This window comes from Kitasatospora sp. NPDC088264, assembly GCF_040685715.1.
Classification (GTDB): domain Bacteria; phylum Actinomycetota; class Actinomycetes; order Streptomycetales; family Streptomycetaceae; genus Kitasatospora.
In genome coordinates this window covers 7,049-64,719 of record NZ_JBFBIR010000045.1, presented here as the reverse complement: position 1 = coordinate 64,719, position 57,671 = coordinate 7,049, and the positions used below count along the sequence as shown (strand labels likewise).

Sequence of the window (57,671 nt, the reverse complement as noted above, 5' to 3'; positions counted from 1 at the left end):
GGCGCCCTCGGACGCGCCCGGCAGGCCGAGGTGGTCGATCACCACGGGGGACGGCCAGCTACGGAGGGCGGGCGCGATCGCCGTCCACTGTCCGCCCGCCGCGTGCACCTCCAGGTGCTGCCCGCGCTCGGCCAGCAGTGCGGCCACCTGCCGCCAGTGCGGCCCGGCCAGGTCGGGCACCCGCCGACCGATCAGGTTGAGGCGGATGCCCGCGACGCCGTCGAGGGCGAGCGGGGCGAGCGCGTCCGGCCGGCAGGGGCGGTCGTGGTCCAGCACGATGACGGCGCGGAACCTGGCGGGGTGCCGGGCCAGGCAGCCGAGCAGGAACTCGTTGCGCGATCCCAGGAAGCTCGGCTGGACGAGGACCGCGCCGCCGATGCCGTGCCGGTCGAGCAGCGCCAGGTACGTCGCCGGGAGGGCGTCGTAGTCCGGCACCTAGCGGGGGCGGTCGGCCCTGGGCAGGCCGCGGTGGAACACGTGGGCGTGGGTGTCCACCGACTCCACCGACTCGGCCGGTTCGCAGATCACCCGTCGATGGTAGGTCCGGGGGCCCAGGACCGGGGGCCTCTGGACCTTCACCTGACCGACTGTCATATTGGCCTGCATGTTCGACGACGTACTGACGTGCTCACGTTCAGGGCGGCCGGTGCCGCGGAGGCGCTGCCGCTGCGCCGTGCCGGTCGTTGGTTCCTTCCGGCACCGCTCCGACTGCTACCGCACCGACTGCTACCGCACCGACCTCGGGTAAGGAGCGAGCATGCGTCAGTGGTACCGCTCGGCGTCGCCCGGGGGGCGACGGGCGTTCTGGGCCACCTTCGGCGGCTGGGCGCTGGAAGGGGCCGACGCGCAGATCTACGGCCTGGTGCTGCCGACCCTCACCGCGCTGTGGCATCTCACCAACGGCCAGGGCGGGCTGGCCTCCTCGGTCACCCTGGTCTGCACCGCGCTCGGCGGCTGGCTGGCCGGGGCGGCCTCCGACCGGTGGGACCGGGTGGCCGTCCTGCGCTTCACCATCGCCTGGTACGCGGTGGCGACCGCGCTCGTCGGCTTCGCCGACGGCTTCGAGTCCCTGCTGGCCTTCCGGTGCCTACAGGGCATCGGCTTCGGCGGTGAGTGGGCCGCGGGCGCGGTACTGATCAGCGAGTACGTGACCACGCGGTACCGGGGGAGGGCCCTCGGGGCGGTGCAGAGCGGGTGGGCCGTCGGCTGGGCCCTCACCCTCGCCGCCTACTCGGTGCTGGTCGCCGTCCTGCCGCAGGCCTGGGCGTGGCGGGCGATGTTCTGGCTCGGCGTGCTGCCCGCCCTGCTGGTGCTCGCCCTCCGCCGCGGGATCGCCGACCCCACGGCCGACCAGCGGCGGCGGGAGAAGGCCTCGCCGACGGAGATCTTCCGCCCCGGCCTGCTGAGGGTCACCGTCTTCGGCGCGCTGCTCGGGCTCGGCAGCCACGGCGGCTACTACGCCCTCACCACCTTCCTGCCCACCTACCTCCACACCACCCGGCACCTGTCGGTGATGGGCAGCAGCGGGCACCTCGCGGTCTTCATCGCCGGCTCGTTCCTCGGCTACCTCGCATCCGGGTGGCTCTCCGACCGGATCGGCCGCCGCCGCAACGTCGTCCTCTTCGCCCTGTGCTGCCTCGTGACCCTCGTTCCCTACCTGCTGCTGCCACTCGGCGATCTCGGCACCCTCATCGCGGGCGCGCCGCTCGGGTTCTTCTCGGCCGGCATCCCCGGCGGACTGGGCGCCCTGTTCGCGGAGTTGTACCCCACCCGCGTCCGGGGTGCCGGGCAGGGCTTCTGCTACAACCTGGGCCGCATCGTCAGCGCCGCTTTCCCCGCCCTCGTCGGCTACCTCTCCGGACGCCTCGGACTCGCGGCGAGCATCGCCCTCTTCGCGGGGCTCGCCTACGCACTGGCGGCCATCGCCGCCACCTGCCTCCCCGAGACTCGAGACCGCGAACTGCCCCATGACCCGGCTCCCGTGGCCTATCCAGAGCGAACCGCCAAGCTCCCCAGGTAGGGGGCGGGCTGCGCGGACGCTCGGGAGCGTCCGCGCGGCCCAGGGGTGGGGCAGCGTGAGCCTGCGGATCCTGACCTGACCGGCTCTGCCGTCGCGCCCCTTCCGGGGGGAACGCCTCACGACATTCAACCGGCCGAGGTCGCGCCGGCACCGACCTGGTGGACGTAGGTGGTCACAGTGTCAGGAGGCCTCCTCGACGGTGTCGGAGAGGCGGTGGGCGGTGGAGGTGTCGACGCCGAGGGCGGCGAGCAGGTCGAGGACGACGGTGAGGGGTGGGGCTCCGGCCAGGCGAGCGGCTGCAAGGTGGGTGGGGAGGCGGTCGGCGGCGATCAGGGCTGTCCACTGGGTGGCGGAGAGGGCGAGGTAGTGCAGGCCGGGGGGATCGGCCAGCAACGCCAAGTCCGCGGTGGGGCAACGGGACAGGTCGAGGGAACGCAGTCCGGGGAGGGTGCGCAGCGGGGCGAGGTCGACGGGTGACGGGACGTCATTGAGGTGGATCGCCTGGACGCCCGGCGCGAGCCGTTCGTCCAGGGCTGAGGCCACCAGCTGGCGCGAGTCGTCCCCGGACTGCTGCGGGGCGTGCGGATCGGGCTGGCCCAGGATCTGGCCGAGCCAGGCGGTGACGGAGGAGGCGACGTAGCGCGGGCCGCCGTTGTCCGGAAGAAGGAGCCCGGACGGCTCGGCACCACGTACCCGCCGCCGGACAGGCCGACGCTCCCTCGGCTCCCGTGCCCGCGCGGCACGCACTTCGTCCAGCCCTCCGGCGCCTGTGCGACGACCTCCGCCGTGATCTGCCGCGCCGCCTGTTCCACCGTCAGGTCCACACCCACCCTTTTCGTCCCACTGTTCGGACGATCATGTCAGCAGGGTGTGACAGAGCGACCGGCAGTCGGCGCCGACGAGCCGCTTGCCGTCTCCGATCTCGTCAACGCCAACCCGGCCGACCTTCTCGGTCACGGCGCGGGCGTTTTGCGTCGGACGTCTGGGCGAACCCGTACCCGGGACCCACCGCGGCCACCAGCTGGCGTGCGGGTTCCGGCTCCTCGGCGCTCAGGATTCCGGGAACCCGCGCGTGTTACCGCGAACCGGAGCGATGCCCGCCATGGGTCACGCGGGTCACGCGGGTGACGCGGTGACCTTGGCGACGAAGCCGGCGACGTTGGCCACGGTGCGCCGGATCTTCTCCTCGACGGTGAGCGACTCGTGCAGCCGGGTACCGGTCTCCCGCTTGCCGCGCACGTAGAGCGAGCAGGCGAGGTCGCTGCACATGTAGGCGCCGACGGAGTTGCCCTGCTTGCCGGCCTTCCCGGCCAGGGGTGCGACCAGCAGCGAGACGCCCCCGGTGTGGGTGGTCACGCAGAGCGAACAGATGCTGCGGCGGGCCTGCCAGGAGGCGGCACCGGAGGAGCGCAGCGCGACCGCCACCGCGCGGCCGTCCGACTCGGCCGCGAGGTAGGCGCGATCGGGCGCCTGCGGGTCGCGCCACCCGAGGAAGTCCAGGTCGTCCCAGGGCTGTTCGGCCAGGTCGCGGGGGATGTGCAGTCGCTTCGCCTCGCCCTTGGTGCAGTTCACGAAGGCGGCACGGATCTCTTGCTCGGTCAACGGCTTCATAGGAGCCAACGTAAATTACCTAGGACTATTAGGCAAATGTATAATGGCCTCAGTCGATCGGAGGGAAGGCCATGGCGCGCGTAGGACTGAACGCGGAACGACTCACCCGGGCGGGAGCGGAACTGGCCGACGAGGTCGGCTTCGACAAGGTCACGGTCTCGGCGCTGGCACGACACTTCGGCGTCAAGGACGCGAGCCTGTACTCGCACGTCAAGAACTCCCAGGACCTCAAGACCAGAATCGCCCTGCTCGCACTCGAGGAACTCGCCGACCGGGTCGCCGCCGCCCTGGCCGGACGCGCCGGCAAGGACGCCCTGGCCGCCTTCGCCAACGCCTACCGCGACTACGCCCGCGAACACCCCGGTCGCTACGCCGCCGCGCAGCTCGAACTCGACCCCGAGACCGCGCGCGCCAGCGCCGGCGTCCGGCACTCGCAGATGACGCGCGCGATCCTGCGCGGCTACGACCTCGCGGAACCCGACGAGACCGACGCCGTCCGGCTGCTCGGCAGCACCTTCCACGGTTACGTGGCCCTGGAACGGGCCGGGAGCTTCCAGCACACCCCGCGCGGCACGGAGGACACCTGGGCGCGCATCCTCGACGCCCTCGACGCACTGCTGCGCAACTGGCCGGCGGCCTGACCGCCCGCTCGCAGGCCGCCTGCGCCCCGGGGCGGCCGGTAGGAGGCCATCACCGCGAGGCGGGTGAGCCGGAGTCCGCCCCGGGCGCGGCGGCAGGTGGCCGGCGGTCGGCGCCGGTGTCGGCGTCGGCGGCGCGGCCACACCGGCCCTCTGACGGGGTGACCCCAACCACCCCGAAGAACTCAATGGCGGGCGTCCGCTCCCGGGCCCCTCACCATGGAGCCATGACCGGATCACCGCACACCACACTCGTTCTCGGCGGCACCGGCCGCACCACCGGTTGCATGCCGACCGCGTTCCGGGAGTTCGCGCAGCGCAACGCCCACGCCTGGACCGCAAAGGCGGGTGCGTGACCATGACCATCGGGAACCTCGAGGACTTCGCGGCGCTGGACCCGTTCTTCCGGATCATCCAGGAAGGCCTCGCCGGTCTGGTCGACGGCGGCCACTTCTTCGACCTCCTGGCCGAGGACGTCGTCGTCGAGTACGTGGTCTCCGTCCCCGGCTACCCGCGCCGAGTCCAGGGCCGCCAGGCGGTCGCCGACCTGTACCGGGGCTACGGCGACGCGATGGTCCTGACCGGCGCGGACGAACTGGCCGTCCACCGGGACCCCGACACGTCCGTGGTCGTCCTGGAGTACGCCGTGCACGGGCACGCCGTCCACACCGGGCTCCGCTACGACAACCACTTCGTCTCAGTGATCACCGTCAAGGACCGCCGGGTGACGCACTGGCGCGACTACCTCGACCCCGTCGCCGTCTTCCGCGCCCTCGGATGGCCGTCCGATCGCCACTGACGGAGCGAGCCGCGGTCGCGCACGGGTGACACTGCCACGGCCGTGTCCCGGGTCGACCCGGCCGCCCGGGCCCGAGGCCGGCACCCGTTCCCGAGTCCTGGCCTGTCGCGACGGGCGCGGAGCGGCCGCGCGGTAGACATGGAGACCATGGAGCGCGCGCGAGACGACGTCTCGGACCCGGACCGGGCCGTGCCGAGGCCCGGTCGCCCCCGGGCCTGGGCTGGACTCTGGTACCCGGGCCGTGTGCGGCGGCGGGAGGAAGGTGGTCCGTGAACGTCGTGTTGAGCGAGGTGACGCCGCTCGCCCTGGCCATCGCGCTGTCGCCGCTGCCGATCGTTCCGGCGCTCTTCCTGCTGTTCACTCCCCGGCCCAGGGCGACGGGCGGAGCCTTCCTGGCCGGGTGGGCGGCCGGGATCCTCGTGGTGGCGTCGGTGTCCACGGCCCTCGCGGCCCTCATTGAGACCCGCGAGGAGACGCCCACCTGGGCGTCCTGGACGAAGGCCGTCCTCGGCGTGGTCCTCGTCCTGCTCGCCGGGCGGCAGTGGCGCTCCGGCTCCAAGACGGGGACCCCGGCCTGGATGCGGAGCCTCACGGATGCCACGCCGGCCAAGGCCCTGCGGCTGGGCCTTCTGCTGTCGGCAGCCAACCCGAAGAACATCCTGCTGTCCGCGGCGGCGGGGCTGACCATCGGCTCCGCCGAACTGGGTCCGTCCCGTGGCGTCACCGCCGTGGCGGTGTTCACCGCGATCGCCGTTTCCACCGTCGGGCTTCCCCTGCTGCTCCACATCGCGGCGGGGGAGCGGGTCCTCACTCCGCTGGGCAGGGCCAGGACGTGGTTGGAGACCCACAACAGCGCCGTCACCGCCCTGGTCCTGGCCGTGATCGGCGTGCTCCTCGTCGTCGAGGGTGTCACCGGACTGTGACCGGTACGAGGACCGCCTCCGCCGCGGCTGCCTCTCGGACCGTACGGCCCGGCCCTCCCGGCCGTCGCACGATGCGGCAGGAGGGCCGAGGCCGTGAGCGCGCGAGGCTAGAAGAACGTGGGCCGGCGCGGGACGTAGGGCTCTTCGAGGGAGTCGGTCTCCTCGGCGGTGAGCGTCAGGTCGAGCGCGGCGACGGCGTCGGCGAGGTGGTGCGGCTTGGTCGCGCCCACGATCGGGGCGGAGACGACCGGGTTCTTCAACACCCAGGCCATCGCGACCTGTGCCATCGACACACCGCGGGCCAGGGCGATGCGCTGGACAGCCTCGACGACGGCCCGGTCGCTGTCCAGGAAGATCGGCCGGTCCTGCTGATCGACTGTCCGGTTGAGCTCCGCACGTGGCGTGGAGCGTTCGCCCCAGGGCCGGGTGACCAGCCCCCCGCCCAGGGGGCTCCACGGAATGCTTCCCACGCCCTGGTCGGCGAGCAGGCCGAACATCTCGCGCTCCTCCTCGCGGTGGATCAGGCTGTACTGGTCCTGCATGGAGACGAACCGGGTCCACCCGCGGGCCTGCGCGGCATGCTGCATCTTGGCGAACTGCCAGGCCCACATCGACGAGGCACCGATGTAGCGGGCCTTGCCCGCCTTGACCACATCGTGCAGCGCCTCCATCGTCTCCTCGACCGGCGTCTGCGGGTCGAAGCGGTGGATCTGGTAGACGTCGACGTAGTCGGTGTCCAGGCGCCGCAGCGAGGCGTCGATCTGTTCCATGACGGCCTTGCGGGACAGCCCCGACCCGCCCGGTCCCTGGTGCATCGGCGCCCACAGCTTGGTGGCCACGACGATGTCCTCACGCCGGGTGTACTTGCGCAGCGCCCGCCCGACGACCTCCTCCGAGGTGCCCAGACCGTAGATGTTCGCGGTGTCCCAGAACGTGATGCCGAGTTCGACGGCCTGGCGGAAGACCGGCTCGGCCGCGTCGTCGTCGAGCGCCCAGGTCGTCCTCCTGGCCGGGTCGCCGAAGCTCATACAGCCCAGGGCGATCCGGCTGATCCTGAGCCCCGACGTTCCCAAACGCGTGTACTCCATGGCGTACTCCTCTTCCTCGGTGACGTGGACGTGTGTACCTGCTCCGAAAGGCCGCCGCGCTCACTCCCCCCCACCGTGAACTCACCCTCGGCTACGAGGCCCTGGAACTCGCCGCGACACCGGACTGACCCTCATGGCCTACGGCGCCGAACCCGCCATACCCGCGTGCGACGCCCTGAACCTGCTGGCCGGCTGGGCCGCGACGATGGATCGGGACCATGATCTCCGGCTCGGAAGCTCATCCCTCTCCCACCCCGCGGCCCGGCACCTCCGCCTGACCTCGCGCTCTCATCGCGCGTCCTCCCCGGCGACTGGTCAAGGGCGATCGTCGGCATTCATGGGGTCTGCTCTGTCGTGGGAGGGCCGGAGCGGCCGGCGGCCCTCGCGAGCGGTCAGGTGTCCGGGACGACGGCGACCGGGCAGCGGACGTGGTGGATCGCGGCGTGCGCCACCGGGCCGAGGTGGGCGCCGAGAGGCATCCGCCGGACGTGGCGGCCGAGGACGACCAGCCGGGCCGCTTCCGACGCTTCCACCAGGACGATGGCGGCGTTGCCCCGGACGAGCTCGGACGTCACGGTCACCTGGGGGTAGCGGGCCAGCCAGAGGGCCAGGGCGTCGGCGAACCGCTTCCGCTCGGAGGCGGACAGCTCCTTCTCCAGCCCTCCGATGGCGTCGAACGCCATGTACTCGCTGCCGGCCGGCGGCGCCCAGACGTGGACGATCCGCAGGGGTGCCGAGCGGTGGGCGGCCGCCTCGAAGGCGAACGCGAGGACGTCGTCCGGCGGATGCGCGAGGTCGATGCCCACCAGGACGGGGTCGGTGGCGGCGCCCCGCTCGCCCTCACCGGCCCGGACCAGCACCACCGGGCAGGTGGCCCGGCGCAGCACCTCCTGGCTCACCGAGCCGACCAGGAAGCCGCGCACGGGCCCCAGCCCCCGGGAGCCGAGCACGAGCACGCTGGAGGTCCGGCCGGTGGTCTCCAGCGCCTTGGCCGGGTCGTCGGGGACCTGGCGGGAGGAGACCTGGAGGCCGGCGTGCGTGGCGCGCAGCTCCGCCTCGCGGGCGGCCAGGGCGTCCCGGCTGCGGTTGTACACCTCGTTGGTGCCGACCGAGTCCCGCTTGGGCCAGGGCCAGGCCTGGAGGAGTTCGAGGGCGAGCCCGCGGCGCAGCGCCTCCCGGGCGGCCCACGCGGTGGCGGCGAGGCTCTCCGGCGAACCGTCGAAGCCCGCGACGACGGGACCGTTCACGGCGACGGGACCGTTCACGGCGACCTCCCAGGGGTCGGGTCCGGGCCGGCCAGGCCCGCAGCGAGTCGAGGGCGGCGGCGACCGTTCGACCGCCTGCCGGAAGGGGCGGTCGAGCCGGACGCCGCGACCGTGGTCCATGCCGCGTCCCGCAGGTCGTACGTGGCCCGGGCACCCCGGCCAGTATCGGCGGGAGCCGCTGCCGGCGCCTCCCGGCGCAGGGCCGCGCCCCGGGCGGTCCGGCCCCGGCTCGGCGGATCGGCCTGGGGAACGTGGGTGGTCAGAGCACCGGTCAGGCGCGCGGGGCGGTGTGCAGGACGGCGAACAGGCCCCGTGCGCGCGTGCCGTCGGGCAGCTGCCAGAGGCCACCGAGGTGGCCGGCGGTCTCCGGGGCCGGGAGGGCTGCGTCGTCCGCGGCGGGGTGCAGCACCCGGTGCAGGCGCAGGGTCGCGCCCCGGGGTGCCGACAGCTCGGTGCCCTCCTGGTCGTCGGCGGCGGCGGTGGGGCTCAGGGGGGTGTCGCCGCGGTAGGAGCGGGTGACCTCCAGGTCGGGGGTGTCGCTGATGTTCTGGTCCTGGGCTTGGACCCGGCCCTCGATCAGGGCCGACAACTGGGCGACCAGCACCGGGTCGTGGCAGCCGTCGTAGGCCCAACGCCGCCCCAGCTCGCCGTGCTCCATGGTGCCGACGAGCGCGTGCTCTGCTCCGTCGAGCGGGGCGCCGCGGTAGGTGAGCGGGACGAAGTAGGTGGCGGGGGCTGGGCCCGAGGTGTCGGTGACCACCATGAACTCGATCCCGACCTCGCCCTGCGGGTCGTCCAGCCGGAAGCCGCCGGCCTTGGCCAGGTCCGGGGCGCCCGCGCCGCCGCGGTACCAGGGGCGGGAGGGGAGCCAGGAGGCGAGCAGCTCCAGCTTGCTCGGCTGGAGGGTGGTCTGGTGGATGACGGACATGCCGGGGTCTCCTCCGTTGTGCGAATGCGATGGTCATACCCTCCCACCCGTGCGGGGCTGACGGGCGGGCAGGTTCCGCTGCGACGTTCGTTGCCGTTCCCGGCCTGGGCCTGGTCCTGGTCCTGGCCCAACTCGCCTCCCCGTCCTCCGCCGTCCACCGGCGGGCCTCCCGCCCGGCACCCGCGCGGCCGTCGGGCGGTAGGGCGTACCGGCACCAACTCGCCAGTCTGGCTGGAAAGATGGTTTCGGGTCGGCCGAACTTGCGATCTTTCGGACAAGCAGGCGATCAAGGTCTTGATCTGCTGAGGGGTCACCCTTAGATTGCAGTGCAATGTCACACTGAACCGACCGACACGGCGTGCCTGGGGGACCGGTGCCGGACACTGCACAGCAAGTACCGCACCAGAGCGCCGACAAGCTGCCCCGGGTGTTCTACCGGCTGGCACTGGGCGACGCCCTGTCCACGTACGGGAGCCAGCTCGACCTGGTGGCGCTCAGCCTGTTCGCCTACGAGGCGGCCGGGAACGCGCTCGGCACGGCCGGGTACCTGATCATCCGGCTGGCCGGCGGCCTCGTCGGCGGCCTGGTCTCCGGGCGGCTGGTGGCCCGGACCGACCGGCGGCGGCTGATGACGGGTTGCGCGCTGGCCCAGGCGCTGGCCCTGGTCGTGGTGGCCCTCGCGCCGGTCCCGGCACGCATCCCGGTGCTCTACTCGCTCGCGCTGGTCTTCGGCGGCGCGGCCGCGGTGTGCGCCGTCGCGCTGCGGACCAGCATCCCGGAGATGGTCGGCTCCGAACGCAGGGCCCGTGCCAACAGCCTGATGGCCAGCTGCCGTTCGGCCGCCATGGTGCTCGGCTTCGCCTCCGCCGGCGTGGTGGTGGCCTGGGCCGGGTTCCGCGCGGCGCTGCTCATCGACGCGTCCAGCTTCCTGGTGTTCGCTGCGGTGGTGCTCCGGCTGCCGCTGCGCACCCGGGCCGAGCCCGCCGAGCAGTCCGCCGCAGAACCGGCTGATCCCGCCGGTCCCGCCGCGGGGGCGAAGCGGCGCGGGAGCCGGTGGCAGGCGCTGATCGTCCTGCGGGCCGCCCCGGTGGTCGGCGCGATGGCGGCGATCCGGCTGCTGGACGCCTTCGGCTCGGCCGCGCACAACATCAGCCTGCCGGTCTTCGCCAACCAGCACTCTCCCGGCAACCCGGCCGCGCTGCTGGGCATGTTCTGGGCCACCTGGGCGGTCGGCAACCTCGGCGCCCAGCAACTGGTCTCCCGGCTCCTGCTGCGCCGGGGCATCGAACCGGGCGAGCGCGCCTTCGCCCTGGGCACCTGTCTGATGTCCGGCTGTTTCATCCTGGTCTTCACCGGACTGCCGACCCCGCTGTTCCTGCTGGCGGCGATCGGTGCCGGGCTCGGCGACGGCTTCACCGAGATCTCGTACACCACCCGGATCCAGGCCCTCGCCGACGAACGGCGCGGCCAGGCCTTCGGGCTGCTGACCTCCGCCGAGAACGTCGGCATGGGCACCGGGATGCTGCTGAGCGGATCGCTGCTGGCGCTGCTCAGCCCGCTGACGGTGGTCGGTGTCTCGCACGCCGTTCCGATCGTGCTGGCGCTCGGCTTCCTGGTCGTGGTCGCCCGGTCCCGCAAACGCTGAACCCTCCACCCCGCCGCAGTCACCCCACCGCACCCCACCACAAGCACCGCGCCACCGGATCCGCCGGCGCCACCGCGCCGCAGGCACCAGCCCGATCCGCTCACCCTCCGTACCCCGGGGCGGTCCGTACCCGCGCGCCCCGGCACCGATCCGAAAGGTGCCGTACCTGATGAGCTCCACCGGTCCCGACCGCGCCCGGCTGCGTGCCCTGGAGGCCCGGCTGCTGCTGCGTCCCGAGGTCGCCGACTGCGCGCTGCTGCCGGTCGAGCGCGCCGACGGCCGCCGCGGGCTGCTGGCCTACCTGGTGCCCGCCGCCGACACCGACACCGCCGCGCTGCGCCGCCGGGCCGCCGCTGCCCTGCTGGACGCCGACCCGAGCGCCGAGGTGCACCTCCTGGACGGCATCGTCCGCACCCCGCAGGGCGAGCCCGACCGCGCCGCACTGGCGGCCGCCGCCGCCCGGCCACCCGCCGAGCCCGGACCCGCCCTGCGCCACCTGCGCGAACTCACCGCGCACTGGCGGCCGTTCGGCGACACCGGGACGACGACGGGCCCCGCCCCGGACGGCCCGACGGCCGCCCCCGAGGGCGCCGGGACCGAGGCGGTCGGCGCCCCGCTGCCCGACCCGGCGCCGGACGCGCCCCGGACGCTGCCCGAGGCGCTGCTGCGCGCCGCCGAGCGGCACCCCGGGCGCGGCCTGCACCTGGTCCGGGCCGACGGCGGGGCGACCCGGCTGACCTACCGCCGACTGCTGGAGCAGGCCCGGGAGACCCTCGCCCTGCTGACCTCCGCCGGGCTGCGGGCGGGCGACCGGGTGATCCTCCAAGTCCCCGACCCGGAACGCTACTTCCCCACCCTGTGGGCCTGCCTGCTGGGCGGGGTGCAGCCGGTCACGGTGGCCCGCCCGCCGGCCTACGACGAGCGCAACCCCGTGCTGGAGAAGCTCTGGCACGCCTGGCAGACCCTGGAGGAGCCGCCGGTACTCGCCTGCGGCCCGGCCGTGGCGGGCCTGGCACGGCTCGGGGAGCTCTACCCGGCGCCCGGGCTGCGGGTCATCGCGGTCGACCACCGGCCCGCCGATACCGGTGCCGCCACCGTCACCGGCGCCGCGCTCGACACCATCGGCGTGCCAGGCGCCGAGCACGCCCCGGACCCCGGCGACGTCGCGATCCTCCAGCTGTCCTCCGGCAGCACCGGCCGGTCCAAGGCGGTGCAGATCACCCACCGCGGCATCCTGGAGTACGTGGCCGGAGCCACCTCCCAGGGCAGCTCGCCCGAGGACGTCACCGTCAACTGGCTACCGCTGGACCACGTCGCCGGGCTGCTGATGTTCCACCTGCGGGACGTGGCGCTGGCCGCCGACCAGGTGCAGGTGCCCACCGAACTGGTGCTCGCCGACCCGCTGGTCTGGCTGGACACGCTGGAGCGCTACCGGGGCGCGCACTCCTGGTCGCCCAACTTCGGCTTCCGGCTGGTCGCCGAGGCGGTCCGGGCCGCCGGCCCCGGCCGGCGCTGGGACCTCTCCGCGCTCAAGTCGCTGATCAACGCCGGGGAGCAGTGCACCGAGGCGGTGCTGGACGAATTCCTCGCCGCCACCGGTCCGTTCGGCGTTCGCGCGGACCATGTCCTGCTCGGCTGGGGCATGGCCGAGACCTGCACCGTGATCACCTACAAGCGCTACCACGAGGACGGCGCCCGCCGCCTGGTGCGTACCGACTCGCTGACCGGCCGGCTGGAGCCCGCCGACCCGGCCTCGCGCGAGCGCGGCACCGGCTTCCTCAGCATGGGGCGTCCCGCGCCCGGCACCCGGATGCGGGTGGCGGGCGAGGACGGCCGGGCCCTGCCCGAGCACTGGGTCGGCCGGCTCCAGGTCAACTCCGGCCGGGTGACACCCGGTTACCTGAACAACCCGGCCGCCGACCGGGAGTCCTTCGTCGGCGACGGCTGGTTCGACACCGGAGACCTGGCCTTCCTGGCCGACGGGGAGGTGGTGCTCACCGGCCGTCGCAAGGAGATCATCATCGTCAACGGGGTGCACTACTTCTGCCACGAGCTGGAGGACGTGGTCGCCTCGGTGGCGGGGGTGCGCTCCGGGCACGTCGCCGCCTTCGGAGTCCCGGACGACCGCACCGGCACCGAGCAACTGGTGGTCGCCTACGTGCCGAACGACCAGGACGCCCCCGCACCGCCCGTGGCCGCCGAGGTCCGGCGGCTGCTGGCCGCCCGCCGACAGCCCGCCCCCGCCCTGGTGCTGCCGGTGCCGCCGGCGGAGTTCCCGCGCACCACCAGCGGCAAGATCCAGCGCACCGCGCTGCGCCGACGGCTGCTCGACGGCGAACTCGACGAGCACATCGTGGCCCTGGACCTGGCGGAGGCCAACTCCCGGACCCTGCCGGACTGCGTGCGCCGACTCACCTGGGAACCCCGTCCGGTGCCGCAGGCCCCGGCGGCCGGAACGGCCCCGGGCGACGGGGCTCCGGCGGGGCCGACCCTGCTGCTCGGCCCCGCCGGCCCCGGCACCCTCGCCGAGGCGCTGCGCGCCGCCCTGCCGCAGGCCGTGGTGGTGGACCGGCCGCCGACCACCGACCCGGGGGAGTGGTTGCGGGCGCTCGGCGAGGAGCGCCCCGCGCGGGTGGTGCACCTGTGGGGCGCGGGGCCCGAGGGCGCGCCGCGGCCCTCGGACGCCGCTGCGCGGGACGAAGCGCTGCTCGCCCTGCTGCGGGCCCTGGCCGGCCGGCCGTCGATCGGCGAGCTGGTCACCGTCAGTGCCGGGTTGCATGCCGTGCTGCCCGGTGAACTCCCCGACCCGAGTGCGGAGTTGACGGCGGCGCTGACCGCGGGAGCCCGGGCCGAGCAACTGGTGCCGGCCGCCCGGCACATCGACCTGCCGGCGGGCGCACCGGCCGCCGAGCAGGCCGCTGCGCTGCTCGCCCTGCTGGCCGAGGCCCGGCCGGAGCCGGAGTGCGCCTGGCGCGAGGGCCGCCCGTGGGTGCCCCGGCTGGGACCGGCCGGGACCGTGACCGGGACCGCCACCGCCACCGCCACCGCCACCGCCACCGACGCCGACGCCGGGATCGTGAGCGGGCCCGGCGCCGGGACCGCAACCGAGGGCTGCTCACTGCTCACCCCCGGCGCCCGCTACCTGGTCACCGGCGGCCTCGGCGGGATCGCCGCCGAGCTGCTGCCCGGCCTGCTCCGCGACCACGGCTCCCGGCTGCTCGTGATCGGCCGCACCGACCTGGACGCGCCGACCGCCGAGGCGGCCGAGCGCCGCGCCGCGCTGCACCGGCTGTCCTCCTACGGCGGCCGGGTCGACTACCGCCGCGCCGACGTGACGGACCCCGAGCAGCTGGCAGCGGTGGTCGCCGAGGCCGAACGGGACTGGCAGGCGCCGCTGGACGGCGTTCTCCACCTCGCCGGCAGCTACCGGCTCGCGCTGCTCGCCGACACCGGCCCCGACGGCTGGCGCGAGGCGGTGCGCGCCAAGACGACCGGCACGGACCACCTCGTCGAGCTGGTCCGGAAGCGGCCCGGCGCCCAGTTCGTCGGCTTCTCCTCGATGGTCGGCTTCCAGGAGGCCGTCGGTTCCACGGCGTACGCCGCCGCCAACCGCTACCTGGAGAGCGCCGTGGAACGGCTGCACCGGGAGACCGGGGCCCCGGCCTGGACGATCTCCTGGGGCCTGTGGAGCGGGGTCGGCATGAACCGCGCCACCGACCACGAGCAGGCCGCCGCCGACCGGGGCATCGCCGTGCTGAGCGCCGCGCACGGCCGCCGACTGGCCTCGCTGCTGCTGGCCGCCGCCCCGGGCCGCTGGTACGCCGGGCCCGACCCGAGCGCTCCGGCCGCGCGCCGCCGCCTGCTGGTCACCGCACCGCGACCGGTCCGCGAAGCGCCCGACGAGCGGCCGACCGCCGCGCGGCCGACCGACGAGCGGGCCCCGCAGCGGGCCACCGAGCCGCCCGCAGCCGTACCGTCCGCCGCCACCGGGCCCGCCGGCCCCGTCCACCCCGCCACCCCTGCCGCCGCCGAGTTGCGCCGGGCCGTCCTGGACGCCTTCGAGGCCGTCCTCGACACCCCACTCGACCCGGGCCGCCCGCTCGCCGAACTCGGCATCGGATCACTCCAGTTGATGCGGGTGCACGGCGCGCTCGGCGCCGTCCTGTCGACGCCCCCGGCGCCCACCGAGCTGTTTCGGCACCCCACCGTGGACGCTCTGATCGCGCACCTGGCCGAAGCGCCCACCGCCGCCACGACCACCGCCGCCACGACCGCCGCCGCCGCGCCCGGCGCCGCCCGGGACGGCGGCCCGGACGGCGGCGACCGCCGGGTGGCCATCGTCGGCCTGGCCCTGCGCTTCCCCGGCGCCGACACCCCCGAGCAGTACTGGCGCAACATCGTCGACGGCGTCCGCAGCACCACCCGCTTCACCGAGGACGAACTGGCGGCGGCCGGCCTGCGCCCGGCGGAGTACCGCCACCCCGACTTCGTCCCGGTGACCGGCGCGCTGCCCGACACCGACCGCTTCGACGCCGAGGCCTTCGGCATCAGCGGCACCGAGGCGGCGCTGATGGACCCCCAGCAGCGCCTGCTGCTGGAGATCTGCCGCCAGGCCCTGGAGAACGGCGGCTACGACGCCCCCGACCCGCGCCGCCGGGTCGGGGTCTTCGCCGGCACCGGGATGACCCTGTACGCGCTGCGCAACTACTACCAGCACACCCTGGCCGCCACCGCCGACCCGGCCGAGCCGGTGGCCGCGCTCCAGACCGCGATCGGCAACCAGGCCGATTTCGCCGCCACCAGGGTCGCCTACCGGCTGGGCCTGACCGGGCCGGCGATCGGCGTGCAGACGGCCTGCTCGACCTCGCTCGTCGCGGTGCACCTGGCGGTGCAGTCGTTGCTGGCGGGCGACTGCGACCTGGCGCTGGCCGGGGCCGCCGCCCTGCACATCCCGCAGGCCGCCGGATACCGCTACGAGGAGGGGTCGATCCTCTCCCCGGACGGCGCCTGCCGGGCCTTCGACGCGGCGGCCGGCGGCACGGTCGGCGGCAACGGCGTCGCGGCCGTCCTGCTCAAGCGCCTGGACCGGGCGCTGGCGGACGGCGACACCGTGCACGGCGTGATCCTCGGCTCGGCCGTCAACAACGACGGCGGGCTCAAGGTCGGCTACACCGCGCCCAGCGTGGACGGGCAGGCCGCCGTGGTCGGCCGGGCCCTGGACCTGGCCGGGGTGCCGGCCGAGAGCGTCGGCTACATCGAGGCGCACGGCACCGGCACCCCGCTCGGCGACCCGATCGAGTTCCGGGCGCTGTCCCAGGCGTTCCGCGCCCGCACCGAGGCCGCCGACTTCTGCTCGCTCGGCTCGGTGAAGCCCAACATCGGCCACCTGGACACCTGCGCGGGAATGGCGGGGCTGATCAAGGCCCTGCTGGTGCTGCGGCACGGCACGATCCCGCCGCTGGTCAACTTCAGCCGCCCCAACCCCGCGCTGGAGCTCGCCGGAAGCCCGTTCCGGCTCTCCGCCGAGCGCCGGGACTGGCCGGCCGGCCCCACCCCGCGCCGGGCCGGGGTCAGCGCGCTGGGCGTCGGCGGTACCAACGCCCACCTGGTGCTGGAGGAGGCGCCGGCCGCGCCCGGCATCGCCGACCCACGCCCCGCCCCGACCGTGCTGCCGCTGTCCGCCCGCACCGAGCAGGGCCTGACCGCCCTGGCCGGCCTGCTCCGCGACCGGCTGGCCACCGGGCCCGCCCCCGCCCCCGGCGACCTGCCGCTCACCCTCGGCGGCGGCCGCCGCGCGCTGCGCCACCGCCTCGCCGTCACCGGCGCCGACCCCGACGAGCTGCGCCGGGGCCTGGAGGCCCACCTCGCGGGCCGCACCTCCGGCGTCGCACCCGATGCGGGCCGCACCTCCGGCGCCGTACCTGTGACGGGCCGCACCTCCGGCGGCGTACCCGTCCACCGCGAGGCCCGGCGCGGCGACGTGCAGCCGGTGCTGCTCTTCACCGGCCAGGGCGCCCAGTACCGGGGCATGGCCGCCGAACTCCACCGCGCCTTCCCGGTCTTCCGGGCCGTGCTGGACGAGTGCGACCGGCTGCACCGCGACGCCTGGGGCGAGCCGCTGCTGCCGCTGCTGCTCGACGCCGTGCCCGAGGGCGCCGACGACGCCTGGACCACCGAGGCGGCGCAGCCCGCGCTGTTCGCCCTGCAAGCGGCCTACCTGCGGCTCTGGCAGGAGCTCGGGCTCCGTCCGGCCGCGGTCGCCGGGCACAGCGCCGGCGAGTACGCGGCCTTCCACGCGGCGGGTGCGCTCGACCTCGCCGACGGGATGTTCCTCACCGCGTTGCGCGGGCGGCTGATGCACCGGGCGACCGAGCCCGGCGCCATGACGGCGGTGATGGCCGGCCCGCAGCGGCTCGCCGCACTCGGTGACTGGCTGCCCGGGGTGGAGCTGGCCGTGGTCAACGGCGCCGGCCAGTGCGTGCTGACCGGCGCGCCGCGCGAGATCGCGGCAGCCGAGGCCGTGCTGGCCGCCGACGGCGTGACCACCGAACGGCTCGCCACCGACCGGGCCTTCCACTCCCGCCTGCTCGACCCGGTGCTCGACCCGTTCCGCGAGCAGCTCGCCCGGCTGCGCCTGCGGCCGTTGACCGTACCGCTGGTGAGCAACCTGGGCGGCGAGGTGCTGGCTCCCGGCACCGTGCCCACGCCCGACTACTTCGTCCGGCAGACCCGGGAGACCGCGCGCTTCGACCTGGTCCTGGCCGCCCTGGACGGGCAGGGCCGCGAGCTCTTCCTTGAGCTCGGTCCGCACCCGACGCTCACCGGCATGGGCCGCCGGGAGCTGCCGCACCGCCACTTCGTGGCCGGCGCCCGGCGCGGCGCACCGCCGGAGCGGCAGTTCGGCGTCGCGGCCGCCGCGTTGTGGTCCCACGGCGTCCCGCTCGACTGGGCACGCTTCGCCGCCGCCCGCGACTGGCCGGACGGCCCGGCCCGCCGCGTTCCCCTGCCGACCACCGTCTTCCAGCGCCGCCGCCACTGGTTCACCGCCCCCGACCGGCCGACCACCGAGGACTCCGCCATGCACCAGGCACCGCCGCCCCAGCAGCCCGTTCCGCCGTCGTCCATACCCGAGGCCGTATCGACGCCCGGCCCGGTGCCCGTCGTATCGGCACCCGCCGCAGTGGCGCCCGCAGTGACGCCCGCAGCGAGCCCCGAGCAACTGGCCGAGGAGGCCGTGCTGCGCCAGGTGCTGGAGCAGACGGCCCGCCAGCTCGGCCACGACGAGGGGTCGGTCGGAGCCGACGAGCCCTTCTTCGACCTCGGCGCCGACTCGCTCTCGATGATCAACATGATCCGGGACCTGGAGCGGACCTTCCGGGTACGGGTCTCGATGCGCGAACTGTTCGAGGCGGCGGACACCCCGGCCCGGTTGGCCGGGCTGATCGCCGGCCGGCTGGAGCCCGCCGTCCGGGACGCGCTGCTACCGGCCGCCGCGCCCGAGCCGGCGGCGGCTCCGGCACCGGTCCCTGTCTCCGTCCCCGCCTCGGCCCCGGAAGCGGCACCGATACCGGCACCGATACCGGCTCCGGCACCCCCGCCCCAGGTGGTCGCGGCAGCCGCCGTCCCCGCTCCGCCCGTCCACCTCGCTCCGCCCGTCCCGTCCGTGCCCGCGTCACCGCCCGCGCTCGCCCCGGTGGCCGACGGCGCCGGCCTGATCGAGCGCCAGCTCGACCTGCTCGGCCAGTTCTCCGACCTGATGCGCGACCAGCTCGGCCTGCTGGCCGGGACCGGGGCGGCGCCGCCCGCGCTCCCCGGGGCTGCCGCCCCCGTCGCCCTGCCGCCGGCCGTCGCCCAGGTCGCTGCCGTCACCCCGGCCGCCGCTGCCCCCGCCGTCACCTCCGCCGCCGCCGCACCCGCGTCGGCCACCCCGCCCGCCCCGCAGGTGCACGGCCCCCGGGTGACCGTCTCCCGGGAGTCCGGCATGGCCTCCGGCGGCCTGACCGACCAGCAGCGCGCCCACGTGGACGAGCTGGTCGCCCGCTTCACCGCCCGGACCGCCGCCTCCAAGGCGGTCACCCGCCGCCACCGGCGCACCCTCGCGGACAGCCGCGCCGTGGTCGGCTTCCGCTCCGCGACCAAGGAGATGCTCTACCCGCTCGCCGCCCGCCGGGCCCGGGGCTCCCGCCTGGAGGACCTCGACGGCAACACGTACGTCGACATCACCATGGGCTTCGGCGTCCTGCTGTTCGGCCACGACCCGGAGTTCGTCTCCGACGCCGTCCGCGAGCACCTGGCCGGCGGACTGCGGCTGGGCCCGCGCGGCCCGGAGACCGGCGAGGCCGCCGAACTGCTGGCGGAGCTGACCGGCACCGAGCGGGTCGCGTTCGCCAACTCCGGCACCGAGGCGAACGCCGGGGCGATCCGGCTGGCCCGCGCGTACACCGGCCGCGACAAGATCGTCATGTTCGAGGGCTCCTACCACGGCCACTTCGACCACACCCTGGGCCGGACCGTGGGCCGCGGCGCCGACCGGGAGACCGTCCCGGTGTCGATCGGCATCCCCGGCAGCGCGGTCGCCGACCTCGTGGTGCTGCGGTACGGCGATCCGGAGAGCCTCCAGGTGATCGAGGAGCTCGGCGACCGGATCGCCGCCGTGCTGGTCGAACCCGTCCAGAGCCGCCACCCGGGGCGCCAGCCGGTCGACTTCGTCCGCGCGCTGCGCGAACTGACCGCCCGCCGCGGCATCGTGCTGGTCTTCGACCAGATGCTCACCGGCTTCCGGCCGCACCTGCGCGGCGCCGAGGGCTTCTGGGGCGTGACCCCGGACGTCTCCACCTACGGCAAGGTGCTCGGCGGCGGCTACCCGATCGGCGCGATCGCCGGGCGCGCCGACATCCTGGACGGGATCGACGGCGGCCACTGGGACTACGGGGACGACAGCTACCCGCCCAGGGACACCACCTTCTTCGGCGGCACCTACATCCAGCACCCGCTGGCGATGACCGCGGCGGGCGCCGTGCTGCGCCACCTCAAGGCGTCCGGCCCCGGCTTGCAGGAGCGGCTGAACGCCCGCACCGACGAGCTGGCCGCGACCCTCAACGGGTTCTTCGAGGAGGAGGAGTTCCCGCTGCGGCTGGCCCACTTCGGCTCGCTGTTCCGGTTCGAGCCGCGGGCCGACATGGAACTGCTCTTCCCGCAGCTGCTGACCCGCGGGGTCTACGTGTGGGAGTGGCGCAACTTCTTCCTCTCCACCGCCCACACCGACGGCGACCTGGAGTTCGTGGTCGACGCGGTCCGCGACTCGCTGCGCGACCTGCGGCGCGGCGGCTTCTTCCCGGCCTCGCCCGGGGTACGGCTCCCGGCCCCGCGCCCGGCGGCCGCACTCCCGGAGCCCGCGGCGGACGACCGTACGAGCACCGGCACCACCGGCACCACCGGCGCCGGCCACACCGAGCCCGCCGGGACGCCCTATCACCCGGTCAGCGACCCGCAGCGCCCGGTCGACTTCAGCCTCTACTTCTTCGGCGACTACCCCCTGGACTCCCCGGAGGACGAGAAGTACCGCATCGTCCTGGAGAGCGCCCGCTTCGCCGACCGGCACGACTTCCACGCCGTCTGGCTGCCGGAGCGCCACTTCCACTCCTTCGGCGGGATCTTCCCCAACCCCTCGGTCCTGGCCGCCGCACTGGCCCGGGAGACCACCCGGATCCGGCTCAACGCGGGCTGCGCGGTCCTGCCGCTGCACCACCCCGTCCGGGTGGCCGAGGAGTGGTCGGTGGTCGACAACCTGTCCGGCGGCCGGGTCGGCCTGGGCTGCGCCAGCGGCTGGCACCCCAACGACTTCCTGTTCTTCCCCGAGAACTACGGCGGCCACAAGGAGCTGATGCACCAGCAGATCGACACCGTCCGGGCGCTGTGGCGCGGCGAGCCCTACCGGGGCCGCAACGGCAAGGGGGAGCCGATCGAGGTGACCCTGCACCCGCGCCCGCTGCAGGAGCAGCCGCCCATGTTCACCGCGATCGTCGGCAACCCGGACAGCTTCCGCGAGGCCGCCCGGCACGACCTGGGCATCATCACCAACCTGATGACCCAGGACGTCGCCCAGCTCGCCGAGAACGTCGCGCTCTACCGGCGCACCCGGGCCGAGCACGGCCTCGACCCGGAGGCCGGCCGGGTGGTCGTGCTCGTCCACACCTACCTGGGCGCCGACCTCGCCACCGCCCGCGAGCAGGCGTACCGCCCGTTCTGCCACTACCTGCGCTCCTCGCTCTCGCTGTTCGGGCAGATGGCCAACAGCCTCGGCCTGACCCTGGACTTCGAGAACACCCCGGAGGAGGACCTGGAGTTCGTGCTGGAGCGCGCCTACGAGCGGTACTGCGCCTCCCGCGCGCTGATCGGCACCCCGGAGAGCGTGCGGTCCGTCCTGGCCGAGCTACGGGCGGCCGGCGCGGACGAGATCGCCTGCTTCGTGGACTTCGGGCTCGCCCCCGACCTGGTGGCCTCCGGCCTGCCGCAGATCGACGCCCTGCGCCGCTCCGCCCAGCGCGGCGCCCCGCTGTCCTACGCGCAGCAGCGGATGTGGTTCCTGCACCGGATGCTGCCCGACACCGGGCAGTACAACGAGGTCAAGGCCATCGAGCTGGACGGCCCGCTCGACCCGGCCGCACTCGACACCGCGCTGCGCGCGCTGGTCGAACGGCACGTCGGGCTGCGCACCGCCTTCCGCGAGCAGGACGGCGAACCGTTCCAGCAGGTGCTCCCGGTGCCCGAGGGCCCGCTGCTGGAGCGGGTCGCGGCCGACGGGCCCGAGCACGAGGCGGTGGCCGCGCTGGTCGCCGCCGAGGGCACCCACCGCTTCGACCTGACCGAGGGCCCGCTGTTCCGGGCCCGGCTGCTGGAGACCGGGCCCGACCGGCAGGTCCTGGTGCTGTCGATGCACCACATCGTGATCGACACCCTGTCCACCGTGGTGATCACCCGGGAACTGGGCGAGCTGTACCGGGCCGCCCGGGAGCAGCGCCCCGCCCGGCTGCCGGTGCTCACCACCACCCCGGCTGCCGAAGCCGCCCGGGAGCGGGCCGCGGTGGCCGCCGGGGCGTACGACGAGAGCCTCGCGTACTGGCGCAAGGTGCTCGGCGGCGACCTGCCGGTGCTGGCCCTGCCGACCGACCGGCCGCGCCCGGCGGTGCCGGACGGCCGGGGCCGCTCCCACGTCCGCCAACTTCCCGCCGAACTCTCCGACGGCCTGCGGGACTTGGCCCGCAGCCGCCGCTCGACCCTGTTCATGGTGCTGCTCACCGCCTTCGCCGGGGTGCTGCAGCGCTACGGCGGCCAGGACGAGGTGGTGCTGGGCACCCCGGTGGCCAACCGGACCGAGGGCACCGAGGACCTGGTCGGCTTCTTCGTCAACTCGCTGGCGCTGCGGCTGGACCTGTCCGGGGAGCCGGACTTCGCCGAGGCGCTGGACCGGGTCCGCTCCAGCGCGCTGGACGCCTACGAGCACCAGCAACTGCCCTTCGAGGTCCTGGTCCAGGAGCTCAACCCGCAGCGGGACACCAGCCGCAACCCGCTCTTCCAGGTCCTCGTCGAGTTCGAGAACCACGCGGTCTTCGAACTCGACCTGCCCGGGGTGACGGCCCGCCCGCTGGACCACGTGGTGGACCGCTCCGCCTTCGACCTGTCGCTCTTCCTCACCAACCTGCCGGACGGCATCCGCTGCCACGTCGAGTACGCCGAGGCCCTGTTCGACCGGGCCACGGTGGACCGGCTGTTCGACGCCTTCCAGCGGCTGCTCACCGCCGCCGTCGCCGACCCGGCCCGCCCGCTCGCCGAACTGACGGCCACCCCGGCCGACCCCGCCCTGGAGTGCGGACCCGAGGCGCAGCCGGCGCCCGCGCACCCGCTGGCGGCGGTGGCCGCCGTCGCGGCCGCCCGTCCGGACGCCCTCGCGGTGGTCGCCGCCGACGGCACCGGGACCGACTACCGGACGCTGCACGCCCGGGCCGGCGAGCTGGCCGGCCGGCTGCTGGCCGCCGGGGTGCGGGAGGGCAGCCGGGTGGGCGTGCTGCTGCCGCGCTCGGTCGACCAGGTGGCCGCGCTGCTGGCCGTGCTGCGCCTCGGCGCCGTCCACGTGCCGATCGACCCGCTGCAGGGCCCGGAGCGCTGCCGGCTGATCGCCGCGGACAGCGCACCGGCCGTGCTGCTCACCGCCTCGGACACGGACCTGATGGGCCTGTCCCTGCCGACGGTCCTGACGGACTCCGATGCCGAGGCCGATGCCGTCGTCGCCGCCGAACTGCCGCCGCTGCCCGCCCCCTCCGCGCAGGCCCCCGCGTACCTGCTGTACACCTCCGGCTCCACCGGCCGCCCCAAGGGCGTGCTGATGCACACCCTCGGCCTGTCCGCGCTGCTGGCCTGGAACGTCGCCGAGCACCCGGCCGCCCGCACGCTGCAGTACGCCTCCTGCGGGTTCGACGTCAGCGTCCAGGAGGTGCTGACCACGCTGGCCGGCGGCGGCACCCTGCTGCTGATCGAGGAGGAGACCCGCTACGACGTGACGGCGCTGGCCGCCGTGGTCCGGGCGACCCGGGCCGAGCGGCTGCACCTGCCGTACACCCCGCTGGCCGCGCTGGTCGACGCCCTCGGCGGTGAACCGGTGCCCCACCTGCGCGAACTGATCACGGGCGGCGAGCAGTTGCTGCTCACCCCCGGGCTGCGGGCCTTCCTCGCCCGCAACCCCGGCTGCCGGCTGATCAACCACTACGGCCCCACCGAGACCCACGCCGTCACGGCCGGCGAGGTCGCCCCGGACGGACCGGACCACGCGGCGATCGGCCGCCCGGTGCCGGGCACCCGCATCCTGCTGCTGGATGCCGCCGGGCGCCCCGTCCCGCCCGGGGCGGTCGGCGAGATCCACGCGCTCGGCGTCCAGGTCGGGCTCGGCTACCCCGGCCGGGAGCAGGAGAGCGCCGCCGTCTTCACCGACACCCCGGACGGCCGCCGCTACCGCACCGGCGACCTCGGCCGCTGGCGGCCCGACGGCACCCTGGAGTACCTCGGCCGCGCCGACCGCCAGGTCAAGGTGCGCGGCTACCGGATCGAGCCGGGCGAGGTCGAGACCGTGCTGCGGTCCGTCCCGGGCGTGCGCGGCGCGGCCGTGACGGCCCGCCGCACTGAGACGGGCACCACGCTGGCCGGGTACGTGCAGTGCGCCGCCGCCGAACTGCCCCGGGTCCGCGACCACCTGGCCGACCTGCTGCCCGAGCACATGGTGCCGGGGCTCTGGGCCGCGGTGGCGGCGCTGCCCTTCACCGCGCACGGCAAGCTGGACGCCGCCGCCCTGCCGGAGCCGCTGCCGCTGGGTGCGGGCCGGGCCGCCGTCGCCCCGGCCACCGAACTGGAACGCACCGTGCAACGGCTGTGGGAGGAGGAACTCGGCCGCCCCGCAGGCGTGGAGACCTCCTTCTTCGACCTCGGCGGGCACTCGCTGGCCGCCACCCGGCTGCTGAACCGGGTCCGCGAGGCCACCGGGATCCGGACCGGCGTCCTGGACTTCTTCCGCCGCCCGACCATCCGGGCCATGGCCGCCCAGCAGCCGCAGACCGAGGACCGCCAGGCCCCGGCCTACGAGGAGGGCACGCTGTGACGACCCCTATCGACGATGGCTGGCACCGGCTCGTCCGGCTGCTCGACGAGCGCGAGATCGTCCTGCGCACCACCGGCGACCGGCTCGGCTACCTCGCCCCGCCCGGCGCGCTCGACGAGGAGGCCACCGGGCTCGTCCGGGCCCACCGGGAACGGCTGCTGACCACCCTGACCGGCGCCGGCACGGCCCTCGCCGCCGTGCCCGCCGGGGTGGCACAGCGCCGGATGCACCGGGCGCACGACCGGGCGGCGGACCCGGCGGTGTGGAACATCACCCAGCGGATCGCCCTGCGCGGGCCGCTGGAGCCCGAGCGGCTGGCCGCCGCGCTGACGGCGCTGACCGGGCGCCACGAGAGCCTGCGCACCAGCTACCGGGACACCGACCTGGGTCTGCTCCAGCAGGTGCTGCCGAACGCCCCGGTGCGGCTCCCGGTCGCCGACCTGCGCACGCTCACGCCCGGTGCGCGGGACGCGGCGCTCGCCGAGGCCGCCCGGGCCGAGAGCGATCGTCCCTTCGACCTGGCCACGGCCCCGCTGCTGCGCGCCCGGCTGCTGCGGCCGGCCGATGACGCGTGGGTGCTGCTGCTGACATTCCATCACATCGCGGTCGACGGCTGGTCGTTGGCCACTCTGCTGGCCGATCTGGGCACGTTGTACCGCCCGGACGGGCGGCTGCCGGAGGACCCGGGCCGGATGACCGACCACGCCTGCTGGGAGCGGACCGTGGTCACCCGCGCCGCTGTCGCCGAGGCCGCCGACCACTGGGCCAAGACCCTGGACGGCGTCGCGTCGGCGGTGGACCTGCCCACCGCCCGCCCCCGCCCCGCACAGCGCTCCGGGCGGGGCGCCACGGCCGCCTTCCGCCTCCCCTCGGCACTGGCCGAGGCGGTGGGCCGCTACGCCGCCGCCCGCTCCACCACCGCCTCGGCCGTCCTGCTCGCCGCCTACGCGCGGCTGCTGGGCGAGCTGAGCGGGGCGGCGGAGACCCTGGTGGTGCTCTCCCACGCCAACCGCACCCGGCCGGCCGACGAAGGGGTCGTCGGCCTGCTCACCTTCGGCCTCCCGATCCGGCTGCCCACCCGCTCCCCGGGCGGGTTCGGGGCGTCGGTCGACACGGCCGCGACGGCGATCGCCACCGCCCTCGACCACGCCACCGTCCCCTTCGGCCTGCTGGTCGAACCGCTGCGCGAACGCGGCGTCCGGCTGCCGGACGCCTACCCGCAGGTCCTGCTCACCGTGCAGAGCACCCCGCCCGCCGTCCTCGACCTCCCCGGCCTGACCGCCGAGGTCGAGGACGTGCCGGGCCCCTCGGCCCGCTCCGACCTCCTGCTGCTCCTCACCCCGGACGCGGACGGCTACGAGGGCCTGGCCGAGTACGACGCCGACCTGTTCGACCCGGACACCGTGCGCTCCTGGCTCGACACCCTGGTGAACGACCTGGCCCGGCACCTGACGGACCGGCCGGGCTGACCGGGCGGACTGGCCGAGCGGCGGCTGACCCGGCCGAGAGGGCCTACGACCGGGTCAGCCGCCGCTCGGGCTCCTCGGCGTCGGCTTGCCGGGGGAGTGGAAGCACCCCGGGCAGTGCGATCGGAGACCAGAATTTTCCGTGGAAAATTCTCCCAGCACGAGAGCACACCGGGGGGAGCATCACCGGCACCCCGCTCACGGACGGCTGTCCTCCCTGGTCCAGGCGCCGACGCCGAGCCGTCCCGTGGTACCCAGGTCGATCTCCGGGACGACCATCACCGGGGCCGCGTCGGGGGTGGCTCGGACCCGCACGTACGGGGCGTTCACCGGGCTGCCCGCCTCCACGGTGTTGCGCCACACCAGCGTGGAACGGGCGCCCTCTCCGGGGCGCAGCACGATCTCCTGCGGCGGGTCGTCCGCGCCGGTGCCGCCGGCGATCCCGGCGCCGCCGGACAGGAAGCGCACCCCGTCGACCGGCCGGTGCCCCACGTCGAGCAGTTGCAGCTTCGGGTAGCCGTTGACGGACACCGCGGACGTCCCGCAGTTGCGCAGGTGCAGGCCGACCGCGCGCAGGCCCATCGCGGCGTCGCCGTCATCCGCGTACAGCCGCAGGCCCGAGGCCGGGCAGGGGCCGCCCGGCCGCGAGGCCTCGGCGCTGGGCACACTGCGGACCTGGACGATCTTCACCAACGGTCCGGCGCCCGGCCGCGCCTGCCCGTGCCCGTCCAGCTCGATCCGACCCTTCGCGGTGGCCCCCGGAGCGAGCGAGGTGACGACCTGCGTCACGTTGTCCAGCGCACCCCCGGCCGCCGAGAGCCGGCTGAACACCGCTGTGACATCAGAGGTCTCGTCCTCCGGATTGGTGACCTCGTACTCGGCGCAGGCCGCACTGGCGGCCGTGATCCGCACCCCGCCCTGTGCGGGCCCGGGCGACGCCTGCGCATCGCGGGACGACGACGACGACGGCGACGGCGCCCCGCACGGCCCGGCACTGCCGGAGGCCGCCGGAATCCCCGTCGCCCCGTCTGCGCAGCCCACGAGCAGGGCCGCGCAGGCCGCGACCACCACAACCGCGGCAGCCGGCCGGCGGGCCGTCAGGTGATTCCCGGCGTTCTCGAACTGATGCATCAGCCGATGCGATCACGAACCACCCGGAACGACTATGAGCTGCGCCACTGCCCGCGCAACAGGACCGCAACGATCCGCCCGGCACCCGCCGAACCGAGCCCGGTCGGAGCTGCGGGCGCCCCTTCGCGCCGGCTGGCACCGTTGCCATCGGTGACCGGACCCCGCTGCCCGATGGTCCGAACCGGTCGCCTTCCGGCGCGGGGCGTGGTCTGCCGCGCGCGGTGGGGGATGTTCCGCGCCGGAGGCGACCAACAGAAAGGATTCTTCATGGTGGAGCACGTGTTCGCGCGCGTGGTACGGACGGTGACCGTCTCGGCCCTCGCCCTGGCGACGAGCGTCGGTGCGAGTGGTACGGCCGGCGCCGCCTCGCCGGAGGACCACCCCGTCGAGGTGAGCATCGGAGCCTCCGGTCTGCAAGCACCGGACACCGCGAAGGGCGGCCTGGTCAGTTTCCGGGTCAAGACGGACGACCCGAACGGCCGGCAGCTACAGCTGCTGCGTCCGCACGGGGGAGTGACCATCGACCAGGTCATCCGGGACCTCGCCGACGCGGTCAGCCCGTCGCCGGCCACCGCGAGCGCCGGGATCCGGGCGGTGAACGGTGAGGCGGACCTGCTGGGCGGGGCGCTGGTCACCTCGCAGGTGCACGAGCAGTTCACCGAGGAGGTCAGCCCCGGGCCGGTCTACCTGATGGACCTCACCGCGTTCCGGGCGGACCCGGCCCACCCGGTCTCCAGGCTGCTGAACCTGGTGGGCACGAACGGTCAGAACGACAACCAGGTCCGCTTCGACGACGGCATCGTGATCGAGAAGGACACGGCCGAGGGCCCGCGTTTCCAGACCGAGGACGTCGACCACGCGCACCTGGCCTACCTGGTGCACGACGGGTCCGAGCAGATCCACGAGATGCAGCTACGGCCGATCGGTGCGGACACCACCGACGAGCAGATCGGGGAGTACCTGAGGGACGTCGCGCTGGGCGGCCTGCCGGCCCGGTCCCCGTTCACCGGGCCGGCCACCGGCCTCGGCGCCATGTCCGGCGACCGCACCGCCTCCGTGCAGGCCCACGGCCTGCAGCCCGGACGGTACGTCCTGCTCTGCATGATTCCCGACGAGCGGACGGGCGTCCCGAACGCCGGCCTGGGCATGCGCAAGATCGTCACCCTGAAGTGACCGGCCGGGCCCTGGCACGCCGGCGGCAGCGGGCTGCCAGGGCCGACCGCCCCGGTCGGCGCATCTTCGCGATGGCGGGCCGGGTCAGGCGCCGAGCACGTCGTCGGCGCTGCGGGGTTCCGTGCGCGGCTGCTGGTTGAGCTTGTGGCGCGCGATGGAGGACCGCCGGTAGACCTCCTTGCGGGCCCGCATGATGTTGCCCAGGGGCGCGTGCTCGGCGGTGACCCGCCAGGGCGTGAAGGACAGCGAGTCCATCCTCTCCAGGTTCTCGGGGCCGGAGATGTCCTGCTGCGGCAGCCGCAGCTTGGCCACGGTGACGGACGGCGAGAGCTGCTCGGGCCACTCCACGGTGGTGTCCTCCACCGGCATGCGCTCCAGGTCGGTGCAGAGCTGGACCTGGATGTCGAAGGCGTAGGGCCGCTCCTGGAGCTCGGCTTGCAGGGCCGGCCGGAAGACCTCCGCCCCCGAGGCCGGGTCGATGGTGCGCCGGACCACCGCCGCGGCGAAGGCCGGGTCGGGGGTGATGCGCACCTTGGCGATGTAGTCCCCGTGCCGGACCGCGCCCATCGTCCAGTAGCTGGACAGCAGCAGGTTCGCCGGAGGCGTCTTCGACAGGCGGAGGAAGGCCAGGAACTCGTCCCAGGCCCAGTCGTCCTGGTCCAGCGTTCCTTTTCCGGTCACGAACTCGGTGAAGAACCGATGTGCGCCGGGTCGGCCCTGGGAGAAGTACGCCGGCGCGTTCAGGAACAGTTCCTGGATGAACAGGTAGTGCTCGACCGTGTTGCAGAAGAAGACCGGCCCGTTGATGTTGGCGTAGTCGAACGTGCCCGTGTCCGGTTCGTCCTCCAGCAGGGTCGGGCCGGGGATGTCGAACATCTTCAGCGCCAGTCCGGTGGCGGCGCCCAGACGCGCGTCGGCTCCGGCGTGGGGCGAGCCGTTGGAGAAGCGGATCAGCGCGTCGTGGGTTCCCGCAGTCGCGTAGATTCCCTGGGCGTACTCGGGGGGCAGCCCGTCCAGGATCTCCACTTCCCCTCGGACCAGCCCGTAGCCCTTGGCGTGGGCGTCGCGCAGGGCCCGTCCGGTGCCACCGGCCTTGACCGACTCGGCGATGTAGCTCTCGGTCTTCTCGATCACGGTCTGCACGTCGCGGTCGAAGTGGGGGTCGTCGTCTTCGACGTCGGGCGTGTAGCGGACGAACTGTGCTGTCATGACTCCGACCTCTCCTCGGAGAGTGCGACCGGACCTCAGGGGGTGGGAATCGCCCTCAGCCCTCCAGCTCGGCGAGCCAGCGCAGGGCGCGCAGACCCGGCAGGAAGCAGTACTCGCCGCCGCGGGTGACCACGAAGCTGGGCAGGTTCCTCAGACGACGCCGGACCGGCTTCTCGGGGATGGTGACGCTGCCGGTTCCGCCGTGATGCCCGGCCACCGGGTCCTTCTCGCCGGGGTAGCCGATGAAGTTGCCGTCGTTGACCCACTCGGCCTTGATGAACTCGAACTGCCGTTCCAGATGGGCCCCCATGAACACTCCGACCAGGCCGCGGTCGGCGCCGTCGTCCTCCAGCACGCCCTCGGGCAGCGGCGGGCCGTAGGTCGTGCCGCGCCGGATGAGCCGGTGCATCCGCGCGTCGCCGATGATGGTGGAATCACGGGGGTTGGTGCGCCGGATGTGCGCACCGGCCGGGCACCGGAAGCCGCGATCGTCGTTCTCCCGGTACAGGAAGTCGTTGACGCGGCGCGGATCGGCCGCCAGCTCCGGATCATCGTGCTCCGGCGCCAGCGTCAGCGGCGCCCCGCTCGGCCAGCGCCCGACCATCTTCGCCGCCAGCAGTGACTCCTCCTCGGCGCTGGAGCTGTTCGCCCGCAGGTACCGGCGCCATGCCGCCACGTTGGTGTGGATCTTGCGAACGGCCACGTAGGTCCCGTTGCGTCCCAGGACGTCGGGGCTGGGCACGGGCGGCAGGCTGCCGGTTTCGTCGGGGTAACCGAGGATGAACTCGCCGGCCTTGATCGGGGCTTCCTGCGGGTTGGAGCCGGGCAGCCCGACGCCCTCGATGTTCGGATGGCTGATGCCGTCACGGAAGCCGAAGGTGGTACGCCCGGTCGGGAGCTGGTGGACCTCCTGCTGCCAGATCACCTGGACACCGGGTGTGTCCTCGTAGGCGACACGGGCCCGTTCCAGCTCCCTCTCCAGCTGCGCCGCGTCGGAGGAGAGGGCGCTCAACGCGATGTGGACCTCACCGGTTCCGAACGGTGCCTCCCAGTGGGCCGGTGCACTCTCGCCCACGTCGCCGATCAGCCCGGCCCGAGCGGCCATGCCCTCGCGGAACGCCCGCGGAAAGCTGTCCAGCGACTCCCGGGGCACCCCCAGGGCCCTCAGCCCCTGGTAGGTGAACGCCACGGTCACCCAGGCATCCCGGCTCGGGTCCACGCTGGGCAGACCACCCGAGGTCAACGGGAGCAGTCGGCGCAGCAGGGCGCGCCCGACGTGGCGGTCATCCACGCGCAGGAAGACGAACCTTCCCTCGTAGGGCACGGGCCGTGGACGCAGGGCCCCGCTCTGGACGTCGTCGATCTCGACGCGCACGCCCGCCGCGCTGCTGCCGTCCGCTGTGTTCATGGTCGCTTGTGCCTCTCCACACCTGTCTCCGTATCTGTCTCTGCATCTGTCTCTGCCTGGACAGCCCGGCAACGGCCGACTCGCACCGGCCGAGTTGGTCCACCGATGGTGGGTGGGCTCCGACCGTCGGCCGTGCCCGGGTTCTATGCCGAGGCTTCCTCCAGCAGCTTCCGGAACGCCGGCGTGGCCACCAACTCCGCGTTGGCCGGGTTGTCCAGTGCCGCCCGGAACTGGGGGGTGTCCAGCACCTCCTGGAACGCGTCGTCCACGCGGTGGTCCTTGTAGATCTGCTGAACGGTGAGGTCGGGATAGGCGCTGACGAAGACCCCCGCGGGCTCCTGGTGGGCGACGAACCAGTCCTTCGCCCCCGGATCGGTGACGCCGGGGAACCCTTCGCTGTGCGAGAAGATCCTGTCGAAGCGGGACCCGACCACCGTCTGGGCGAAGTCGTCGATGTAGGTGTCCCAGGAGCCGTCGAAAACGCTGGCGAACATGAACCGGGTGTCGTTGTCGAAGATCACGTGCCGTGCGTCGTGCAAGGTGCCGATCTGGCGCACTGCCGCATGGACCTTCTCGTCGTCCGCCGAGTCGGCGAGCGTGGCCAGGTCCTCACGCAGCGCATCCGCGTGGCCCGGCTTGATCCTGGTGAAGACGGTGAACTCGCTGCAGACCCCATCCGACCTGCCCGGGCGTTCGGGGTGAGCCGATGGCGTTGCGCCTGTCGTCGCGGTCATCATGACGTCCTCCTGCCATGGTCGGTGCGAGGGTCGCCAACCGCCCGAACATGAGGCGCCATCGCCCTCACCTCTTCATCCTGACCCGAGCGCGACGGGGGCACCACCGGGCAACGAGCAGGCCGAGGCCCTCAGAGCTCCGAGAAGCTCACGAGGACAGCTTCGTCAGAGCGCAGGATCATGGAACATGGGCCTGCCGGGTTCGTCGTCACGCGCTCTGACTCCCGTCTGGAGGCAATCATGGGCAAAGTTCTCGGTGACGTCCTGGGTCTCGCAGCCGGCGTCGCGATCAGCCCACTGCCGATCATCGCCATCATCCTCATCCTCGCCACGCCTCGGGGACGCCTCAACGGAGTCCTCTTCGCCGTCGGCTGGATCCTGGGGCTCTCGGCGCTGGGCGCGGTGATGCTGGCGGTCGCTTCCCCCGCAGGCGCCTCTGCCCACGATCACCCGGCCACCTGGGTGGGAGTCCTCAAGCTCGTTCTGGGCCTGCTCCTCGTCCTCTTCGGCGCCCGGCAGTGGCACCGGCGCCCGAAGGATCCGTCGCAGGCCCAGCTGCCGAAGTGGATGAGCGTGATCGACCGCCTCACGCCGGTCAAGGTCCTCGCACTCGGACTGGCCCTGTCCGCGCTCAACGCCAAGAACGCCCCGCTGACCATCGCCGCGGGCGCCGCGATCGGCTCGGCCGGACTGCCGGTAGGGCAGCAGATCGCCTCACTGGCGGTCTTCGTCGTGATCGCCACCCTCGGCCTGTTGGCCCCCCTGGGAGTCTTCGTGCTCGGGGGAGAGCGAGCCCAGACCACGCTCGGTAACTGGAAGGACTGGGCAGCCCAGCACAACGTCGCCGTGATGGCGGTCCTGTTCTTCGTCCTCGGATTGAAACTGTTCGGAGACGGGATCTCCGTCCTCACCTCCTGACAGGCCGCTCCGTGAATCCCTTTCCTGGCGCGGAAGTCCGTGACCATGGAGGCGTCAGGTCGCGCCGATCGACAGGGCGCGGCACTGCCTAGTTTTCGCGCCGGGTCTCACGCCGGGTCTCGCGCTGGAGGTCGGCCACGTGGTGGAGGGCGGTCTTGAAGGCGGCGTACTCCCGCGCGCCCAGCGCCTTCGCGTGGCGCTCCTCGATCGAGCGCATGATGGCGGCGGCCGCCTCCATCTGGAGCAGGCCGCGTTCGGTGGGGTGGATCAGTTTGGCGCGGCGGTCCGCGGGGTCGGGTCTGCGTTCGACGTAACCCAGGCGTTCGAGGTCATCGACGAGGGTCCCGATGACCTGCTTGTGCTGTCCGGAGGCGCGGGCGAGTTCGCTGGCGCGGATGCCGTCGGTACGCAGGTAGGCGAGCACGGCGCCGGCGCGGGGCTGGATGTCGTCGAAGCCCTGCTCGGCGAGCACGGTGAACAGCTCGCGCTGGACGGAGAAGAGCACCCGGGCGGCGAGCACGCCGAGGTCCGGTTCCGCCGCCTGGTGTCCGCTCAACGCGTCTCCCGCTTCCGCCGTCTCTGGGCCCGCCCCGCGCTCCGCCCTGTGACCAGCAACTTTAGTCGCCCGCTCGGCGGGTTCGGGCGACACCCCAGGCGTTCCGGCGCCCCGCCCTGACCAGTGCTTGCGCCCCGGGGGACAGGGGTATAGCGTCAAAGTAGTCACTAATCTTGACTATCAATATCGGTGACTACTAGTGGCCAATGGAGCCGTGGCTCAACCCGAAGGAGCGCACGATGAGCGAGCACAGCAAGTTCCTGGAGCCGGTCACCCGGGAGAACGCCGCCGTGGTCCTGGTCGACCACCAGGTGGGCCTGCTGTCCGGCGTCCGGGACATCCCGCTCGGCGAGCTGAAGCACAACGTGGTCGCGCTGGCGCGCGCGGCGACCGTGCTCGGCATCCCGCTGGTCGTCACCACCACCGCGGCCGACAGCATGTGGGGGCCGACCGCCCCGGAACTGGTCCAGGCCCTGCCGGCCGGACAGCGGATCATCGACCGCAGCACGGTCAACGCCTGGCACGACGGCCGGGTCCGCGAGGCCATCGAGGCCACCGGGCGGCAGAAACTGATCTTCGCCGGAGTGTCCCTGGAGGTGTGCGCGGCGCTGCCCGCGATCGCCGCGACGGCCGCCGGGCACCACGCGTACGTCGCCGTGGACGCCTCCGGCACCTTCAGCCAGGCCAAGCGCGAGGCGGGACTGCTGCGCATGCAGCAGGCGGGCGTCACCGTCTCCGACTACGCCACCCTCATGGTCGAGGCCCTGGCCGACAACGCCGCCCCCGAGGCCGGCGACCTCTACGCCGCCCTCGACATGCCCTTCGCCGTCCTGGTCGGCCAGATCTCGGCGGCCGCCCGCCCCGCGTAACGGCCGGCGCACTCACCTGACCCGGCCGTCACCGACCCACCCCACGGGGGGATGCGCCTCGCCCGTCGCCCGTCGCCTGTCAGTGCCAGCTGGCATGCTGCCGGACGGAAGAGGACGGCAACGGGTGGCAAGGGCTGTGTGCGATGGGTTTTGAGGGCGGGGTCTGGCGTCTGGTGCGCCGGGAAGAGCCGGTGGGCGAGATCGTGGTCGAGGAGACGGACTTCCCGTGGCTCCACGGGCGCTTCGTGCCGGGAACGGCGTTCCCCGCCGTCCAGCCGCTCTTCGCCCGTTCGCTCGCGCTGTCCGAGGCGGAGGACTGGGAGGCCTTCGACGACGCGTACGACGAGATCGCGAGCACCGTGTCGATGCTCTCGCCCTCGGGCCCGGTCGCCGAGTTCCTGCTGCACATCCAGGACGACAGGGCTTGGTTCCGGTGGAGTGACGAGCCGTTCGAGGACGCGGACGGGCCGGGCGGAGGGGAGGCGGGCAGTGCCGGACCGTCCGCCGCCTGACCGAAGTTCTCGCACGCGAGCCGCTGGGCCGGAGCATCGGCTTCGGTGAGCGTCTCGCCGAGGCGCTCCACCGCCTGGACCAGGAGCAGTTCGGGACGCTGCCGATCACCGGGGCGGTGTTGCCCGACGGCTCGCCGTTCCCTCAGTCGAGCGACCACTTCCTGTACGCGCGAGCTGCGGTCGTGGCTGCGGGCCGCGACGTGTACGAGAGCGTGTTCCACGATCCCGAACGGTTCGCTCCGTTCACCGCGCGACAGTGCGAACCGCTGCTCTACGTGCACGAGGAGGCGTTCGAGCTTGTGACCGGGACGGAGTGGGACCGCCTCACCCGCTACGACTACGAGTCCTGCTCGAACGCGGACGGCTGGCCCGAGCTCCGCGGCTGAGCACCAACCGTCGCAGGGCACCGTTCACCGTAGAGCCGGTCTCCGGTCGCGGGCCGGTCCGCGTGGCGGCCGCACAGTGTTCAGCGGGATCGAGGAGCGGGCCCGGGCCCCGCTCGGTGGGCGAGCGGGGCCCGGTCCCCTGGCGGCTGCCGGTCCGTCCGGCAGGCAGGCAGACAGGCAGCTCAGGCTTCGATGTTCTCCAGGTCCGCGAGCAGGCCCGGGTGCGTCGGCTCCCAGCGGAGGGCGGTGCGGGTGTGAGCGCTGGAGGCAGGCTGGTCGGCCGCGAAGATCGGGCCGAGGGGACCGAAGCTCTCCTGCGGCACCGGCTCGACGGGAAGGTCGAGCCGCCGTCCGATGACCGCGGCGATGTCGCGTACCGCGTCGCCTTCGTCGGCGACGGCGTGCCACGCGCTTCCGGCCGGGGCCTTCTCCAGGGCGAGCCGGAACAGGACGGCGGCGTCGAGCGCGTGGACGGCGGGCCAGCGCTGCGCGCCGTCTCCGGGGTAGCCGGCGACGCCGGTGCCGCGGGCGATGTCGGTGAGCAGCCCGGCGAACCCGCCCTGGCCCCGGTTGTGGACCGTGCGCGGCAGTCGTACCGCCGAACTGCGTACGCCTCGTGAGGCGAGTGCGAGTGTGCGGTTCACCGACAGGCTGCGTCCGCTGACAGGTCCGTCCAGCGGCAGCGGGTCTTCCTCGGTCGAGGCGCGTCCCACCACGAGGGGCGTGCCGGACGCGGTGACGAGCGGCCTGTTCGTGCCGACGAGGGTGTCGCCGAGGGCCGCGAGTGCGGCGCTCTCCTCGGCGATCCCTCGCGCGAGTGCGTCGGGCGAGCTGAAGTCGTTGCTGAAGGCGAGGTGGATGACGCCGTCCGCCTGTTCCGCGCCGGTCCGCAGCACGTCGAGGTCGGCGAGCCCGCCACGGAGCACGTCGGCGCCGGCGGCTTTCGCGGTGGCCGCGGAGGCGTCGGATCGGGCGAGGGCGGTGACCAGGTGGCCTGCGGTGAGCAGTTCGGCGACGACGGCGGAGCCGATCAGGCCTGTGCCGCCGGTGATGAAGACGCGCATGGTGAGCTCCGAGGAGTGATGCGACTGTTGTCCCATCACTGTACGACGCGATGCGACACTTGTCCCGTCATCTAGACTGGCACTATGCCGCGATGGAAACCCGATGCCCGACAACGCCTGGTCGTGGCTGCGCTCGGCCTGTTCGCCGAGCAGGGCTACGACGAAACGACCGTCGCTCAGATCACCGAGCGGGCAGGGCTCACGCGGAGCACCTTCTTCCGCCACTTCACCGACAAGCGCGAGATCCTCACCATGGGACAGACGGCGCTCAGCCGCCTGCTGGCCGAGGGCATCGACGGCGCCCCTGCGGACGCGACGCCGATGACGGCCGTCGCGGCCGGACTCGAACGCGCATCGGGCGAGATGACGTCGTTCAACCGCGAGCTCAGCCCGCTGCTGCACGCGGCGATCGAGGCGAACGCGGAGTTGCAGGCGCGCAACGTGCTGAAGTGCATCGGCATGGCCACGGCGATGGTCGACGCGCTGAAGCGACGGAACGTCGCGGAACCCACGGCGCAGGTGGCCGCCGAACTCGGCGTCCTCGCGTTCAGGCTCGGCTACGCCCGGTGGGCCGACCCCAGCCGCGACGAGGACCCCGGCGAGCTGGCGCCCCACACGCGAGCCGCATTCGACCAACTCCGCGCGGCAGCCGCTGAGCTCCGCTGAGCTCAGCATCAGCCGCCACGAGGAGTCCTGCCGCCGGTTGCCGCCGCGTAGAGTGGACACAGAGAGTGCTGGATCACGGCTTCCCTTCTCGGAGGGTTATCGGTGAGACGCACGGATGCCTCCGGCGAGGCGGTGCCGGTCCGGCGGTTCCTGGACTTGGTCGACGGCGGCGCGAGTCGCGCCCGGCCGATCTGATCTGCGCGTCGGCGCCTCGTCTCGGGAGAGGCGATCCTGCTCGCGGAGGTTGCGGCGCGCGGGAGGAGACCTTCGCCATGAAACTGACCGCCGAGCGGCTGCGGACCTCCGTCCGCAGTGCCGCTCCGACCTCCACGCATCCGCCACCGGTGTCCGCCGCCGACGTCGGCCTGCTGGTACTCCGGCTCGCCGGCCTGCTGCTGGCCGGCCACGGTGCCCAGAAACTCTTCGGACTGTTCGGTGGCGCCGGCCTGAGCGCGACCGGTAAGGGCTTCGAGGCCCTGGGCTACCGGCCCGGTGTGCTCTTCGCCGCGCTGGGCGGCGCCTCGGAGCTGGCCGGCGGCCTGGGCCTCGCCCTCGGGCTGTTCACCCCGCTGGCCGCCGCCGCCGTGATCGGGGTGATGATCAACGCGATGTCCGTCAGCTCGGGCGGCGGCCTGTGGGCCGACAAGGGCGGCATGGAGTACCCGCTGTGCCTGGCGCTGATCGCGATCGCGGTCTCCGCCATCGGACCCGGACGCCTGGCGCTGGACCGTTCGTTCCGGTGGGGCCAGGGCGGGTGGTGGAGTGCGGCCGTCGCCCTGGGGATGGGCGGCATCGGCGCGGCCATCGTGCTGTCCCTGCAAGGGGTGACCCTCTAGCGCCACCAGCAACCAGGCGCACCCCTCACCCGGGACGTGCTCGGCATCGACCTGGACGGCGACCTGGTCGGCACCGTCGAAGCAGGGTGTGGCCGCCGGGCGGCAGAACCGCGTCCAACTTGCTGAGCCCGGCACGCGGGCGCGCTCATCCGGCGTGGTCGTAGTCCGGCAGGATCACGCCGTTGTGGGCGGCGCGTCCCTCGGCGCCCGCCGGGTTGGTGGGGTTGCGCAGGGTCGCGTTGCGGGTGTCGAGCAGGTCCTGGGTGCCGGGGATGAGGGTGCTGCCGCCGGAGGCGGCCAGCGCCTGGTTCCGCTCCACGAAGGGGCGTGCCTTGCGCTCGTAGGCCGCGAAGGCGGCCGCGTGGTCGGTGTGGCCGGCCAGTTCTCCGGCCAGGAGGTAGGCGCCGACGAGCGAGACGCTGGAGCCCTGGCCGGACAGGAACGAGGTCGCGTGGGCCGCGTCACCGGCGAGGGCGACGCGGCCGCGGGACCAGGTGGGCATGTGGATCTGGCTGACGACGTCGAAGAACAGGTCGTCGGCCTCGCGCATCGCGTTCACCAGGCGCGGGATGTGCCAGCCGTGCTCGGGGAAGGCGGCGGCGACGAGTTCGCGCTGCGCCTGCGGGTCCCGGAAGGCGTCGACGGGGGCGTCCTCCCGCTTGAGGACGAGGAACCCGTGTACGCGCTCGGCGGGTTCGTGGGCGTAGAGGACGGCCGCCCGGCCTGGCGTGTTCCAGACGATCCCTTCGTGGGCGAGGCCCAGGTCGTTCGCGAGGGTGAAACCGGCGAAGACGTGGCCGAGGTAGTGGTGGAACGCGTCCTCGGGGCCGAAGACCAGCCCGCGGGTGTTGGAGTGCAGCCCGTCCGTACCGATCACCAGGTCGAAGGTGCGGTGGGCGCCGCTGTCGAAGGTGACGTCGACGCGGTCCGCCCGGTCGTCCAGGGTGGCGATGGAGTCGCCGAAGAGGAATTCGACCCGGTGGCGGAGCGGAGCGTAGAGGGCGCTCGCCAGGTCGCCACGCCGTACTTCCAGGTCCAGGCCTGCGGCGCCTCCGTTGACGGTTTCGGGGGCGACGGAGCCGATGGGCGCCCCGTCGGCGTCCACGAACGAGAGCTTGCGCGTGTCCACGTGGGCCTCGCGCAGTTGCGGGAGCAGCCCCATGCGGTCGACGACCTCGCGGGCGGCGCCGCGGATGTCGATGGCGTACCCGCCGCCCCGTACGGCTGACGCGCGCTCGACGACGGTGACGTCGAAGCCGTAGCGGTCGAGCCAGTAGGCGAGGGCCGGGCCGGCGATGCTCGCGCCCGAGATGAGGACCTTGCGGTTCGCGGAGTGGTTGTTCACGGTGTGCTCTCCTCCTGGCTGTCGCATCCTGGCGGTCACACCGAAGATGCGTACCTTAGGTATCTTTATGGACGGCACGGCGCACCCGCGGAGAGCGGGCGCAACCCCAGGATATAGATACCTAAGTTAGGTATTCAAGTGGAGGTGGTGGTCCGATGACCGCGGACTCGCGGGACAACCCCGGCGCGGACGAGCAGGCGGCAGCCGTCTGGGCGGCCCTGCCCCGGCTGGCCCAGCTGAGCAACGCCATGACCCGCGGCCGCCTGGCCGAACGGGCGGCCGAGGCGGCGGGACTCGCCCTGGACCGCCCCGCACTGAGCGCGCTCATGACCCTGCACATGGCGGACCGGCCGCTGCGCATCGGGGAGATCGCCGAACGGATGCAGGTGGTCGGCCCGCACGTCACGCGACAGGTCCAGGCGCTGGAGCGGCGCGGCCTCGTCCATCGCGTCGGCGACCCGCACGACCGGCGTGCCAGCCTCATCGAGGCGACCGCTGAAGGGACGAGGGCCGCGAACGCCTACGCGACGTCCATGATCGGCTGGTTCACGGACGCGACGGCGCACTGGTCGGACCAGGACCGCGGGGACCTGGGCCGATTGCTCGCGAGGCTGGCCGACGACGTCATCGCCCGCTTGGCCCTCCTCGACGACGACGACAGGCCATCGCCCGCCACCTGACCGCACACGGCCGCAGCCGCGCCGTTGACCGTCGATCACCACCCGGCCGGTCCGCGGCGGCGCGCCCCGCCGTTGCGCCCCGCCGTTGTGCCGCCTCCTATCGGGCGGCGGCCTCGTGGTGAATCATGGAGGCGGCCGAACGGAGCGAGGGCCTCGGGGCGGACGGCATCAGGTCGGCCGTCGAGGGTCCTCATCGAGTGGGATGGGAACAGCATGCCTCTTAGCGGCGAATACGAGCCGAGCCCGGAGAAGTGGGTCAGCGACCAGGTCGCGTTGTACGAGGGCTCCGGGGGCGCCGAGGGCACGACGCTCCGGGGCGTGCCGGTGGTCGTCCTCACCAGCCTGGGGGCCAAGAGCGGGAAGATCCGCAAGAACCCGCTGATGCGGGTGGAACACGAGGGGACGTACGCCCTGGTGGCCTCGCAGGGCGGCGCGCCCAAGAATCCGACCTGGTACCACAACCTGGTCGCGCATCCGCGGGTCGAGCTCCAGGACGGCGGCGTGCGCCAGGACATGACGGCCCGCGAGGTCGAGGGCGCGGAGCGGGAGCTGTGGTGGTCCCGCGCGGTCGAGGTCTGGCCGGACTACGCCGAATACCAGACGAAGACGGACCGGGTGATCCCTGTCTTCGTGTTGGAGCCGGAGACCGCCGGCCGTTGACCCCGAACGGCTCGGGCGGGGCCCGGACGGTCAGAAACCGCCCACCCGCCCGAGCCCTTCGGCCGGGACGGCAGCTCCAGTGCGCGACATGGCACGAACGGAGAACCCGGCCGAAGCGGGCGAACCACTCGGACGAGGTCCTGCCGCCGCTCAAGCGTGCCGTCGGTGGGGTGGCGGCCGTCGACGTCAGCGGGGCCGTCGGGGCCTGGAGCCCCTCGTACCTCAGGAAGGCAGTCGAGCGGTACACCGACGGGTCGGCCCCCGAGCCGACGGGTGACGCGAAGGGGATCGGTGACGTCGTGGCCGAGCTCCCGGGCGACCGCCACGGGCCGGCCCGGCCCGGATCCGACCCCGTAGGCGGTGCGTTCGGCGTCCACGGGTCAGTCCGCCGACGCCCGACAGCCGCAGGGCCGTAGTCGCCCCCGGCACCACACCATCCTCACCGTCAGATGGCGGTCGGCCGCGGCCCTGGAGATCACGACCCCGGCCTCGGCCGCGAGATCGATGCCGAACCCGACCTCCACCTCGGCCGGCCCCGCCTCGCGCAACCGGGCCAGCACGGTGCTCGCCGTCGCGGTGACCGGGCCCAGCACCGTGGACAGCCCCACCGGTAGATCGCGTCACCGGCCCGGCCCGCCTTCACCGGCCCGGCCGCACCGTCCACAGCCTCGACGAGGATGGATCCACCGCCGTCGAGCGGGACCCGGACAAGCTGCTGACCCATGTCTGCACGGCCCAGCCTTCGCCGCGCAGCGCGGGTGTCAACGCCCTGGCCGCGAGCACCCGCCATGGAGCTGATGGACAGTCAGATTTCCTGCCGAGCCTGCCGAGCCTGCCGAGCCTGCCGAGCCTGCCGAGCCTGACGATCGCACGTTCAAGGCCACATTCCGAACCGTCACCGGCCGCATTCCGGAACGTCGATCGCCCTGCCGCCGTATGCGCCGGCCCGAGGCACTGGGCGTCCGCATCCGACCACGGTGGACGGCTTGGGCCAATGCCGGTTCAGGCCAGCACGGACCCCTAGTTGGGCCACTGGTCAGAGGGCAGGATCGTACCCAACGGCAGCGACAAGCAGCCGAAAGGAACCGGGGCAGCGTCATCGCGGGACGCACCGGATCCGGACCACCTCCCGTCGCGCGTGTGTTCCGAAGGAGCCCTGCCATGATCCGCACCCGCATCGCGAAGGCCGCCGCGGTCGCCGCCCTCGTCACCCCGCTCGTCACCGCCACCCCGCTTCCGACGCCGCCCCTTGTGAGCATCGACACCATGGGCCGGCAGTAGCAGCCCACTTCGGGCCCACCCGCACGTCACCGGCCCGGGCACCGCGTCCGTCGCCGTGACGGCGCCGCGCGGCCGGGGCGGTCGCCGGACCGGGGCGTTCTCACTCTGCTCTCACGTGTTGCACACCGGGCTCGTCCATGCCCTGTCCGGCGCACGGTCGAGGCGAATTCCCTCAGTGCCCTCGAGACCTGTCGTGGCCCGGATCTCTGGCGACGACACATCCGACCCGCGAACGAAGGAAACATTTCACGATGAAGAAGGCTGTGCGCAATGCCCTGCAACTCCTCGTGGTGAGTGCGGTGCTGGCCGGCGGGGCGATGGCCGCGACGAGCCCCGCGCACGCGACCCTGCCCGATGTGTCCTGCGGCACGATCACCTCCGCCGACACCACCGCCGCCGCCCAACTGAACCAACAGCTCACCGGCAGCCTGCGGAACGCGATGAACGCGTACCGGATGTCCTGCGCCCGGGCCATCGTCAACACCGTGCGGGCCAACGGACTACCGCAGCAGGCCGAGGTCATCGCGATCACCACGGCGATCGTGGAATCCACCCTGCGGAACAACCCGAACATGGAGGACCACGACAGTGTCGGCCTGTTCCAGCAGCGGGCCTCGTGGGGCACCACCGCGCAGCGGCTCGATCCGGCGACGACGACCCGCAAGTTCATCAGCGCGATGCTCTCGACGTATCCGAACAACACTTGGCAGAGCAAGCCGATCGGCGAGGTCTGCCAAGGCGTCCAGCAGTCGGCCTATCCCGACCTCTACCAGGTTCAGGCGGCCGACGCGCAGAAGATCGTCAACGCCATCGGCCAGAGCCCCGCAACTCCGGTGGGGATGACGGGTTTTGCGTCGGCTGACTTCAATGGTGACGGGAAGACCGATCTGGCGGCGGTGGACGCGGCGACGGGGAAGATGTACCTGTACCCGGGGACCGGTGTCGGTACGTTCGGTGAGCGGAGTCTGATCGGTACCGGTTGGGACACGGTCAGCAATGTGACACCGGGTGACTTCAACGGTGACGGGAAGATCGACCTCGCCGCGGTGAACACCGCCAACGGGAATCTGTACGTCTATCCGGGCAATGGCGCCGGCGCGTTCGGCGCGCCGTGGTCGGCAGGTACCGGCTGGAACAACCTGGACCACCTCATCGGAGGTGACTTCAATGGTGACGGTAAGTCGGATATCGCCGCGGTCGGCACTGGCGACGGGAATCTGTACGTCTATCCGGGCAACGGCGCCGGTTCCTTCGCGGCGCCGATCAACGCCGGTACCGGCTGGAACACCCTGGGCAAGTTCGCCGGCGGTGACTTCAATGGTGACGGTAAGTCGGACATCGCGGCGGTCGGTACTGCTGACGGGAATCTGTACGTCTATCCGGGCAACGGCGCCGGTTCCTTCGCGGCGCCGATCAACGCCGGTACCGGCTGGAACATCATGCGCGACCTCATCGGCGGTGACTTCAACGCCGATGGCAGGACCGACCTCGCCGCCGTCCAGGCCCCCCAGGGATCGACGGGTGACATGTACTTCTACCCCGGCACCGGTCAGAGCACCTTCGGCAACCGCACCAACATCGGCACCGACTGGTAGACCCTGAGTTCCGCTCCCGCTCTGAGCTTGGCGTTTATCGTCGCAGGTCACTCGACCTGCGACGATGAACGCCAAGCTCAGAGCTCGGGGAGCGGGCAGCCCCGGCCGCTGCCGATCAGCTTGTTGACGATGCTCAGCGCGTCCTCGTGGCGGAACAGCACGGCGTACGGCAGTGCCGCCGCCGAGTGCCGTCGGACCAGTGTGGTCTGGTCCTCGGGAAGTTCCGGGTCCGCGACCAGCTCTGCCTGTGCGAGCAGTTCGGGTTGGTCGGTGCGGACCAGCTCCGCAGCGCAGAACCGTTCGAGTTGGTCCGGCCACGCCACGGCGACGCTCGGGCGCGGCCCGGGGGCAGCCGCCGGGGTCGCCAGCCAGGCCCGCACCGGGTCGTCGGAGGGGACGCGGCCGGGTTCGAAGAACGACCAGAACGTTCCCGGCCACATGGCGGAGGCGCGGTAGGCGGTGATCGACACATGGCTGCCCGTGGTCAGGTCGACTGCCAGGTGCACCGGTACGCCTTCCTCGTACCAGTGCGCTCCGTACTCACAGACGGCGAAGCGACGTCCGTCGTGGTCGAGGAGTACGAACGAGGTGTTACGGCGGCGCTCGGTGGCCAGGTCATGCCGTGTCACCAGGACGTCCAGCAACTCCTGGTGCCGTTCCGGTAGTTCCTCGCGGGAGAGGTCGAGCACGGGAGCCTCCAGGTCGACTGTTCGGCAGATCGGGTTCCCACTCTGCCCGTCCGGGGGCGATGAGGTGTGCGAATTCGATGTTTCCGGGACGTCCCGTCTCGGCTGATCCGGTCCGAGCGCCCGGCGGTGGCCAGGTGGCGAACCGGCCGGTGGGGCGGCCGCTGTTCGGGCGGTGTCGGCGCCCGAGGCCGTGGGTTGTCCTGAGGTCCCCGGTGACCGGCGCGACGACTGACGGCGGGTCATCGCAACTCCCGGGCAGCGAGGCGGAGTTCCTCTGCTGCCGGTCTGCCGAGGCCCTGACCCGCCGTCGAGGGATCACCGCTGGCGGAGGCCGGCCTGATGGTCGATCCACGGGCCGATCGAGGCGGCACCGTCCGTCAGGATGCCGAGGTGGTTGTCATGTGCCACGGTCTGGAAGGTGTCGTCGGCCGGGCGGCCGGCTTGTGCCGCGTAGGCGATCACCCGGGCCGGGTTGAACACCTCGTCCTGGGCGCCGATCCACACGCCGAGCGGCTTGGTCAGGCCGCGCAGCACGGCGGCGCTGTCGTCGGCGTTCTGCGCCAGTGCCATGTTCACCGTGTAGCGCGGGACCAGCTTCGCTGACTGGACCTCCCGGGACGTGTACGCGAACCCGAGCGCCGGGGTGTGTCCGTCGAGCACGTGGTTGCTGACCGCGTTGACCACGAAGGCGCGCTGGCAGACGGTGGCGAAGTTCGAGCCGCCGCTCACCTGTTCGGTGTCGGAGTGCAGGCCGAAGTCCGGGGCGAGGAGGACGTAGCCGGCTACCTGGTCGTCGATCCGGTCGAGGCTGTTGAGTACCAGGCCGGCGCCGGCCGAGTGGCCGCCGACGAAGAGCGGCAGTTTCGGCTGCTGCCGGTGCACGAAGTCGACCATGGTCCGGGTGTCCTGCCAGACCTGTTCCGGCGTCGGCGCGTCACCGCGCGGGCCGCCGGAGGCGCCGTGGCCCCGAATGTCCACCAGGTACGTCGCGATGTGGTGGTCGTCGGCGAGTTCGCGGCCGAGCGGGAGGTACCCGGCCGCGCTGTTGGCGCCCGAGCCGTGGTAGAACACCAGGCTCGCGACCGGGTCGGCGGGGAGGTACGCGTGGTACGCGAGCGGCACCCCGTCGGTCGCGGCGACCCGCCCGGTCGGGTCGGCGTTCGTGGCTGCGGTGGTCTGGTCCTGCTGCAATCCGCCCACCGCGGGCGTGGGGAAGGCGCAGGGCATCAGCGCGGCGGCGGCGCCCGCACCGGTCAGCACGCCCAGCGCGGCGACGGTGACACCCAGCACGCCCAGCGCCCCCACCCATCGGCGCAGCAGCGGCGCCCGACCGGCTGCTGTGCGCTGTGTCGCGGGCCCGTCCGCGGCGCCCTGCTCCAGCCAGCGGCGGACCGCAGGTTTGCGCAGCCGCCCGTAGGCCAGCAGCGGCAGGACGAGTCCGGCCGCCGGCAGCGCGCTGCCGAACCGGAGGGCCTGGTAGACCCGGATCGCCGCGAGCAGCCCGAGCAGCACCAGTAACCGGCCGAACAGCCGTGTTCCGGGCCGGCGCAGCCGCCAGACCGTCCACCAGCAGCCGAGGCCGAAGACGGCCAGCAACACGCCGAAACCCCGGGTGGTGGCCGGGTAGGTCGGGTTCTGTTCCAGTAGGCCGTTGAGTACGGTGGCGACGCCCGTGAAGAGCAGCAGCATCCGGATCACGGTCACGTCGCGTGGTCGCCGCCCGGGCAGGTCGCGGTCAGCGGACATCGTCGGACTCGCTGGAGGCGCCGAGTTGTTCGGCGATCAGGGCCTGGGCCTGGTCGCACCAGGCGAGTTCCGCGTCGGCCAGGGCGATCGTGTGGGCACGGACCAGCCAGGTGGCCGGGACGGTGTCGGCGCTGCGCTCGGTCTGTTCGGGCCATTGGGCGCCGGGCACGGTCGCCGTGGCCTGATCGCGGCGCCCGCGTGCCTCGTCGCGGCGCTGCTCGATCAGCCGCAACATCGCCCGTGGACCGGCGTGGTCGCTGAACAACAGCTTGACCATGCCCTCGTCGCGCCGCTGCGCCGGCTGGGCCGGGAGGCTGAGCCAGCCGTCCAGGGCTGTCGCGCCCTGCTCGGTCAGCTGCCAGACGGTCTGCCTGCCCCGCTCGGCGGCCGGCTCGTCCGCGGCGATCAGGCCGTTCGCCTCCAGGTGCTTCAGTTGCGGGTAGAGCTGGCCGTAGCTCACACCCCAGAAGTGTCCGACGGAGCGCTGCACGGCCTGCCGCAGCTGGTAGCCGTTGCGGGAGCTGAGCGACAGGAAGCCGAGCACCGTCCATCCCGTGGGCGTGAGCTTCGGCAGTCCGATGTCGGCGGCGTGAGGATCCTCGCTATATCTTCCAGATAGGGTCATGGGGCGAACGTACCATTCCCGCGGACCCTCGGGGCGGCGGCCGATCCCGGCCACCCGGAGTCAGCAGTTGAGGCAGGAACAGGGGCGGCGGACACGAGAGCAGGTGCTCGATCCTGATGGTCCGGTGGGCAACGGAATCGGCTTGTGTGGGCCTGCCATCGGCTGGGAGGCTCAGAATCATGATCGACAAGCACGTCGGAGCAGCGGAGACCACGGACGGCGCCTGGTGGCTGCGGGGCGTACCCGCGGCCGAACTGCCCTGCGGCCAGCGGCCGGAGTGGGCCGAGTTCGCCGAATCGGCCCTCTCCCGCGCCGAATCGGCCCTCTCCCGCGCCGAGTCGGCGCCGCGCGTGCCGACCGGGGAGCTGCCGGGCATCACCGGCTTCGCGGCCGTGCTGGCGCCCTTCGCCGAGCTGGCCGGAGTGCGACTCCCGACCGTCCTGCCGGACGCCGTGGCCGACCTCCGGGCCATCCGGGCGGACTTCGTCCGACAGCTCGCCGGTGCGCTGGCCCGACTGGCCGCCCGCACCCTCGTGCTGGAGCTCAACGTCGCGAGGGTGACGGGCCGCCTCGACGGCGCGGCACCATCAGACCGGTTCCGGAGCTTCCTGCTTCTGGCCGGACGTCAGGACGGGCTGTCCGCGCTGCTGGGCGAGTACCCGGTGCTCGCCCGCCTCCTGGCGCAGGCCTGCCGCCACGGCGGTTCGGCGTTGGCGGAACTGCTCGACCGGTTCGCCGCCGACCGGGCCGACATCGTCGCCACCCTGCTGGCCGGTGCCGACCCCGGGCGGTTGGTCGCGGTCGAACGGACCACGGGCGACGGGCACCGCCGTGGGCGCAGCGTCGCGGTGCTGCGGTTCGCCGACGGTACCCGGGTGGTGTACAAGCCGAGATCGCTGCGCGTGCACGGGCGCTTCAACGAGCTGGTCGGCTGGTTCAACGCGCGGCCCGGTACACCGGGGCTGCGGGTCCTCGCTCTGCTGGAGCGTGACGGGTACGGCTGGGTGGAGTTCGTCGCGCCCGGCTCCTGCACGGCGGAGCGGCAGTTGGAGCGGTTCTACCTCCGGCAGGGGGCGTGGCTGGCGCTGCTGTACGCACTGGACGGCACCGACCTGCACTTCGAGAACCTGATCGCCTGCGAGGACGAACCCGTCCTGGTCGACGTCGAGACCCTCTTCCATCCGTGCGTCCCGGCCGACTCGCAGGAGGATCCGGCGGCTCGCGCGCTGGAGTCCTCGGTGTACCGCAGCGGCCTGCTGCCGCGTCTGTTGCTCGGCGACGAGACGGCGGTCGACGTCTCTGGCCTGGGCGGTGACGCGGGGCGCCGCTCACCGGTGGAGGGTGTGGACTGGGCGGCCGGCGGTACGGACGAGATGAGACTGGTCCGCCGGGCCGGAGAGATCACCGGCGCCGGGAACCGCCCCCTGCTCGACGGAGCCGAAGCGGACCCGGCCGGCTACACCGAGGCCCTCGTCGCCGGCTTCCGCGCCGGATACCGCGCGATCGAGGCCGGCCGGGACGAACTCGTGGGACCACAGGGCCTGTTGCGCGGGTTCGCGGAGGACGAGGTGCGCGTGGTGGCCCGGGCCAGCCTCGTCTACGCGACGCTGCTCGACGAGTCGACCCATCCCGACGTCCTGCGGGACGCGGCGGACCGGGACGAGATCCTGAGCCTCCTGGGGACGGACGCGCTCGAAGCCTCCGGTTGGCCCGGGCTGCTCGATGAGGAGATCGCCGAACTATGGGACGGCGACATCCCGTTGTTCACCACCCGGCCGGGTTCGTCGGACCTCTGGAGCGGCACGGGTCGCCGGCTGCCCGGCGTACTCGACCGGCCGGGTCTGGACCGGGTGTCGGACAAGATCCGGGCGATGGGCCGAACGGACCGCGACGAGCAGGAGTGGATAGTCCGGGCGGCGATGGCCGGCAGGTCCACCGCCTCCGCCCACGGCGTCGGCGCCCCGCCCGGGCTTCCTCCCCGGCCCACCCGCGGATCCGCCCTGGATCCGGCACGGCTGCTTGCCGCCGCCCGGGGCATCGGCGACCAGCTGGTGGACAGGGCGAAGCAAAGCGGGACGCGCATCAACTGGCTCGGGCTCGAACTCCTCGCGGACCGGTACTGGCGGGTCGGACCGTCCGGTGCCGACCTGGGCGCCGGCTACCCGGGGGTGGCGCTCTTCCTGGCGCAACTCGCCGGCCTCACCGGCGAGGCGCGCTACGCGGAGGTGGCCCGCCGTGCTCTGCGGCCGCTGCCCCGCCTGCTGGAGCGGCTTGCGGAGCACCCGGAGGAACTCGGTGTCGTCGGGTCCGGGGCCTTCGCCGGTCTGGGCGGTATCGCCTACGGCCTCACCCAGGTGTCCACCACCCTGGACGACGCCGAGATCCGCGGCTGGATCGGACCGGCCGTGGCCCTCACCACCGCTGCGGCCCGGGCCGAGGACGCGTCCGGTGTCTTCGACGGCACCGCCGGCGGCCTGGCGGCCCTGCTCTCGGTGCACGCGGCCACCGGCTCCGCCGAAGCCTGGCAGGGTGCGCAGCTGTGCGCGGCCCGCCTCGCCGATCGTCCCCTCCCCGCCGCCCCCGGCTTCGGTACCGGATCGGCGGGCATCGGCTGGGCTCTGCTCAGGTTCGCGGCGGAAGGCGGCGGCGCCAGGTACGAGCAGGCGGGGCTGGCCGCCCTGCGGGCGGCGGTCGGGCAGGACCTGGACCACTCCTGGTGCACGGGCCTGCCGGGCATCGCGTTGGCGGCCTCCGACAGCGCAGCCGGGCCGACGGAGCTCGTCGACAGCGCGGTCAGGGTGCTCGCGCTGGGTGACCCACTGCCCAACCACAGTCTCTGCCACGGTGAACTCGGCGCCCTCGAACTGCTCACCGGTACGGCCGAGCACTCCGTTGGGCACACCGTGCGGAACCGGCGCGCGGGCGCGCTGCTGGAGACGCTCGACCGGAGCGGACCGCGCTGCGGCACCCCTGGAGGGCTCGGCACACCCGGCCTGCTGACCGGGCTCGCCGGTATCGGACACGGTCTGCTGCGGCTCGCCGCCCCCGAACGAACAGCTTCGGCGCTGCTGCTGCAGCCGCCGATCACGCCCCGGTCGTCATCGTGGACGCCGTGGCCTCAGGAAAGGAACGGCCGAACACCATGAACACCCCCGATCTGGTCCGCCAGTGGAAGCAGCCCGGCATGCGGCAGGGCGAAGCCGTGGATCACCCCGCCGGGGAGATCAGGCTCCGGGCGGCCGGCGGGCTTGCCCGTCGCACCGCTCTGCTCGCCGCGCACGACGGCGTGCGGTTCTCCCACCAGTTCCCGACGATGACCTTCACCGGCGGCCCCGAGGTGAGCCGGTAGCCGGCATCCGCCGACCGGCAGCCGGTGCCTCCGACAGGGCCGCACCGGCTGCCGGGTGTGAGAAACCCCCCTTGATCCACTCCTGTCGGACCGTCACAACCCTCCAGTAACCTGCGCGGTATGCGTACAACCTCGTCGGTCACCATCGGCCGGGAAGCCGAACTTTCCCAGCTCAGCGGCGCCTTGACGGCGCTCCGAGAGAGGGCGGGTCGTGCCGTGTTCCTGCTGGGAGATGCCGGGATCGGCAAGTCCCGGCTGCTCGGCGACTGCTGCGGCCAGGCCGCCGACCTGGGCCTGCCGGTCCTGCGCGGCCGGGGCAGCCCGACGAGCGCGGGAACCCCCTTCCGCCCGCTCGTCGAGGCGCTGTCGTCCCGTTTCCGGACCAGCGGGCCGCCCGAGGACGCGGAGCTCGAACCCTACCGTCCGGCCCTGGCCCGGGTCGTTCCGGAATGGCGGCACACCACCGTCCCCGGCTACCCCGAGAGCGTGGTCGAACTCGCCGAGGCGCTGCTGCGCCTGCTCGCCGTCCTCGGGCGGGGGACGGGCATGGTGCTGGCGCTGGAGGACCTGCACGACGCGGACACCGAGACGATCGCCGTCGTCGAGTACCTCGTCGACAACATCGCCGGACTGCCGGTGCTGCTGCTGGCCACGCTGCGCCCCGAACCCGGGGCCGCCTTCGACCTGGCCCGCGCGGCCGAACGGCGCCGGACGGCTTCCCTTCTCCCACTGCGCCCACTGGCCGCGCCGGACGTCCGCGCGATCGCCGGCGGCTGCCTCGCCGTTCCCGTCGACGAGGTACCGGTGGCCGTGGCCGACCGGTTGGCCGAGGGCGGCGACGGGAACCCGTACCTGATCGAGGAACTGTTGAAGGAGATGGTCGGCTCCGGGGCGCTCCGCCTGGAGGCCGACGGCTGGCACGTGGTCCGCGACCTCTCCGCGACCGTTCCGGAGAGCGTCGTCCAGAGCTACGGGCACCGGATCGACCTGCTGGACCCCGCGCTGCGGGAACTCCTGCTGATCGGGGCCACCCTGGGCGCCCGCTTCTCGGTCGGCACGCTCCGGCTCATCACCGGGCACGACGAACAGACCCTCTTCGCCCATCTCAGGTCCGGCGTCGAGGCAGGCCTGCTCGTCCCCGACTGGGCCGGTACGGACCAGTACGCGTTCCGGCACGCGCTCACCGCCGAGGCGCTGCTGGCGAACCTCCCCCGGGCGGAGCGCGCGGCCATCGCCCGCCAGGCCGCCACGTCGCTGCTGGAGGCCGATCCCGAGCTGACCGACGGCCGGTGTCAGGTGGTCGCGGGGCTCCGTCTCGCCGCTGGGGACGAGGCCGCGGCGGCGCTGGCGTACGCGGAGGCGGGCCGACGGGCGCTGGCCGACGGCACGTCGGGGTCGGCGGTCCGGTTGCTGGAGCGCGCTCACGACCTCGCCGACCAGGCGGACCGGACCGACATCACGGAGGCGCTGCTGTCCGCCCTCGCCGAAGCCGGTCAACTCGACCGCGCCTTCGCCTCGGCGGACACCCTGCCGTCCGTCGGGGCGGGGTCTCTCGGCACCGACCGCAGGATAGCGCTGCACACCCGGCTCGCCTGGGCCGCCGTGATCGCGGAACGGAGCGCCGACACCATCGCGCACGTGGCGGCGGCCAGGGCGCTCCTCGACAGCTGCGCCGGCCCCGAGCAGACCGCCGCGCTGGCCGTGGTCGAGGGGCACCTCGCCCTGCTCCCGGGCCAGGGCGAGCGGATGGTCGACGCCGAGCGGTCGGCCCTGGAGGCGGCGGCGGTGGCGCAGCGCGAGGGGCTTCCGGTGGTCGCCTGCCAGGCCTGGCAGTTGCTCGCGCTGCTGGCCCGGGAGCGGGGCTTCGACGACGCGGACGAGTGCCTGCGGCGGATGCTGGCCGTCGCCGAGACCCACAGCCTGCCGGTCTGGCGCATCGAGGCCGCGCTGCGGCTCGGCGCCAACAGCTTCATGCGGACCGGTGACACCCGCACGCTCGAACAGGCGCGGGACGCCGCGCGAGGGCTGGGTGCCATCATGCTGACCCAGCGCGTGGAGGCACTGCTCGCGATGAACGCGGTGCTCACCGGGAACGGCGCGAAGGCGCGCGAGACCATCGACCGCTGCCTGGATGCCAGCGCGCGGATGAGCGACCTCGGGACCCACCGCTACCTGCTGCTCACCTCGGCGACGCTCGCCGCGCACGCGGGACGCCGCCGCGAGATGGAGCACGAGCTGCTGCTCTTCCGGCAGTCCGGTGGTGGTGAGTCCTTCCTGACCCCGGTGATGCTCGGCCTCTGTCGCACGATCTGCGCGCTGTTGGAGGAGGACCGGATCCAGGCGGTCACCGAACTCGCCGCCGCGGCGGCATGGGAGGAGCGGCACCCGAACGTCTTCTACCTCTCCGGACGGTACGGGCTGGGCCCCCTGCTGGACGTTCTCGCGGGCACCGCAGGCCGGGCCGAGTACGAAGCCGTGGCCGCCGCCCCGGCGGCGGGGCTGGTCTGGAACCGGCAGTTCCTGCTGCTGGCCCACGCGGTCCTGCTGGGCCGGGAGGGGCGGGCCGAGGAGGCCGCCCTGGCCGTCCGTAGGGCCGAGCAGAGTGCCGGGCTCTTCCCGATGGCCCATCACCTCGGACTGCGGCTGGTCGCCGAGGCGGCGATCGCCGACGGCTGGGGCGAGCCGGTGGCATGGCTGCGCACCTCCGAGGAGTACTTCCACGACCACGACATCCCCTCGGTGGCGGGCGCCTGTCGGGCCCTGTTGCGTCGCAGCGGCGCGACGGTCGCCCAGCGCCGCAGCGGGTGGGACCGGATCCCGGCCCAGCTGCGCGCGCAGGGCCTCACCGCTCGCGAGTACGAGATCCTCGCCCTGCTCGTGGAGCGGCCCGGCAACCAGGACATCGCCCGGCGGCTGTCCATCTCGCCGCGCACGGTGGAGAAGCACATGGCCACGCTGATCAGCAAGACCGGCAGTCCCGACCGTGCGGCGCTCTGCCGGTTGGCCATCGAGGTCTCCCCCCGTGCCTGACCCGTGCCTGACCCGTGCCTGACCCCGCGACCGGCCTGCGGGTACCGGGCGATGAACGGCCCGGTCCGGGAACCTACGTGCCCGCCGGCCGGATTCGCCCGGTCGCCGACCGGAACCTACGTGGGCCGCCCCGATGCCGGGCCGGCGGATCGCCGGAAGGATCGGTGATGCAAACGGAGCAGAGCGGTCCGCCGCCGCCCCGCACCGCCGCTCCCCACCGCCGCAGGAGGCCCGCTGATGACAGGTACGAGAGCGACGCCGAGCGCGGTCCGCGACGAGGACTCCGACCTGCTCCCGGACCTCGTGGCGTCGGTCCTGCACCGGCGGGGTGCGCGCGGCTGGACGGTCGGTTCGCGGGAGTTCTGGTGCCACGTCGCTCCGGAGGGCCGCACCATCCCGGCGCAGGGGTGGAAGCTGCACCTCTCGGCGACCCCGCTGTCCGCGCCCATCGTCCTCCTCAAGGCAGCAGAGGTCCTGGTCGCCGGGCGGGCCTCGTTCAAGTTCGCCGGCACTCTCGACCGGGTGACCGAACTGGTCTCCGCGAGCTACGACCGGGGTGGCGGTGGCAAGTTCATCACCGTCTATCCGGATGACGACGACCACTTCCGCGCACTCGCCGAGGAGCTCCACCACGCCACCCGCGGGCTGCCCGGCCCGGGCATCCTCTCCGACCGGCCGTACCGCCCCGGCAGCCTGGTGCACTACCGCTACGGCGTCTTCACCGGCACGACGCAGCTCGGCAACGACGGCACCGTCGAGTCCCTGCTGCGCACCCCCGACGGCGCTCTGGTCAGGGACCTCCGCCTGGCGCGGTTCAAGCCACCGGCCTGGGCGCGGTCGCCGTGGCCGCAGCAGCGGCCGGAGCCCGGTCCGCAGCCGCAGCCGCAGTCGCAGCCCGGTTCGCAGCCGCAGGCGGCGAGCCGTCCGGCCGCCGTCCTTCTCGACGGCCGCTACGTGGTGCGCTCGGCCGTCCGGCACACCTACAAGGGCGGGGTGTACTACGGCACGGACCGGGAGACCGATCGGCAGGTCGTCATCAAGGAGGCCCGACGCCACGTCGGGTCGACCGTCGCCGGCACGGACGCCGGCGACCTGTTGCAGCACGAGGCGCGGATGCACGCGGCGCTGGCACCCCTGGGCGTGTGCCCGCAGGCGTTCGGCGTGTTCACCCAGGGGGGCAATCTCTACCTCGTCCAGGAACGCGTGGACGGAGAGAACCTGCGGGACTGGGTGGTGGCGAATCCCGCGCCGGTCAGCGCCGTCCTGCTGGACCTGGTCGAGCAGCTGGTGACGATCGTCGAGCGTGTGCACGCCGCCGGCCATGTGCTGCGGGACCTGAACCCGAACAACCTCATGCTCACCCGAGACGGGGCGCTGCGGCTGATCGACCTGGAGATGATCGTTCGACCGGGCGACCAGGTCCAGCGCGCCTACACCCCGGGGTATGCCGCGCCCGAGGTGGTGGCCGCGGAACACAGCGGCCCGGCGCCGGACTTCACCTCGGACCTGTTCAGTCTCGGCGCGGTCCTGTTCCACCTGGCGAGTGGCGCCGAGACGGTGCTCGCCGCGGACCGCCCGACAACCCGCACGAACGGCGAGCGTCTGGCCCTTCTGGTGTCCCGGGCCCTTGCCGACAACCCGGTCGCGCGGCCGTTCGCCCCCGCGATCCTCGGGCTGATGGCGGAGTCCGTCGATCAGCGGTGGAGCCTGGAGCGGCTGCGCGAGCTCCTGGCCGAACTGCGGTCCGGCCGGCCGGAGCTTCCCGGGGAACCGGCACGCCCGGTCCTTGCGGCGGACGTCGAGGAGCGGGTCCTGGCCGACGGGCTGACCCACCTGCTGGACACCATGACCCCGGCCGGGCAGCCGCGGCTGTGGCCCGCCGACGGGTTCGCCGCCCTCAACGACCCGCTCAACGTGCAGCACGGCGCCGCCGGGGTCCTGGCGGTGCTCACCGCGGCCGACGTCGCGCGGACGGACCCCCGGCTCAGGTCCGGGGTCGCCGAGGCGGCCGACTGGACGGCGGGCCGTCTGCGGCTGGACGAACCACAGCTCCCCGGCCTGTACTTCGGCCGCTCCGGCACCGCCTGGGCACTGCTGGACGCAGCCCGGCTGCTGGACGACGACAAGCTGGCCGACACCGCGGCACGCTTGGCCCGGGCGGTGCCGGTGCGCTGGCCGAACCCCGACGTCTGCCACGGCGCGGCCGGCGCGGGTCTGACACAGCTGCACTTCTGGCAGGCCACCGGCGAGCCGGACTTCCTGGCCCGGGCGGTCGAGGCCGCCGAGGGGCTGGTGGCCGCCGCCGAACCGGGCCGGTCCGGAACGCTCTGGCCCGTTCCGAAGGACTTCGACTCCGCGATGGCGGGAGCCAAGCACCTGGGATTCGCCCATGGCGTCGCCGGAATCGGCACCTTTCTCCTGCTGGCCGGCCAGGCCACCGGACGGGACGACTTCCTGGCACTCGCACAAAGTGCCGGTGACACCCTGGTGGCGGCAGCGCGGACCGGCGACGGTGCGGCCTGGTGGCCCGAGGGCGACCACGACGAGAACGCCCCCTTCCGTCCGCCCTACTGGTGCAGCGGATCCTCGGGAGTGGGGACCTTCCTGGTGAGGCTCTGGACCGCCACCGCCGACCAGCGCTACCGGAACCTGGCCGAACAGGCCGCAGCAGAGGTGTACCGCAGGAGGTGGCAGCTCTCTCCGGCGGCCTGCCACGGACTGGCGGGCAACGCGGAGTTCCTGCTGGACCTGGCCGCCGCCCTGGACGACCCGGACTACCGCCAGCGGGCGGCGGAACTCGTCGCCTGTGCCCACGCGCGCCACACGCTGCGCGACGGTCTCCTGCTCCTGCCCGACGAGTCGAACACCGAGGTGACGGCCGGTTACAGCGGTGGGACGGCCGGCATGCTGGCCGCACTGGTCCGGCTACGGCACGGCGGCACCCGGCTCTGGCTGCCCGACTCCCTCGCACTCTCCGTGCCGACGGACGAGCCGGTCGGGATCGAGGCCGGCGCATGGTGACCTGGACCCCGGCTCCGAGCCGCGCGCCCGAGTTGCCCGTGGTGCCCGCGCTGCCGGCCACCCGGACGAGTTTCGCCTTCTCCGCGACGGCCGAGCATGCTGCGTGCCTGACGACAGGCTCGCAGGGCGGCCTGGTGCCCGAGCACCGGTCGTTCGACGGGCCGTCGTCCCGGCGCCGGACGCTCGCGCTGGAGGAGTCCCTGCGGACCCAGCCGCTGCCGACCGAGGACGGGAGACTCCTGCTACTGCGTGGTGCGGCCGGCCGGCACGAACTCGTCCTGGCCGACCCGGAGACGGGGCGGGCCGGTGAGCGCCTCACCGTCGAGCGCCTCACCGTCGAGTGCCGCGCGCTGCGTCTGGTCGCCTCCGCCGAACCGGGCACCCTGGCGCTGGCGGTCCGCTCCGACAGCCCGGGCCGGTCGACGCTGTACCGGGTGCTCGACAGTCCGTTGCGGTGGGAGCCGGTCGCGGCCCTGCCCGGCACGGTCGGCCGCATCTGCGGGTTGGAGCACAGCGGACGGCTGCTCGGCGTGGCCCTGCGACACGAGAGCCGCTCCCGGACCGTACTCGTCGATCTCACCGACGGCAGCCACCACGACCTGCCCTGCGCGCCCGGCCGGGAAGGCGACGCCCTCCTGCTGGCAAGCCCGTCCTCCGGTCTGCTGCTGATGGCGACCGACACGCCACAGGGACGCCGGCTGGCGTGGAGATCCCTGGCCGATCCGGCCGGACTGCGCGCCCCCGAGCGGCTCAACACCATCGACGGCGCCGTCCTGCCACTGGCCTTCGACCCGGCCGGTGAGCGGGTGGCCCTGCGAGTGCTCCGCGGAGCCCGGGCCCGGCTGCTGGTCTACGACCTGCGCCAGGACCGGCTCACGGAGGTGCCGCTGGCGGCGGGGGCGGTCCAGCAGGTGGCCGGCTGGGGGCGCAGTGGCCTGCTGGTGCCGGTCTCCACGGCGGACCGCCCGGCCGAGATCGCGGTGCTCTCGCCCGAGGCCACGACGGAGTGGGCCCCAGCCGGAAGCCAGGCGGCGGGACGCTCGCGAGTCGAGCGGTTCTCCGGCCCCGCAGGGCAGTTCGAGGCCGTCTGCCAAGGCGACTGGCGCAGCGCCGACGCCGTACTGGTCGCCCTGCACGGCGGGCCCGAGGCGGCCTGGGACCTCGGATACGAGCCGGTGCTGCACCGGCTCGCCACCGCCGGCATCGCCGTCGTCGCCCCGAACCAGCGCGGCAGCACCGGCTACGGGGCCGCGCACGCCGAGGCCCTGCACGGCGCCTGGGGCGGACCCGACCTCGCCGACATCCGCGCCCTGGTCAGAGCCCTCGCCGCAGGGCGCCCCGGATCGGCGCCACCGCCCATGCTGTACGGGGTCAGCTACGGTGCCCATCTCGCCCTGCTGGCGGCTGCCGCGGACCCGCAGCTGTGGTCCCGCTGCGCCGTCGTCGCCCCCTTCCTGTCCGCCGCCCGGCTGCACGCTCAGGCGTCGCCCGCGGTCCGTGCGCTCATCGACCGGCTCGGCGGCCGGACCGAGGTCGAGGACGGACTGGGCCCCCGCGACCTGTGGACCCTCGCCGACCGGATCCGCACCCCACTGATGATCGTCCATGGCACGGACGACCGGACGATCCCGGTCGACCAGTCCCGGCAGCTGCGGCAACGGCTGCTCGACACCGGCCGCAGCGAGGGCACCCACTTCCGCTACGCCGAAGTACCCGGCGGCGGACACTCCCCGCTGGAGAACCTCGCGGGCGCGCACCTGCGGGAGCAGCTGGTGGAGTTCCTCTCCCAGCGCCCCGGGAACGCGTGAGGACCGCTCGGGACCGCGGGACCAGAGACTCACGGCCATTCGGGCCGTGCGACGCCGGTACGGCCGGCGTCATCTGCGACGACCTTCAGGAAAGGGGGTGAACACGATGACCGTTGACGTCGATGCGCTGCAGGCGCTGGACGGGGAGGAGGAGGCCGCTGGTCTGCGGCCCTGCCAGAACACCTGTAGCTGGACCTGCACCTACACCGGCCAGTGATGTCGGGTCGGTCGGACGGTGAGTTTTCTGCCTGAAGGGAGGTGAACACGATGACCGTTGACGTCGATGCGCTGCAGGCGCTGGACGGGGAGGAGGAGGCCGCTGGTCTGCGGCCCTGCCAGAACACCTGTAGCT

The 57,671-nt window shown here is 73.4% G+C and carries 42 protein-coding genes (1 of these 42 cut by a window edge); 25 read left to right on the top strand and 17 right to left on the bottom strand.

What is annotated here, in order from left to right:
• A protein-coding gene (locus tag AB0O82_RS27805; protein WP_363586660.1) for an amidohydrolase family protein crosses the window boundary here: on the bottom strand, nucleotides 1-435 show its 5' portion. The gene continues 327 nt to the left of window position 1, outside the view; only the first 435 of its 762 coding nucleotides appear in the window; it begins with the start codon at nucleotides 433-435; the stop codon falls past the left edge of the window.
• Between the two features lie 322 nt (nucleotides 436-757).
• Between AB0O82_RS27805 and AB0O82_RS27800 the strand changes: the two genes are divergently transcribed.
• On the top strand, nucleotides 758-2,020 hold the full coding sequence (locus AB0O82_RS27800; RefSeq protein WP_363586659.1) for an MFS transporter: 1,263 nt from the start codon (nucleotides 758-760) through the stop codon (nucleotides 2,018-2,020).
• Between the two features lie 180 nt (nucleotides 2,021-2,200).
• Here the strand turns inward: AB0O82_RS27800 and AB0O82_RS27795 are convergent, their stop codons facing one another.
• Together AB0O82_RS27795 and AB0O82_RS27790 are read right to left on the bottom strand one after the other, a co-directional pair.
• Nucleotides 2,201-2,767 carry a hypothetical protein gene (locus tag AB0O82_RS27795; RefSeq protein ID WP_363586658.1) on the bottom strand — a complete coding sequence of 189 codons (567 nt, stop codon included), beginning with the start codon at nucleotides 2,765-2,767 and terminating at the stop codon, nucleotides 2,201-2,203.
• Nucleotides 2,768-3,136: 369 nt separating this feature from the next.
• The gene (locus AB0O82_RS27790; protein ID WP_363586657.1) at nucleotides 3,137-3,631 is read right to left on the bottom strand and encodes an FBP domain-containing protein; all 495 of its coding nucleotides are present in this window, start codon (nucleotides 3,629-3,631) and stop codon (nucleotides 3,137-3,139) included.
• Nucleotides 3,632-3,702: 71 nt separating this feature from the next.
• On the opposite strand from AB0O82_RS27790, the gene AB0O82_RS27785 reads away from it, so the two are divergent.
• The 4 genes from AB0O82_RS27785 to AB0O82_RS27770 all read left to right on the top strand — a co-directional run bounded on the left by AB0O82_RS27785 (nucleotide 3,703) and on the right by AB0O82_RS27770 (nucleotide 5,991).
• Nucleotides 3,703-4,272 carry a TetR/AcrR family transcriptional regulator gene (locus AB0O82_RS27785; RefSeq protein WP_063351909.1) on the top strand — a complete coding sequence of 190 codons (570 nt, stop codon included), beginning with the start codon at nucleotides 3,703-3,705 and terminating at the stop codon, nucleotides 4,270-4,272.
• Between the two features lie 224 nt (nucleotides 4,273-4,496).
• The gene (locus AB0O82_RS27780; protein ID WP_363586656.1) at nucleotides 4,497-4,625 is read left to right on the top strand and encodes a hypothetical protein; all 129 of its coding nucleotides are present in this window, start codon (nucleotides 4,497-4,499) and stop codon (nucleotides 4,623-4,625) included.
• Nucleotides 4,626-4,627: 2 nt separating this feature from the next.
• Complete coding sequence (locus AB0O82_RS27775; RefSeq protein ID WP_363586655.1) at nucleotides 4,628-5,068, top strand: nuclear transport factor 2 family protein; 441 nt, start codon at nucleotides 4,628-4,630, stop codon at nucleotides 5,066-5,068.
• Between the two features lie 269 nt (nucleotides 5,069-5,337).
• A complete protein-coding gene (locus AB0O82_RS27770) occupies nucleotides 5,338-5,991 on the top strand; it encodes a GAP family protein (RefSeq protein WP_363586654.1) in 654 nt (217 codons plus the stop codon).
• Nucleotides 5,992-6,098: 107 nt separating this feature from the next.
• On the opposite strand, the gene AB0O82_RS27765 is transcribed toward AB0O82_RS27770, so the two are convergent.
• The 3 genes from AB0O82_RS27765 to AB0O82_RS27755 all read right to left on the bottom strand — a co-directional run bounded on the left by AB0O82_RS27765 (nucleotide 6,099) and on the right by AB0O82_RS27755 (nucleotide 9,272).
• Nucleotides 6,099-7,079 (bottom strand): aldo/keto reductase, encoded by a 981-nt coding sequence (locus tag AB0O82_RS27765; protein WP_363586653.1) that lies wholly within the window; start codon nucleotides 7,077-7,079, stop codon nucleotides 6,099-6,101.
• Between the two features lie 392 nt (nucleotides 7,080-7,471).
• The gene (locus AB0O82_RS27760; protein WP_363586652.1) at nucleotides 7,472-8,344 is read right to left on the bottom strand and encodes a universal stress protein; all 873 of its coding nucleotides are present in this window, start codon (nucleotides 8,342-8,344) and stop codon (nucleotides 7,472-7,474) included.
• 271 nt (nucleotides 8,345-8,615) lie between these two features.
• On the bottom strand, nucleotides 8,616-9,272 hold the full coding sequence (locus AB0O82_RS27755; protein WP_363586651.1) for a 1,4-alpha-glucan branching protein: 657 nt from the start codon (nucleotides 9,270-9,272) through the stop codon (nucleotides 8,616-8,618).
• A 373-nt stretch (nucleotides 9,273-9,645) separates the two neighbouring features.
• Between AB0O82_RS27755 and AB0O82_RS27750 the strand changes: the two genes are divergently transcribed.
• The 3 genes from AB0O82_RS27750 (at nucleotide 9,646) to AB0O82_RS27740 (ending at nucleotide 26,031) form a co-directional block, all read left to right on the top strand.
• A complete protein-coding gene (locus AB0O82_RS27750; protein WP_363586650.1) occupies nucleotides 9,646-10,917 on the top strand; it encodes an MFS transporter in 1,272 nt (423 codons plus the stop codon).
• A 169-nt stretch (nucleotides 10,918-11,086) separates the two neighbouring features.
• Nucleotides 11,087-24,562 carry a MupA/Atu3671 family FMN-dependent luciferase-like monooxygenase gene (locus AB0O82_RS27745; RefSeq protein ID WP_363586649.1) on the top strand — a complete coding sequence of 4,492 codons (13,476 nt, stop codon included), beginning with the start codon at nucleotides 11,087-11,089 and terminating at the stop codon, nucleotides 24,560-24,562.
• Nucleotides 24,559-26,031 carry a condensation domain-containing protein gene (locus tag AB0O82_RS27740; RefSeq protein WP_363586648.1) on the top strand — a complete coding sequence of 491 codons (1,473 nt, stop codon included), beginning with the start codon at nucleotides 24,559-24,561 and terminating at the stop codon, nucleotides 26,029-26,031. Before AB0O82_RS27745 ends, AB0O82_RS27740 begins: the two co-directional genes overlap by 4 nt.
• Nucleotides 26,032-26,226: 195 nt before the next feature.
• Here AB0O82_RS27740 and AB0O82_RS27735 read toward each other — a convergent pair whose 3' ends face one another.
• Nucleotides 26,227-27,159 carry a DUF4232 domain-containing protein gene (locus tag AB0O82_RS27735; RefSeq protein ID WP_363586647.1) on the bottom strand — a complete coding sequence of 311 codons (933 nt, stop codon included), beginning with the start codon at nucleotides 27,157-27,159 and terminating at the stop codon, nucleotides 26,227-26,229.
• A 267-nt stretch (nucleotides 27,160-27,426) separates the two neighbouring features.
• On the opposite strand from AB0O82_RS27735, the gene AB0O82_RS27730 reads away from it, so the two are divergent.
• The gene (locus AB0O82_RS27730) at nucleotides 27,427-28,332 is read left to right on the top strand and encodes a hypothetical protein (protein ID WP_363586646.1); all 906 of its coding nucleotides are present in this window, start codon (nucleotides 27,427-27,429) and stop codon (nucleotides 28,330-28,332) included.
• An 84-nt stretch (nucleotides 28,333-28,416) separates the two neighbouring features.
• Here the strand turns inward: AB0O82_RS27730 and AB0O82_RS27725 are convergent, their stop codons facing one another.
• From AB0O82_RS27725 to AB0O82_RS27715, 3 genes are all read right to left on the bottom strand, one after another.
• Nucleotides 28,417-29,541: a catalase family protein gene (locus AB0O82_RS27725; RefSeq protein ID WP_363586645.1), complete on the bottom strand. Its 1,125-nt coding sequence runs from the start codon at nucleotides 29,539-29,541 to the stop codon at nucleotides 28,417-28,419.
• Nucleotides 29,542-29,596: 55 nt separating this feature from the next.
• Complete coding sequence (locus AB0O82_RS27720) at nucleotides 29,597-30,949, bottom strand: Dyp-type peroxidase (RefSeq protein ID WP_363586644.1); 1,353 nt, start codon at nucleotides 30,947-30,949, stop codon at nucleotides 29,597-29,599.
• A 143-nt stretch (nucleotides 30,950-31,092) separates the two neighbouring features.
• The gene (locus AB0O82_RS27715; RefSeq protein WP_363586643.1) at nucleotides 31,093-31,686 is read right to left on the bottom strand and encodes a hypothetical protein; all 594 of its coding nucleotides are present in this window, start codon (nucleotides 31,684-31,686) and stop codon (nucleotides 31,093-31,095) included.
• A 237-nt stretch (nucleotides 31,687-31,923) separates the two neighbouring features.
• Between AB0O82_RS27715 and AB0O82_RS27710 the strand changes: the two genes are divergently transcribed.
• Nucleotides 31,924-32,601 carry a GAP family protein gene (locus AB0O82_RS27710; RefSeq protein ID WP_363586642.1) on the top strand — a complete coding sequence of 226 codons (678 nt, stop codon included), beginning with the start codon at nucleotides 31,924-31,926 and terminating at the stop codon, nucleotides 32,599-32,601.
• An 88-nt stretch (nucleotides 32,602-32,689) separates the two neighbouring features.
• Here the strand turns inward: AB0O82_RS27710 and AB0O82_RS27705 are convergent, their stop codons facing one another.
• Nucleotides 32,690-33,157 carry a MarR family transcriptional regulator gene (locus AB0O82_RS27705; RefSeq protein WP_363586641.1) on the bottom strand — a complete coding sequence of 156 codons (468 nt, stop codon included), beginning with the start codon at nucleotides 33,155-33,157 and terminating at the stop codon, nucleotides 32,690-32,692.
• 239 nt (nucleotides 33,158-33,396) lie between these two features.
• Between AB0O82_RS27705 and AB0O82_RS27700 the strand changes: the two genes are divergently transcribed.
• The 3 genes from AB0O82_RS27700 to AB0O82_RS27690 all read left to right on the top strand — a co-directional run bounded on the left by AB0O82_RS27700 (nucleotide 33,397) and on the right by AB0O82_RS27690 (nucleotide 34,924).
• Nucleotides 33,397-34,026, top strand: a complete 630-nt coding sequence (locus tag AB0O82_RS27700) for an isochorismatase family protein (RefSeq protein ID WP_363586640.1) — start codon at nucleotides 33,397-33,399, stop codon at nucleotides 34,024-34,026.
• 143 nt (nucleotides 34,027-34,169) lie between these two features.
• Nucleotides 34,170-34,538: a hypothetical protein gene (locus AB0O82_RS27695; protein ID WP_363586639.1), complete on the top strand. Its 369-nt coding sequence runs from the start codon at nucleotides 34,170-34,172 to the stop codon at nucleotides 34,536-34,538.
• Nucleotides 34,535-34,924 carry a DUF4240 domain-containing protein gene (locus AB0O82_RS27690; RefSeq protein WP_363586666.1) on the top strand — a complete coding sequence of 130 codons (390 nt, stop codon included), beginning with the start codon at nucleotides 34,535-34,537 and terminating at the stop codon, nucleotides 34,922-34,924. The genes AB0O82_RS27695 and AB0O82_RS27690 overlap by 4 nt, the downstream gene beginning before the upstream one ends.
• Nucleotides 34,925-35,106: 182 nt before the next feature.
• Here the strand turns inward: AB0O82_RS27690 and AB0O82_RS27685 are convergent, their stop codons facing one another.
• Nucleotides 35,107-35,988: an SDR family oxidoreductase gene (locus tag AB0O82_RS27685; RefSeq protein ID WP_363586638.1), complete on the bottom strand. Its 882-nt coding sequence runs from the start codon at nucleotides 35,986-35,988 to the stop codon at nucleotides 35,107-35,109.
• An 84-nt stretch (nucleotides 35,989-36,072) separates the two neighbouring features.
• On the opposite strand from AB0O82_RS27685, the gene AB0O82_RS27680 reads away from it, so the two are divergent.
• On the top strand, nucleotides 36,073-36,654 hold the full coding sequence (locus AB0O82_RS27680; RefSeq protein ID WP_363586637.1) for a helix-turn-helix domain-containing protein: 582 nt from the start codon (nucleotides 36,073-36,075) through the stop codon (nucleotides 36,652-36,654).
• Nucleotides 36,655-36,926: 272 nt separating this feature from the next.
• Nucleotides 36,927-37,490: a DoxX family protein gene (locus AB0O82_RS27675; protein WP_363586636.1), complete on the top strand. Its 564-nt coding sequence runs from the start codon at nucleotides 36,927-36,929 to the stop codon at nucleotides 37,488-37,490.
• A 145-nt stretch (nucleotides 37,491-37,635) separates the two neighbouring features.
• On the opposite strand, the gene AB0O82_RS27670 is transcribed toward AB0O82_RS27675, so the two are convergent.
• Entirely contained in the window at nucleotides 37,636-38,862 is a 1,227-nt protein-coding gene (locus tag AB0O82_RS27670) for an FAD-dependent monooxygenase (RefSeq protein ID WP_363586665.1), read from the bottom strand.
• Between the two features lie 128 nt (nucleotides 38,863-38,990).
• On the opposite strand from AB0O82_RS27670, the gene AB0O82_RS27665 reads away from it, so the two are divergent.
• Nucleotides 38,991-39,515, top strand: coding sequence for a MarR family transcriptional regulator (locus AB0O82_RS27665; RefSeq protein ID WP_363586635.1), 525 nt, complete (start codon nucleotides 38,991-38,993; stop codon nucleotides 39,513-39,515).
• Nucleotides 39,516-39,728: 213 nt separating this feature from the next.
• Entirely contained in the window at nucleotides 39,729-40,175 is a 447-nt protein-coding gene (locus AB0O82_RS27660) for a nitroreductase family deazaflavin-dependent oxidoreductase (protein ID WP_363586634.1), read from the top strand.
• A 380-nt stretch (nucleotides 40,176-40,555) separates the two neighbouring features.
• On the opposite strand, the gene AB0O82_RS27655 is transcribed toward AB0O82_RS27660, so the two are convergent.
• A complete protein-coding gene (locus AB0O82_RS27655) occupies nucleotides 40,556-40,783 on the bottom strand; it encodes a CU044_2847 family protein (protein WP_363586633.1) in 228 nt (75 codons plus the stop codon).
• Between the two features lie 924 nt (nucleotides 40,784-41,707).
• Here AB0O82_RS27655 and AB0O82_RS27650 point away from each other — a divergent pair.
• Complete coding sequence (locus tag AB0O82_RS27650; protein ID WP_363586632.1) at nucleotides 41,708-43,051, top strand: VCBS repeat-containing protein; 1,344 nt, start codon at nucleotides 41,708-41,710, stop codon at nucleotides 43,049-43,051.
• 77 nt (nucleotides 43,052-43,128) lie between these two features.
• Here AB0O82_RS27650 and AB0O82_RS27645 read toward each other — a convergent pair whose 3' ends face one another.
• The 3 genes from AB0O82_RS27645 to AB0O82_RS27635 all read right to left on the bottom strand — a co-directional run bounded on the left by AB0O82_RS27645 (nucleotide 43,129) and on the right by AB0O82_RS27635 (nucleotide 46,111).
• Nucleotides 43,129-43,740 (bottom strand): hypothetical protein, encoded by a 612-nt coding sequence (locus AB0O82_RS27645; protein WP_363586631.1) that lies wholly within the window; start codon nucleotides 43,738-43,740, stop codon nucleotides 43,129-43,131.
• Between the two features lie 315 nt (nucleotides 43,741-44,055).
• On the bottom strand, nucleotides 44,056-45,486 hold the full coding sequence (locus tag AB0O82_RS27640) for an alpha/beta fold hydrolase (protein ID WP_363586630.1): 1,431 nt from the start codon (nucleotides 45,484-45,486) through the stop codon (nucleotides 44,056-44,058).
• Entirely contained in the window at nucleotides 45,476-46,111 is a 636-nt protein-coding gene (locus tag AB0O82_RS27635) for a PadR family transcriptional regulator (RefSeq protein WP_363586629.1), read from the bottom strand. Before AB0O82_RS27635 ends, AB0O82_RS27640 begins: the two co-directional genes overlap by 11 nt.
• A gap of 179 nt (nucleotides 46,112-46,290) precedes the next feature.
• Here AB0O82_RS27635 and AB0O82_RS27630 point away from each other — a divergent pair, with 179 nt between their 5' ends.
• The 7 genes from AB0O82_RS27630 to AB0O82_RS27600 all read left to right on the top strand — a co-directional run.
• A complete protein-coding gene (locus tag AB0O82_RS27630) occupies nucleotides 46,291-49,257 on the top strand; it encodes a type 2 lanthipeptide synthetase LanM family protein (RefSeq protein WP_363586628.1) in 2,967 nt (988 codons plus the stop codon).
• The gene (locus AB0O82_RS27625; RefSeq protein WP_363586627.1) at nucleotides 49,254-49,460 is read left to right on the top strand and encodes a hypothetical protein; all 207 of its coding nucleotides are present in this window, start codon (nucleotides 49,254-49,256) and stop codon (nucleotides 49,458-49,460) included. The genes AB0O82_RS27630 and AB0O82_RS27625 overlap by 4 nt, the downstream gene beginning before the upstream one ends.
• A gap of 120 nt (nucleotides 49,461-49,580) precedes the next feature.
• Nucleotides 49,581-52,490, top strand: a complete 2,910-nt coding sequence (locus AB0O82_RS27620) for an AAA family ATPase (protein WP_363586626.1) — start codon at nucleotides 49,581-49,583, stop codon at nucleotides 52,488-52,490.
• Nucleotides 52,491-52,727: 237 nt separating this feature from the next.
• Nucleotides 52,728-55,511 carry a class IV lanthionine synthetase LanL gene (lanL, locus tag AB0O82_RS27615; protein WP_363586625.1) on the top strand — a complete coding sequence of 928 codons (2,784 nt, stop codon included), beginning with the start codon at nucleotides 52,728-52,730 and terminating at the stop codon, nucleotides 55,509-55,511.
• Nucleotides 55,505-57,319: an alpha/beta fold hydrolase gene (locus AB0O82_RS27610; protein ID WP_363586624.1), complete on the top strand. Its 1,815-nt coding sequence runs from the start codon at nucleotides 55,505-55,507 to the stop codon at nucleotides 57,317-57,319. Before lanL ends, AB0O82_RS27610 begins: the two co-directional genes overlap by 7 nt.
• 106 nt (nucleotides 57,320-57,425) lie before the next feature.
• A complete protein-coding gene (locus AB0O82_RS27605) occupies nucleotides 57,426-57,536 on the top strand; it encodes an ALQxL family class IV lanthipeptide (protein WP_363586623.1) in 111 nt (36 codons plus the stop codon).
• A gap of 50 nt (nucleotides 57,537-57,586) precedes the next feature.
• A partial coding sequence (locus tag AB0O82_RS27600; RefSeq protein WP_363586664.1) for an ALQxL family class IV lanthipeptide occupies nucleotides 57,587-57,671 on the top strand: 85 nt, incomplete at its 3' end.

Bases quoted from the DNA above. Each gene is read 5' to 3' on its own strand.
- AB0O82_RS27800 (WP_363586659.1), top strand. From the start codon at position 758: ATGCGTCAGTGGTACCGCTCGGCGTCGCCCGGGGGGCGACGGGCGTTC.
- AB0O82_RS27790 (WP_363586657.1), bottom strand. From the start codon at position 3,631: ATGAAGCCGTTGACCGAGCAAGAGATCCGTGCCGCCTTCGTGAACTGC.
- AB0O82_RS27785 (WP_063351909.1), top strand. From the start codon at position 3,703: ATGGCGCGCGTAGGACTGAACGCGGAACGACTCACCCGGGCGGGAGCG.
- AB0O82_RS27780 (WP_363586656.1), top strand. From the start codon at position 4,497: ATGACCGGATCACCGCACACCACACTCGTTCTCGGCGGCACCGGCCGC.
- AB0O82_RS27775 (WP_363586655.1), top strand. From the start codon at position 4,628: ATGACCATCGGGAACCTCGAGGACTTCGCGGCGCTGGACCCGTTCTTC.
- AB0O82_RS27765 (WP_363586653.1), bottom strand. From the start codon at position 7,079: ATGGAGTACACGCGTTTGGGAACGTCGGGGCTCAGGATCAGCCGGATC.
- AB0O82_RS27755 (WP_363586651.1), bottom strand. From the start codon at position 9,272: ATGTCCGTCATCCACCAGACCACCCTCCAGCCGAGCAAGCTGGAGCTG.
- AB0O82_RS27745 (WP_363586649.1), top strand. From the start codon at position 11,087: ATGAGCTCCACCGGTCCCGACCGCGCCCGGCTGCGTGCCCTGGAGGCC.
- AB0O82_RS27735 (WP_363586647.1), bottom strand. From the start codon at position 27,159: ATGCATCAGTTCGAGAACGCCGGGAATCACCTGACGGCCCGCCGGCCG.
- AB0O82_RS27730 (WP_363586646.1), top strand. From the start codon at position 27,427: ATGGTGGAGCACGTGTTCGCGCGCGTGGTACGGACGGTGACCGTCTCG.
- AB0O82_RS27725 (WP_363586645.1), bottom strand. From the start codon at position 29,541: ATGACAGCACAGTTCGTCCGCTACACGCCCGACGTCGAAGACGACGAC.
- AB0O82_RS27720 (WP_363586644.1), bottom strand. From the start codon at position 30,949: ATGAACACAGCGGACGGCAGCAGCGCGGCGGGCGTGCGCGTCGAGATC.
- AB0O82_RS27715 (WP_363586643.1), bottom strand. From the start codon at position 31,686: ATGATGACCGCGACGACAGGCGCAACGCCATCGGCTCACCCCGAACGC.
- AB0O82_RS27710 (WP_363586642.1), top strand. From the start codon at position 31,924: ATGGGCAAAGTTCTCGGTGACGTCCTGGGTCTCGCAGCCGGCGTCGCG.
- AB0O82_RS27700 (WP_363586640.1), top strand. From the start codon at position 33,397: ATGAGCGAGCACAGCAAGTTCCTGGAGCCGGTCACCCGGGAGAACGCC.
- AB0O82_RS27695 (WP_363586639.1), top strand. From the start codon at position 34,170: ATGGGTTTTGAGGGCGGGGTCTGGCGTCTGGTGCGCCGGGAAGAGCCG.
- AB0O82_RS27685 (WP_363586638.1), bottom strand. From the start codon at position 35,988: ATGCGCGTCTTCATCACCGGCGGCACAGGCCTGATCGGCTCCGCCGTC.
- AB0O82_RS27680 (WP_363586637.1), top strand. From the start codon at position 36,073: ATGCCGCGATGGAAACCCGATGCCCGACAACGCCTGGTCGTGGCTGCG.
- AB0O82_RS27675 (WP_363586636.1), top strand. From the start codon at position 36,927: ATGAAACTGACCGCCGAGCGGCTGCGGACCTCCGTCCGCAGTGCCGCT.
- AB0O82_RS27670 (WP_363586665.1), bottom strand. From the start codon at position 38,862: ATGCGACAGCCAGGAGGAGAGCACACCGTGAACAACCACTCCGCGAAC.
- AB0O82_RS27665 (WP_363586635.1), top strand. From the start codon at position 38,991: ATGACCGCGGACTCGCGGGACAACCCCGGCGCGGACGAGCAGGCGGCA.
- AB0O82_RS27660 (WP_363586634.1), top strand. From the start codon at position 39,729: ATGCCTCTTAGCGGCGAATACGAGCCGAGCCCGGAGAAGTGGGTCAGC.
- AB0O82_RS27650 (WP_363586632.1), top strand. From the start codon at position 41,708: ATGAAGAAGGCTGTGCGCAATGCCCTGCAACTCCTCGTGGTGAGTGCG.
- AB0O82_RS27640 (WP_363586630.1), bottom strand. From the start codon at position 45,486: ATGTCCGCTGACCGCGACCTGCCCGGGCGGCGACCACGCGACGTGACC.
- AB0O82_RS27635 (WP_363586629.1), bottom strand. From the start codon at position 46,111: ATGACCCTATCTGGAAGATATAGCGAGGATCCTCACGCCGCCGACATC.
- AB0O82_RS27630 (WP_363586628.1), top strand. From the start codon at position 46,291: ATGATCGACAAGCACGTCGGAGCAGCGGAGACCACGGACGGCGCCTGG.
- AB0O82_RS27625 (WP_363586627.1), top strand. From the start codon at position 49,254: ATGAACACCCCCGATCTGGTCCGCCAGTGGAAGCAGCCCGGCATGCGG.
- AB0O82_RS27620 (WP_363586626.1), top strand. From the start codon at position 49,581: ATGCGTACAACCTCGTCGGTCACCATCGGCCGGGAAGCCGAACTTTCC.
- lanL (WP_363586625.1), top strand. From the start codon at position 52,728: ATGACAGGTACGAGAGCGACGCCGAGCGCGGTCCGCGACGAGGACTCC.
- AB0O82_RS27610 (WP_363586624.1), top strand. From the start codon at position 55,505: ATGGTGACCTGGACCCCGGCTCCGAGCCGCGCGCCCGAGTTGCCCGTG.
- AB0O82_RS27605 (WP_363586623.1), top strand. From the start codon at position 57,426: ATGACCGTTGACGTCGATGCGCTGCAGGCGCTGGACGGGGAGGAGGAG.